Raw genomic sequence first — 57,671 nt, forward strand, 5'->3', positions numbered from 1 at the left:
GAGGTATAAATCACATAGGCCAGGTGATGTGAAGTTAGCCCCAGCGTTTGTGGATCAGGGTTATCTTCTGTCCCCTTGTCGAAAACCAGAGCATCAAGTAACACATGTGGCAGGCGGTTGCCTAGCCTGTCAAGTAGTGACATCTGGGTCAGTAAGACCACCGGTGCGGCATCGTCCAGCACATAGGCCAACCGTTCGGGCGGATAAGTGGGGGAAAGCGGGACATAAGCCCCTCCCGCCTTAAGGACAGCCAACAGGCCAATCACCATTTCCGGGCTGCGTTCGACACAAATGGCGACCCGATCATCAGGACGTACCCCCAGCCCAATCAGGTGATGGGCTAACTGGTTGGCGCGGCGGTTTAACTCACCATAGCTCAGCGTCTGGTCTTGATAGACGACAGCGATCGCGTCGGGACATTGTGCGGCCTGCGCTTCAAATAGCAGGTGGATAAACACCTCTTGTGGTAAATCCATTTGAGTGGCATTGAAGTCCACCAACAGTTGTTGCCGCTCCGCCGCCGGTAAAATGGAAATATCCCGTATTGCTTGTTGCGGGTTGTGAACCAAGGCATCGACCAAACCGTGGATAGCCGTCGCCAGATAGGCGTTGATGCGTTCTGGCGTAATTTCGGTTATGGTCTGGGTAGTGAGTAGGAAGTCGTCTCCTAAGTCATCGACTGATAAGGAGATAGGATAGTTAGTGCCCTCTTCTGCGGACAAAATACGAATGCCTGTCCAAGTGGCATCAACCGCTTCTGCTGCATTTAAAGCGCTATGACGATAATTCAGTAAGGTACTGAACAGTGGCATGGGTTGCTCCACACCACTGCACTGTTGTGCCAGTACTAATGGGGCTTGTTCATGTTCCAGCAAGGCGATCAGATTGTGATAAGTATCCTGCACGATATCTTGTACCGTATGTCCGTCCAGCGAGATGCGCAGGGGCAGGGTGTTAATAAACATGCCTAGTATTTGGTCCGCCCCGGCACCACCTTGCAGACGTCCCGATAGCACGGAGCCAAATACCACGTCATCACGGCCGCTGGTGTGGGCCAATACTTGCGCCCATGCCACATGGAACAGCACACTGGGGCTGACGCCTAACCGACGCGCCTGCGTGCGAATGGCTTTGGCCAGATCGGGAGCGATAGGGAGACGGGCCTCAGCCACGCAGTCGTTGTCAGGATGCACCTTGAGTATTCCAAAGGGTGCCGTGGGTTCATCAATATCCGCCAGTTGGGTGCGGAAATAAGCCTCATGCTCAGCGGTCGGGGTAGCCAGAATTTGGGCGATAAAATTGCGGTAAGGCAGTACCGCTGGCAGCTTCTCCGTCTTGCCCTGCAAGATAAGCGCGATTTCCGCAAAAATCAGCTCCAGGGTCAGATGGTCACTGACCAGATGATGGAAGCGTAGCGCCAGCAGCCATTCATCCTGTGCCGGATTCGGGGCGATATCGGCGGCAAACAGGGGCGCCTGATTTAAATTGATACGGTGCTGGCGTGGATCGGTATGACGCTTGAGTTGGGTGACAACGTCACCCGTTGTAGTGGGGGTGAAGGTGTTAACCTTGAGCGGTGCCTGACGCCAGACCACTTGCACCGGTTGTGCCAGTTCTCGCCAGCAAACGGCAGTACGCAGAATATCATGGCGGTCGATAACCCGTTGCAACGCCGCTAAAAAGGCATTGAGGCGCTCACGGGTATCGAACGCGAGCACGCTTTGCAGCAGATAATTATCCCCCTGGGTCTGTAACAGATGATGGAACAAAATCCCTTCCTGTAACGGCGCGAGGGGATAGATATCCTGCACATTGGCGCCGCCACCCGGAACAGTCGTCACGATGGCATCAATTTCAGTCTGGGACAGGGAAACCAAAGGCAGCATGGCGGGGGTAATGTTTGTGCACTCTTCAGCGATGAGATTGGGGGGTACGACAAAGGTGTTGGCATCACGCCGGACAGTCTGCGCCATATCAATCAGGACAGGGGCGACGAAAACACTGCGAACGTCGAGCTGCCAGCCCAGATTGCGCAGTTCTTCGATCAGGCTGACAATCATCAGTGAATGGCCACCGAGTTCGAAGAAGTGGTCATGGCGCCCAACTCGCTCCAGCCCCAATAATTTTTGCCAAATCTGGGCGAGGGTAATTTCCATCTCACCGACAGGGCTTGCATAATGGCGTACCACAATGGCGGATGAATCGGGAGCAGGCAAAGCCTGACGGTCAAGTTTGCCATTGGGCGTTAAAGGGAAAGAGGCTAACGTGACAAAAGCGCTGGGTAACATATAGTCGGCAAGGTGTTGGGCGAGTTGTTGACGCAGTTCAGCCGGCACCAGCTCCACGCCCTCCCGTGGCCGCAGATAGGCCACCAGCCGTTTCTGATTTGGCTCATCTTCACGGGCCAATACCACGGCTTCGCGCACGCCATGACATTGTTCCAGTTTTGCCTCGATTTCCCCCAATTCAATGCGGAAGCCCCGCAGTTTGACCTGAAAATCATTGCGGCCAAGGTATTCGATATTGCCATCGGGCAGCCAGCGACCGAGGTCACCGGTCTTGTACAGGCGGGCATTTGGCGCGGTTGAAAAAGGATCGGAAATAAAACGTTCTGCCGTCAGTTCCGGTAGGTTGAAGTAACCGCGGGACACACCCGCACCGCCAATGTAAATCTCACCGGCTACCCCAAGAGGCACCGGCTGTCCCAGGGCATCCAGGATATAAATCTGGGTATTGGCGATCGGTTTTCCGATAGGAATGTTGTCAACGATACTTGCCTGATGGCGGGTATCAAACGTGATGCAACCCACCACCGTTTCAGTGGGGCCATATTCGTTGATAATGCGTGATTCTGGTGACAGCTCACGCCAAAGTGCAACGACGGATTGGGGAAGTACCTCCCCGCCGACGATGAAGCAACGGGCAGGACACGTCCGTTTTTCTGTCAGTAATCCCTTACCTATTGCCGCGAAATGGGTTGGGGTGACATTAACCAGAGTGGTGGGTGCCATTGAGGGGGATAACAATGCGGGCACCAATTCAGTCAGCGTCTGACCTTCACGGATAAGGTGTAGTTTGCCGCCACACAGCAGGGGTAAATAAAGGCTGGAGACGGTGGCATCAAACGCAAACGGGGATGACACGATACTGTCGGTCGGTCTGGTCGTAACATAATAACTCAGCCCCCATTGCAGGTAATTTCTGAATCCGGCGTGTTCAACCATGACGCCTTTGGGTTGACCTGTTGAGCCAGAGGTATAAATCACATAGGCCAGGTGATGTGAAGTTAGCCCCAGCGTTTGTGGATCAGGGTTATCTTCTGTCCCCTTGTCGAAAACCAGAGCATCAAGTAACACATGTGGCAGGCGGTTGCCTAGCCTGTCAAGTAGTGACGTCTGGGTCAGTAAGACCACCGGCGCGGCATCGTCCAGCACATAGGCCAACCGTTCGGGCGGATAAGTGGGGGAAAGCGGGACATAAGCCCCTCCCGCCTTAAGGACAGCCAGCAGGCCAATCACCATTTCCGGGCTGCGTTCGACACAAATGGCGACCCGATCATCAGGACGTACCCCCAACCCAATCAGGTGATGGGCTAACTGATTGGCACGGCGGTTTAACTCACCATAGCTGATCGTTTGTTCCTCAAATACAGCGGCGATAGCTTCAGGATGTTGTGCGGCCTGCGCTTCAAATAGTTGGTGGATCAACGCGTCTTGTGGGAAGTTCTGCTGGGTGGCATTGAATTCCACCAACAGTTGCCGCCGTTCCGATTCTGGCAGCAGGGGCAGGGCACCAATAAGTTGTGTCTCATCCGCCACCATAGCGGTCAACACATTTGTCAGGTAACCAACCAAACGCTCAATGGTCGTGGCGTCGAATAAGTCAGTGGCGTAGGCCAGTTCACCGACCAGGCGGCCGTCCTCATTTTCGGCCAATGACAAGGTCAAATCAAAGTGAGCACTATAGTGTTCCTGCTCAATGTGGGTGAGTTGTAGCTCAGGTAACGCTAACGCTTGTCGTGAGATATGTTGTGGCGTGTTGTTTAAGGCCAGCATCACCTGGAAGATGGGGCTGTAACTTAGGTTGCGTTCAGGCTGGAGCGCTTCCACCACCTGTTCAAAGGGCAGATCCTGATGAGCATAGGCTGCGAAAGCGTGTTCCCGCACTTGGGCGAGCAAGTCAGCAACACTACTGGAATTATCCAGCGTGATACGTAAGGCCAGTGTATTGACGAAGAACCCGATTAATCCTTCCAGTTCATGATGTGGGCGGTTAGCAATCGGGGTGCCGATGACAATATCCGCCTGTCCACTCAGCCGAGCCAATACGATACTCCAGGCACTGAGTACGGTCATAAATAAGGTGGTGCGATGGCGCTGTCCAAGACGCTTAAGCGAAGTCAATAAGTCTGCATCAAAATTGACAGGAAGCCGGCGGCCAACATAGGACTGCACCGCTGGGCGGGGTCGGTCGGTTGGCAATGTCAATAAAGCCGGCGCACCTTCAAGCTGCGAACACCAGAAGTCGCGCTGTTTCGCAATGGCACTTTCTTGTAACCATTCTCGCTGCCAGACGGCATAGTCGGCGTACTGAATCGGCAAGGGTGGTAAGGGATCATCTTGGCTGTCGAGGGCGGCGCGGTAAAGGGCGCTGAATTCACGCAGCAATACGCCGATGGACCAGCCATCAGAGATAATATGATGCTGGGTGAGCAGCAAGATATGTTCCTCATCGGCCAGTTGCAGCAAATGCCCCCGCAGTAGCGGGCCTTGAGTCAGGTCAAACGGTGTTTGGGCTTCGAGATCGGTTAATTCCGCGATACGGTTGCTATGGGCGTCTGGCGTTAATGCGCGCAAATCCTGATAAGACAGGGGAAAACCCCTATCAGCCGGATCGATTTGCTGGCAAGGTTGGCCGGAAACCAACACAAAACGGGTACGCAGGCTTTCATGGCGGGCGACCAGAAGATCAAGGGCGCGGATTAAAGCCGGGCGATGAAGCTGGCCGGTCAAGCGCAACGCCATCGGGATATGGTAGGCCAGGCTAGCCGCCGGATCGAGCTGAGCGAGGAACCATAAACGTTGTTGAGCAAAGGACAAGGGCAGTGGTTGGTGACGGTCAGCGACAGGGATGGTGGCCTGTGTGGTGGTTGACGCATCAGCCAGCGAGTGAGCCAGATCGCGCAAAAGCGGTTGGTCAAAGAGTTGTTGTAACGGCAACTCGCGGGCTAATTGTTGACGAATGCGGGCTGCCAATTGGATGGCAAGCAGGGAATGGCCGCCGAGTTCGAAGAAGTGATCGTAACGGCCGACATGTTCCAGTCCGAGCAGATCTTGCCAAATCTCAGCCAAGATAATTTCTGTTTCACCCACGGGAGCTTCATAGCGGCGCGTGACCACCGCGGATAAATCCGGTGCCGGCAGAGCCCGACGATCCAGTTTGCCGTTGGGGGTGAGCGGGAAAGCATCCAGCGTGATAAAGGCACTGGGTAACATATAGTCAGCCAGATGCTGGGCGAGTTGCTGTCGTAACTCAGCCGGAACCAGTTCAATGCCTTCTTGCGGCAGCAGGTAAGCCACCAGTCGCTTTTGTCCGGGTTCATCTTCGCGGGCCAATACCACGGCTTCACGCACGCCGTCACATTGAGTCAGTCTGGCCTCGATTTCGCCCAGTTCGATACGGAAGCCACGCAGTTTGACCTGAAAATCATTGCGGCCGAGGTATTCGATATTGCCATCGGGCAACCAGCGGCCGAGGTCACCGGTTTTGTACATGCGGGCATCGGGCTCTGAAGAGAATGGATCAGTCAGGAAGCGTTCGGCGGTCAGTTCAGGACGATTCAAATAACCGCGGGCGACGCCGTCACCGGCGATATAGATCTCCCCCGCTACACCGACAGGAACCGGTTGTCCTTGCGTATCCAGAATATAAATCTGGGTATTCGCAATCGGGTGGCCTATCGGGAGCTTACTATCAACATCCTGATCTGCCCTGGTTGGAATTTCATAGTTGGTGGCAAACGTGGTGGTTTCCGTTGGTCCATACACATGCAGTAAATGTTTGGGAGGGAACTCAGTTCTGAGGCGAATGGCCGGCCGAATATCCGCCTGTTCCCCGCCAAACAGGACATACCGTAAGCCGGATAAGGCCGGCCCAATCAAGTTTGCATATTGGTTAAACAGGGCGGTAGTCAGAAAGAGGGCACTGACCCCTTCCGTTGACAGACGCTGGCCAAAAAGGGTCGGTTGCAGCAAGGTTTTTTCCGGGATGAGCAGAATACGTGCCCCATGAACCAGGCCCGCCCACACCTCCCAGGTGGCGGCATCAAATGAGACATTGGCGCAATGGGCAATACAGTCGTCAGGTCCTATATCGGCAAAGCCATTATTGATGATAAGGCTAACGACATTGCGGTGCTCAACCATCACGCCTTTGGGTTGTCCGGTTGAACCTGACGTGTAAATCACATAGGCCAGATGACGGGATGTCAGCCCCAATGCCAGTGCGTCAGGATTATTCGTTGGCTGGGTGGCCCATATCGGCTGCTTACGGTCAAATAAAGGATCAAGTAAGACCGTCGGTACGGTATTGGACAGCTTGTTGAGTTGGGTTTTCAGGGTCAATAACACCACCGGTGCGGCATCATTGAGCATATAGGCCAGCCGTTCAGTCGGGTAGTCTGGGTTGAGTGGGACATAGGCGCCACCGGCCTTAAGAATAGCCAGTAAGCCGATCACCATCTCCAGACTGCGTTCGACACAGAGGGCGACCCGATCATCTGGACGTACTCCCAATGTAATCAGGTAATGGGCTAGCTGATTGGCACGGCTGTTTAACTCACCATAGCTGAGCGTTTGCCCCTCAAAGACAACGGCAATCGTGTCGGGATGCTGGGCAGCCTGCATCTCAAACAGATGGTGGATCACTGCATCCCGCGGGAAATCGGCTTGAGTGGCGTTGAAGTTTATCAGCACTTGTTGCCGTTCTGCTTTCGGTAAGATAGGGATAGCCCGAAGCGCTTGTTGCGGGTGATGAACCAAGGCATCGATCAAACCGCTGATGGCTGTGGTCAGGTAGGTATTGATACGTTCGGGCGCAATATCAGTGACGGTCAGGGCGGTCAGTTGGAAATCATCCCCAAAGTCATCGACTGACAGGGTAATAGGATAATTGGTCTGTTCCTCAGCCGAAACCAGGCGCAGGTGCATTGCTGTCCATATGGTATCATTGGTCTCCCCTTTATCAGCCTGGCTATGGCGATAATTGAGCAGGGTGCTGAACAGCGGCAATGGTGGTGCCACGCCACTGCACCGTTGGGCCAGCGCTAACGGAGCCTGCTCATGCTCCAGCAAAGTGGTCAGATTCTGATAGGTCTCCTGCACGCTTTCCTGTACCGTGCGCTCGCCCAGAGAAATACGCAGGGGAAGCGTATTGATAAACATCCCCAGTATGCGATCAGCCCCTGCACCGCCTTGCAGACGACCTAACAGTACGGAGCCAAATACCACGTCATCGCGGCCACTGGTGTGGGCCAATACCTGCGCCCAAGCTACATGGAACAGCACACTGGCACTGACACCCAGCCGACGCGCTTGAGTGCGGATTGCTTTTGCCAATGTGGGGTCAAGCAGCAGGCTATGTTCGTTGATGGCACTGTTATCGTTGGGTACGCCGAGTATCCCAAAGGGGGAGGTGGGTTCATCAATATCCGCCAGTTGGCTATGGAAATAGGCTTCATGTTCTGCCGCTGGTGTGCTTAATGTTTGGACAATAAAGTTGCGGTAGGGCAGCGTGGGCGGCAATGTTTTAGCGTTACCCTGTAATATCTGGACAATCTCGGCGAAAATCAGATCTGAGGTCATATGGTCATTGACCAGATGATGGAAGCGCAGTATCAGCAACCACTCATTTTGTGCGGGATCATGGGCGATATCGGCGGCAAAGAGGGGCGCCTGGTTCAAATTAATACGATGCTGGTGTGGATCAGTGTGAGCCAGTAACTGTGCTGGAATATCATCCGTCGAGATCGGGGTGAGTTCATCGACAGTCATTAATGCCTGACGCCAGACCACCTGCACCGGCTGCTCCAGTCCTTGCCAATAAATTGCGGTGCGCAGGATGTCATGACGATCAATAACTTGCTGCAAAGCTGCCAGAAAAGCATCAAGATGTTCGCGAGTATCACAGGCAAGTACAATCCGTAATAAATAGGCATCACCTTGCGTCTGTAATAGATGATGGAACAGGATCCCTTCCTGTAAGGGAGCCAGTGGATAGATATCTTGTACATTACTCGCCCCGCCGTAAACGGTATCAACGATGGCATTAATCTCAGCTTGGGAAAGCGAAACCAATGGCAACATATCAGGAGTGATAGCCGTACAGCGTTCAGGAATAAGATTGGGTGGCACGATAAAGGTATTGGCATCACGCTGGATAGCTTGAGCCATATCGTTCAGGATTGGGGCGGCGAATACACTGCGAACATGGAGTTGCCAACCCAGATTGCGCAGTTCTTCGATCAGGCTGATAATCATCAGCGAATGGCCGCCGAGTTCAAAGAAATGGTCATGGCGGCTGACTTGTTTCAATCCCAATAGTTTTTGCCAAATTTGCGCCAAGGTAGTTTCTCTTTCACCAATGGGCGCAACATAGCTGCGAGTAACGACTGCCGATAAATCGGGGGCAGGCAAGGCTTGACGGTCTAGTTTTCCGTTTGACGTTAGAGGAAAGGCGTCCAGTGTGACAAAGGCACTGGGTAGCATATGGTCAGCAAGGTGTTGGGCGAGTTGCTGACGCAATTCAGCGGGCACCAATTCAGCTCCTTCCTTTGGCAGCAGATAGGCGATAAGTCGTTTCTGATTTGTTTCATCTTCGCGAGCAATGACCACCGCCTCACGTACCCCGCCACATTGCGTGAGTTTAGTTTCGATTTCCCCTAACTCAATACGGAAGCCTCGCAATTTGACCTGAAAATCATTGCGACCGAGATATTCGATATTGCCATCGGGCAACCAGCGGCCGAGGTCACCAGTCTTGTACATCCGCGCATTGGGGGTGGCAGAGAATGTGTCAGCGAGGAAGCGTTCAGCGGTGAGTTCAGGGCGATTGAGATAACCGCGCGCCACACCGACACCGGCGATATAAATTTCCCCCGCCGCACCGCGCGGAACGGGTTGGCCGTGTGCATCCAGAATATAAATCCGGGTATTAGCGATTGGGCGGCCAATCGGTGGCGGATTATCCTCTGTGGAGGAAACACAGGGATAGAGTGTGGCACAGACCGTGATTTCCGTTGGCCCATAGGCATTAAGCATTTGCCGCCCAGGTGACCAGCGTTTGACCAGGGTTGACGGACACGCCTCTCCCCCCACCAGCAAGGTTTGCAGGGTATCGGGCAGGGAATCCATCGCGGCTAACGCAGTGGGTGACAAGAGAACATGGCTGATAGCCTGCTCGGTTAAGTAGCTGGATAGTAGGGCTCCGGGCAGCAGATCGGCTCGTTTGGCCAGATAGAGACGTCCACCTGCCATTAAAGCCATACAAGATTCCCAAATACAGGCATCGAAACTATTTGAAGCGAACTGTAAGACGCGACTATCTGGGGTCAGTGCCAGCACATGTTGTTGGGTGGCGATCAAGTTGCACAGGCTAAAATGTTCGATCATTACCCCTTTCGGTTGACCGGTCGAACCAGAAGTATAAATGACATAGGCCAGATGATGTGATGCCAAACCCAATGCCTGCGCGTCTGGATTGCCGGTAGGTTGAGTTGACAGGCACGGTTCAGGGTTATCCAGCAAGATGGTGGGTAGGGTATTAAACTGAGCGAGCCACTCTGACTGGGCTAGTACCGATTGGGTCAGTAAAGCCACGGGTGCCGCATCTTCCAGCATATAGAGCAGTCGTTCGGCCGGATAAGCGGGATCAAGCGGCACATAAGCCCCGCCGGCTTTAAGGATAGCCAGTAAGCCGACCACCATCTCCAGACTACGCTCGGTACAGAGGGCAACGCGATCATCAGGGCACACCCCCAACGTAATCAGATAATGGGCTAATTGATTGGCACGGTAGTTTAATTCACCATAGCTCAATGTCTGGTCTTCATAGATCACTGCAAGGGTATCGGGATACTGTGCGGCTTGCGCTTCAAACAATTGGTGAATTAGCGCGTTTTGCGGGAAATCGGTCTGAGTGGCATTAAAATCCACCAGCAGTTGTTGCCGTTCTGATGCGGGTAGCATCGGTAACGTGGCAATGAGTTGGGCGTCATCTGCCACCATGGCGGTTAACACATTGTTGAAATAACCAGCTATCCGCTCAACCGTGGCGGCATCGAATAAATCGCTGGCATATTCCAGCTCACCGACTAAACCGGCTTCGGTTTCGGTCAGTGACAAGGTCAGATCAAAGTGAGCGCTGGGGTGCATTTGTTCAATGGGCGTACATTGGACCTCGGGCAATGCCAACGACTGGGCGGGGGTGTTATTTAAGGCCAGCATCACCTGAAATATTGGGCTGTAGCTAAGATTGCGTTCGGGCTGGAGCGCTTCCACCACCTGCTCAAAGGGCAAATCTTGATGGTCATAGGCGGCCAGTGCCCGCTCCCGAATTTGGGCCAGTAAATCGGCCACACTGAGATCATTATTGAAGGTAATACGTAAAGCCAGTGTGTTAACAAAGAAACCGATTAACCCTTCCAATTCATGATGCGGACGGTTAGCGACAGGGGTGCCGATAACGATATCATCCTGCCCGCTAAGTCGGGCCAGTACCAGACTCCAGGCACTGAGTACCGTCATAAACAAGGTGGTGTGATGGCGCAATCCCAGTTTTTTCAGTGAGTCCAATAAGCCTGCTTCAATGTGCACAGGGACTCGGCTGCCAATAAAGGATTGTATTGCCGGACGCGGCCGGTCGGTTGGGAGGGAGAGTAAGGCCGGTGCGTCTTCAAGCTGGGTGCACCAGAAATCACGTTGTGCCGTGAACGCCGCCTCTTCCTCTTGCAACCAGTGGCGCTGCCAGACGGCATAGTCGGCATACTGGATCGGCAGGGGCGGTAAGGGTGCGTCTTGACCATCAAGGATAGCGCGATAAAGCACATTGAGCTCATGCATCAGCACACCGACGGACCAGCCATCAGTGATAATGTGATGCTGGGTAAATAGCAATATATGCTCTTCATCGGTCAGTTGCAGTAAATGACCCCGTAGCAGCGGGCCTTGGGTAAAGTCAAAAGGCGTTTGAGTATCGAGTGCCGTTAATTCCGCAATACAATTGCTCTGTGCTTCAGCGGGTAATGAACGCAGATCCTGATAAGTAAGGGTAAAACCGATATCCGCCGAATCGATGTGCTGGCAAGTTTGGCCGGCAACCAGCGTAAAGCGGGTACGCAAACTTTCATGGCGGGCGATTAATTGGTTGAATGCACAAGTTAAGGCTGGGCGATTAAGCGGCCCAGTCAGGCGCAATGCTACAGGAATATGGTAAGCCAGGCTGGCTGCCGGATCGAGTTGACCGAGGAACCAGAGCCTTTGTTGAGCAAAGGACAGGGGCAATGGCTGGCTGCGGTCAGCGACCGGGATCACGATCTGTGCCATTGTCGAAGCGCTTGTGAGCGTTTGAGCCAATTGCATTAAAACCGGTTGCTCGAAAAGTTGCTGTAACGGCAACTCGCGCGCTAATAATTGGCGAACCCGTGCCACTAATTGGGTAGCCAGCAGGGAATGACCACCGAGCTCGAAGAAATGATCGTGACGACCGACTTGTTCCAGGCTCAACAACTCTTGCCAAATTTGAACCAGAGCGGTTTCTATTTCACCGATGGGCGCTTCATAGCTGCGAGCGACGATTGCTGATAAATCAGGTGCAGGCAGAGCGTGACGGTCGAGTTTACCATTGGGCGTCAATGGAAAGGTGTCCAAGGAAACAAAGGCACTGGGTAACATATAGTCAGCGAGGTGCTGAGTCAGTTGCTGGCGCAGTTCAGCCGGCACCAGTTCAACTTCCTCCTGTGGCCGCAGATAGGCCACCAGCCGTTTCTGGCCGGGTTCATCTTCGCGCGCCAGCACGACCGCTTCGCGTACGCCGTCACATTGCCTCAGTTTGGCTTCGATTTCCCCCAGTTCGATACGGAAGCCCCGCAACTTGATCTGAAAATCATTACGGCCAAGGTATTCAATATTACCCTCGGGCAGCCAGCGGGCCAGGTCGCCGGTTTTGTACATGCGGGCATCGGGCTCTGAAGAAAACGGATCGGGCAGGAAGCGTTCGGCGGTCAGTTCAGGTCGGTTCAGGTAACCGCGGGCTACGCCGTCACCGGCAATATGGATTTCACCTGCTACCCCGATAGGAACGGGTTGACCCTGCGTATCCAAAATATAAATTTGGGTATTCGCGATGGGGTGGCCAATGGGGAGCTTTCTGCTTTTACCTTCAACGTCCTCGTTTTCCATAACAGGAATTTCATAGGCGGTGGCAAACGTGGTTGTCTCGGTTGGCCCATACACATGCAGTAAGTGTGTGGGGGGATGCTCGGTTCTGAGACGAATAGCCGGACGGTTATCCGCCTGTTCACCGCCGAACAGGACATAGCGTAAGCCAGAGAGGGATGGCCCAATGAGATCCGCGTATTGGTTAAACAGGGCGGTGGTCAGGAACAGGGCACTGACACCTTCCGATGACAGACACTGACCAAACAGCGTGGGCTGGAGCAAGACTTTTTCCGGGATAAGCACAATGCGCGCACCATGCACCAGCCCCGCCCACACTTCCCAGGTGGCGGCGTCAAATGAGACATTGGCGCAATGGGCAATACAGTCGTCAGGGCCAATCTCAGCAAAGCCACTGTTAATGATAAGACGCAGGACATTGCGATGTTCGACCATCACACCTTTAGGTTGCCCCGTTGAGCCGGAGGTGTAAATCACATAAGCCAGATGGCGTGATGTTAGCCCCAATGCATGGGCTTGCGGGTTGTGAGTTGGTTGTGCCTCGAATAACGTTTCCTGCGCATCAAGCACGATGACCGGCACCGTAGCAGGGACGCTGTCGCGCAATCTGTCGCATTGTGCGGTTTGGGTGAGTAACACCACTGGGGTGGCATCGTCCAGCATATAAGCCAGCCGTTCGGTAGGATAGGTCGGATCAAGCGGCACATAGGCACCACCGGCCTTAAGGATGCCCAGTAAACCCACGATAGCGTCCAGACTGCGCTCAGCACAAATTGCTACCCGATCATCCGGCCGCACGCCCAACTCAATCAGATAATGGGCCAGTTGGTTGGCACGGCGGTTAAGCTCGTCATAGCTCAGGGATTGCTCGGCAAACACGACGGCGGTTGCATTGGGTGTTTTAGCAATTTGTGCTTCGATCAATTGATGGATCAATGTCTCTTGGGGGAAATCTGTTTGTGTGGCGTTGAAATCCACCAGTAATTGTTGCTGCTCTGTTAGCGGTAATAGCGGTAAGCATCGGATCGGGGTTTCCAAAGACGTCAGGGCGGCTTCGATTAACACCATAAGACGTGACTGGAGGGCTGTCGCTTCTGCACGGCTCAGATAATTGGGGAAAAAATTAAACTCAAGTGTGACCGGTTTCTGGTCATCCTCGCTGTTAGCGAAAGCATATTGGTGAAGCGTGATAACAAGCGGGAATGGGGCGCCACGTTGTATTTTTGAGCATTTGAATGTGGCATCGGGGATAGCGGCGTTCACGTCTATTTGTTCAAATGACAGCATGATATCGAATAACTGGGTTCGTCCGGTCTGCTGCTGGATTTGTGTGAGCCGGTTGATTTCCGAGAGTGGCAAACGTTGATGTTTGTAGCAACGCCTTAATTCTGTTGCCGTTTTCCCCATCACATCGAGGAAAGTGTCATGGGGCGAAACGGTGATACCGACTGGGATCACCGATGAAAACATCCCTGCCGTATGTTTTTGTTGGCTGTTTTTACGGTTATCTACAGGAATGCCAATAACAATATCTTCATCTTCTGTCAGTGAGTAAGCCGTGCGTGAAAAATAGCAGGCCAGTGCGGCATACATAAAATGCAGAACAGACAATCCATGTGTAGCGACGGTGTCTTCTATTCGCTGGAAAAGCGTTTTATCCAATGGCCAGGTTAGCGGCTCGGCATGTTCATCATCTGCTGTTTTCTCTAAATTTGCGGGCTGAATTAAGGCGGGCGGTAAATTTTTATAGCGCTCTGACCAGAATTGCTGATCTTGCTGATAATGCTTTGAGTTTAAATAGGCGTTATCTTCATGAATAAAGTCGAGATAAGAGGGCGCCGCTTTTGGCGATTTCTTTCCTCTGCTGAGCCGAGTATACGTATTGGCTATTTCTGCGGAAATCAGTCTTAACGTCATCGTATCGCCAATAAGATGATGACAGCAAAACTGACAGTACCAACGGTTATCACTTACCCGTAACAGGGCAAAACGCCATAGTTCACTGTACAAATCAAACGGCCGCTTGAAGGCCGTACGGATATATTGTTCAGCTTGTTCTTCTGCGTTGTTATGATCTGAAAAATCGTGGATTGTCACGGATACAGGCAAAGCATCGGTGAGTGCTTGCTGTGGTAATTCCTCAGTCTTAACGAGTCGTAAACGCAATACATCATGGCGACAAACAACAGTCTCAATAGCGCGTACTAACAGTGCGTCATCCAACTTTCCCTCAACAAGGAGCACTGAACCTAAGTTATAGCAGACACTATGAGGGCGGCAGAGCTGGCTGAGCCAGACAACTTGCTGGGAAGAACTGAGTGGGAATTTTATATTATTACTACTATTGCGTGACATAGGCATTGCTTAACTCCTGCTTGTGATACTAATTAGCTGGATTCATCAATTTAATTTGATTTATGTGACATGGCTGCACGCTAGAATATGATTGGTTAACTAACTCTTTCATAAACGGATGCTTTATTTTTTAACTTTTGTTATAAAAAGAAGGGATTTGTGTATTTTTGATTATTTGTATAAAAAATATTGATATAAGTATGGTGATAGGGAGTTTGCCATTGACAACACGATATGAAACCTGATTTCTCCCCGCTTAGCGGGGAGATATAAGACGCATCTTGAAGTGAGATTGGTATACTCAACAAATTAAGTTGTGTAGCGTTTGCCAAAACGAGCTTTGTTGTGCTAGCTGACGCTGCTCTTCAAGCATATTTTCGAGTATTGCCAACGTGGTCAGAGGATTTGCCAGCACGACCCGCAAAACGGTTGTGGGCTGTCGATCCCATTGCACGGGTTTGAGACTGGTATGTGAGACAAAAGATTTTCCAGCGGACCACTGCACCGCTTGGATATTCTGGTTCAGTGCATTAATTGCTCCATGCAATTGCTGTTTCACCTGGCCTGAACTTTCCCGTAGTGCCTGTAATACCTTTGGCGGCACGTATCGGTAGGTCAACAGGCAAAGCTGTGGTTCACTGATCAACTCGAAATCTTCTTGCTGACGGATGAGATTGGCGAATTGTCGTGCTTTCTCGATACTTGCATCGATCAGGCCAGCCAATCTTTGGCGGCCAAGCAAGTGGAAGTTACTGTGTAACATCAGCGACATTGCACTGCGTGAACCTTCCAAAGTATGGCGCCCCAGATCCTTTGACCCCTTGCGTACAATATAATTAGCATGTTGGGCGATGGCGTTGGTCAGGGTAGGCTGACGGAACAACACCATACCTGCTCCCATAGGCACATACATTTGTTTATGTGCATCGATAGTGACGGTATCAGCACGTTCGATACCCGTAAATAAGTGCCGGTAGCGTTCGGACAACAAGCTCGCTCCGCCCCAGGCGGCATCGACATGAAAATGACACTGTTCCTGTTCAGCGATATCCGCCAGAAGATCCAGCGGGTCAATGGCACCGGTTTCTGTGGTGCCAGCTATTCCGACAATCGCCATAGGCTTGATATTGCGCTGGCGCAGCTTTTGCAATTGTGTGAGCAGAGCATCAATGCTGATCCGCCCCTCTCTGTCGGCATCCACTTTTATCAGGGCATCCTGCCCTAATCCAAGAATATCCACCGCTTTTTTCAGCGAATAGTGTCCGAGTTCCGATACCAAAATAGCTAAGCCACTATAGCCATAGTGCATCAGCCCCCTGGCTAATCCCTCACGTGCCAGACCAGCAAACTCCCCGTCGGCGGGCATAAGCTGGTTTCGGCACGCCCACATGGCGGTTAAATTAGCCACGGTTCCACCAGAACAAAAGGTCGCCAGCGCATGATCACTGCTGTGAAGCCACTGTTTATAGAAAGTTTCATCACCGTGATATACCAGCTTGTGCATCATACCCAGAACCTGCCGTTCCAGCGCAGTTAAAATATGCGATGTTTCCAGTTTGACCAGATTCTGATTCAGGGCTGTTACTATCTTGCCAAGAGCAGGCAAATGTTTAGGGAGAGCCGATGTCATGTGACCGACAAAGGCCGGTGATGATACAGGCACAACCTGATTGAGGATATTTTCGCTCAGATACTGGGTATATGCCCCAGCATCAACCGGAGACTCTGGGATAATCACGGAGGAGAACTGACTTTCAAGTTCCGTTAGTTCGCGTATGGGTTTGTTTAATTCGCGCAGACAATAAGCGACAGGGTCACTAGCAATTTCCGTTTCCAGTCCGGCTAGATCTTCGTCACCGACACCGGAAATAAACTGGTTGAGCAGTGCTTGCCATTCTTGCTCATCCAGACAGTGCGTGTTAAGCGTTTTTTTATCCGTTTCGTCGTGATCCAGGCTGTCAGGAAAATACAGCATAGTTTGCCTCTTTAGAGTCATTAATAATATCGGTCATGTTTTTCTCTCACTTCTGCCATAGGCGGGTTACCCATTGCCCGACATGGGGGGCGGATAGCAGGGTCATATGATTGCCGGGCACAACCATCGTATTGAGTTCTGCCACCAGAAGACGCCATTGGGTTTCGCGACTCCTCCTTTCATCCTTATCGCCTTCCTCAGCGTTAACCAGATGGACAAGTCCCTTATAACGGGCGCGAGGAATATAACGGGTGTTCAGGTTAGCTTGCATAACGCGAATAATCCCTTGCAACAGCGATATTGGTGTTTTGGCCGGGAAAAGGCCGGCCTTAACCAAGGCACTGTGCAGATGCTGGATCTGTTCATCCGCGGCCAGGTTAGCAAAATCTTGCCGGGCGAGCGGAAGCGGCTGATTTAATATCATATTATAGATATCGATTAACTCCATGATTGTCTCAATACGGTTGACTGACTTGAGAGCTTTTCCTTGCTGGTCAGGTTCATCGGTATCAATAAGAATAAGATCGGATACCTGTTCTCCTTCCGCTTGCAATTGCAAGGCGATTTCAAAGGCAATCCAGCCACCAAAAGAGTGGCCTAGCAGGTGATAGGGACCATAAGGTTGGAGTTGTCGGATTTTCTGGATATAAGCACGGGCTGCGCCTTCAACACTGCGGTAAGGGGAATGATGTTCAATCGTGAACCCACGTGCCTGTAAAGCGTATACCGGAAGTTGTGCTGGGAACGATAGGGCCAGTTCGAGCAGACTGGACGGGCTGGCGCCGGCACCCGGCAGGCAAAAGAGCGGTGATACGGATGGAGTGCCCTGCTGGATCATAACCAGTGGGTCGAAGGAAGGCATATCCGGTAAATTTTCAGTGATTGAATCCACGATTTGGTTGAGCAGAGGCGAATGCATTATGGAAAAATGCGTCCCGCCGATAGGGTGGAGCACCGAATCGTGGCCGACAATGCCATGCCAGCCGCGCCAACTGTCGCCGTTAACTAACTCTTCCGCCGTATAGAGGTGGACAGGTAAGGTGGATTTTTGCGCGATGTATCCCTGACCAAGCTGTGTAATCATCTCGGCGGTATAGAAACGCAGAAGAATATCTTCGCGCGTGATGCCCGCCGACAGCCATTGGCGTTCGATACAGTGATCAAGCACTTGCTCCAGATTACTGAGGCTGTGCAGCTCTGCTAACGCTTCCTCATCGCCAATCATTTTTTGAGTACGCAGTGCATTAATGATTAATTCTAGTCGCCTTGCTTCCTCGTCTACAGAGGGGGCATCACTGTCTTTATGGGTGTGATAATAGGAATCGATCATACCAAGAAACGCGACTGTCTCACCGTCACGGGTTAATTGTTGGGCTATTTCATAGGCAATCAACCCGCCAATCGACCAGCCCATCAGACGATAAGGTCCCTGGGGTTGGAGGCGACGAATGGCCTGAATATGGCAGGCGGCAAGAGCTTCAATCGATATTGGAGGGTGTGCCAATGTATGGATGCCAAGCGCCTGTAAGGCATAGACGGGAAGTTCAGGGGGGAGTAAGGCAGCCAGGGGAGAATACACCAGGGGATCGCCGGAAGTTTCGTGCACTAAGAATAAAGGGAGCAAGGAACCTGTCGGGCTGAGTGGGACAGGGTTTGCATCAAATGGAGATACAGGCATGACGAAGTGCTCCTTAGTAGCCAGGGCCAGATCACATAAGGTTGGATGGGCGAACAGGGTAGCCAGTGAAACCTGCATATTTTGTTCACGCATACGATTCAACAACTGTATAGCGAGCAGCGAGTGCCCGCCAAGCTCAAAGAAATGATTGTGACGACTGATTTTTTCCAGTCCTAACAAATCCTGCCAGATTTGGGCCAGAGCGGTTTCTGTCTTGCCGATAGGCGATTCATAGCCACGCACTGCGAAAGCGGACTGATCGGGAATAGGTAACGCCTGTCGGTCGAGTTTGCCGTTAGGGGTTAGCGGAAAAGTCGTTAACGAGACAAAGGCGCTGGGTAGCATATAGTCGGCAAGATATTGGGCAAGTTGCTGGCGCAGTGTGGTTGGCAGCAACTCAATTCCTTCCTGCGGCCGTAAATAGGCGACCAGCCGTTTTTGACCGGGCGTATCTTCACGAACAATCACCACCGCTTCGCGTACCCCGTCACATTGGCTGAGTCTGGCTTCGATTTCTTCCAGTTCAATGCGGAAGCCACGCAGCTTGATCTGAAAATCAGTGCGGCCGAGGTATTCAATATTGCCATCGGGCAGCCAGCGGCCGAGATCGCCGGTTTTGTACATGCGGGCGTCTGGCTCCGCAGAGAATGGATTAGTGAGAAAACGTTCGGCCGTCAGTTCAGGGCGATCCAAATAACCGCGAGCCACACCAGCGCCCGCGATATGGATTTCACCAGTAACACCGATGGGAACGGGTTGACTATGTGCATCCAGAATATAAATCTGGGTATTGGCAATCGGGCGGCCGATAGGAATAGAACGAGTTGCATCAATAAGAGCAGTCATTTCGTAGGTTGCAGCAAACGTCGTGGTTTCCGTTGGGCCATAGCCATTGATGAGATGTGCAGGTTGGGATTTAGCCAATTGCACCTGCTGTATCTTTCTGGGATCGAGCACATCGCCGCCAATAAGCAGGTAGCGCAATTGCCCTAACAGGGGCTTGAGGCTATCGAAATAGGCGTTGAACAAGCCCACTGTTAACCAAAGGGCGGTAACGTGCCCCTTAATTAGGGTAGCGCAGAAATGAGCCGGCTCGAGTAGCACAGATTGTGGAACGATGTACAGACATCCTCCATTGAGCAGGGCAGACCAGATTTCCCAGGTTGAGGCGTCAAAAGCGATATTGGCACAATGAGCGACACAGTCGTGCGCACCGATATCTGCGTAAGCATTATTAATCACCAGCCGATTGATACTGCGGTGCTCGACCATCACCCCTTTCGGCTGGCCGGTTGAGCCAGAAGTGTAGATCACATAGGCCAGATGGCGTGACGTGAGACCCAGTGTATGTGCTTGCGGGTTGTGGGTCGGTTGTGTTGCCAAACATGGATCTGGTGCATCAAGCAATACTTTGGGTATGGTGTTGTCCAGTCGGTTAACCTGAGTTGTTTGCGTTAGCAAGGCCACGGGTCTTGCATCCTCAAGCATATAGATCAGCCGTTCAGTCGGATAGTTTGGATCGATAGGGACGTAAGCCCCGCCAGCCTTAAGGATACCCAGTAAGCCGACGATTGTGTCTAAACTGCGTTCAGCACAAATCGCTACCCGATCATCCGGGCGCACACCCAGCGTGATCAAATAATGGGCCAGGCGATTGGCGCGGCGGTTGAGTTCACCATAGCTCAGTGTCTGGCCTTCATAGACAATAGCAAGAGTATCAGGATGCTGTTCTGCATGAGTTTCAAACAGTTGGTGGATCAGGGCATCTTGCGGAAAATCCGTTTGAGTGGCGTTGAAATTTATCAATAGCTGTTGCTGTTCTGATTCCGGCAGCATCGGCAAGACAGCAATGCGTTGTGTTTCATCTGCCACTATCGCCATCAGTATATTGGTTAAGTAACTGACCATACGCTCAACAGTTGCAGCATCGAACAGCGCGGTAGCATAGGACAAGGCGCCGGTTAAACCTGCTTCAGTTTCTGCCAGTGATAATGTCAAATCAAAATGAGTGGTGTGATACGTCTGTTCAAATGGTGTGAGCTGTAGTTCAGGCAAGATGAGAGTTTGGGCTGGCGTGTTATTTAAGGCCAGCATCACCTGGAAGAGCGGGCTGTGGCCCAGGCTACGTTCAGGTTGGAGGGCTTCTACCACCTGCTCGAAAGGCAGATCCTGATGGGCGTAGGCGGCCAGCGCCCGTTCGCGAACTTGTGCAAGCAGATCAGCCACACTGAGTTCATCATTGAATGTAACGCGCAAGGCTAGCGTATTGACGAAGAACCCTATCAACCCTTCAAGCTCATGATGCGGGCGGTTAGCGACTGGAGTACCAATAACGATATCATCTTGTCCACTGAGTCGGGCCAGCACGATACTCCAGGCACTCAATAGGGTCATAAACAGCGTGGTGTTATGGCGCTGTCCAAGCTCCTTTAGTGACGTCAATAAGGTGGTATCAAGCTGGAAAGAGATTTGGTCACCGATATAGGTTTGTATGGCTGGGCGTGGCCGATCGGTGGGTAACGTCAGTAAGGCCGGTGCGCCTTCAAGCTGAGTACACCAGAAATCACGTTGTGCAGCGAGGGTGGCTGCTTTTAACTGTCCATGTTGCCAGACCGCATAATCAGCATATTGAATGGATAGTGGTGGTAAAGGATCTTCATTGCCATCAAGTGCCGCACAGTAGAAAATCCCCAATTCTCGTACCAGCACGCCAATAGACCAACCGTCGGTAATAATATGGTGTTGTGTGAGTAGCAGCACGTGTTCCTTATCCGCCAGTTGCAGCAGTTGACCGCGGATCAGGGGGCCTTGAGCAAAATCGAAAGGCGTTTGGGCTTCAAGGGTCGCGAGTTCAGTCACCCGCTTGATATGCAAAGCGGGATCGAGCTGACGCAAGTCCTGACAGGACAGGGCAAAACCGATATCCGCCGGGGCGATTTGCTGGCTGGGTTGGCCTGCAATCAGCACAAAGCGGGTGCGCAAACTTTCATGCCGAGCCACCAGACGATCAAACGCCGTCATCAGGGCATGGCGATTGAGTGAACCGGACAAGCGTAGCGCTGCAGGGAGATGGTAGGCTTGACTCGCTGCCGGATCGAGCTGACCGAGGAACCATAACCGCTGTTGTGCAAAGGATAAAGGCAAGGGCTGGCTGCGATCAGCTGGGGAAATCACGGTTTGTGTGAGCGTGGCCGTTTCCGTTAACGTCTGGGCCTGCGCCAGCAGGACGGGTTGAGCAAACAGGGTTTGTAACGGTAATTCCCGCGCCAGTCGCTGACGGATACGGGCGACAAGCTGGACGGCAAGCAGGGAATGCCCGCCCAGCTCAAAGAAATGATCATGGCGGCCAACCCGTTCCAGCCCCAGCAAGTCCTGCCAGATTTTAGCCAGTGCGGTTTCTGTGTCACCGACTGGCGCTTCATAGCGGCGCGTTGCCACGGCTGACGCATCCGGTGCAGGCAGGGCCTGACGGTTAAGTTTGCCATTGGGCGTGAGTGGGAAAGTTTCCAGCATCACAAAAGCACTGGGTAACATATAGTCAGCCAGGTGTCGCGCGAGTTGCTGACGCAGTTCAGCCGGCATGAGTTTAGCGCCCGCCAGCGGCCGCAGATAGGCCACCAGCCGTTTCTCGCCAGGCTCATCTTCGCGGGCAATCACCACGGCTTCGCGCACCCCGTGACACTGCATCAGCTGTGTTTCGATTTCCCCCAGTTCAATGCGGAACCCCCGCAGTTTGACCTGAAAATCATTGCGGCCGAGGTATTCGATATTGCCATCGGGCAGCCAGCGGCCGAGGTCGCCGGTTTTGTACATGCGGTCATTGGGATTTGGGGAAAACGGGTCAACAAGGAAACGTTCAGCGGTCAGTTCCGGCCGGTTTCGATACCCACGGGCCACCCCAGCGCCGGCGATATAGATTTCTCCGGTCACGCCCAAAGGTACGGGCTGGCCGCTGCCATCAAGGATATAAATACGGTTGTTGGCAATCGGGCGACCGATGGGGGGCAGTGTTGGCCATGGTGCCATTGCCTTATCCAATGAATATGCCGTGACAACGTGGCTTTCTGTCGGGCCATAGTGATTATGTAACCGGCAATCAGCCCGTTGCAGGAAACGCGCAATGGCCGGTGTAATACGCAATTGCTCGCCGGCGGTGATGATATGTGCCAGACAGGAAAAATCCTCTTCACTGTCACTGGCGGCTTCAGCCAGATGCTGGAGCGCAATATAGGGCAGAAAAACGCGGCCAATCTGTTGTTGCTGAATCAGCCGGAGAAGCTGTTGCGGCGCCCGCCGTTGGGTTTCATTAACCAGAACCAGACAGCCGCCTTCACTCAGGGTGGTGAAGATTTCCTGAAAAGCGACATCAAATCCCAGTGCGGCAAATTGCAGGGTTTTGCCCGTGCCGGCGGGGTGTGAGTGCCATTGCAGTAAGTTTGACAAGGCGGCCAGCGGCATTTCTACGCCCTTGGGTAATCCGGTGGAGCCAGACGTGTAGATCACATAGGCCAGATGGTGGGGTGTCAGCCCCATATTCTGCGTGTCAGGATTGTCAGTCGGTTGTTCTGCGAGAGACATTGTCGGCGCATCAAGCAGCAGGGTGAGATAACCGGTGTCTGTACTGTTCAGGGTGTTAGCTAACGTGCTCTGGGTCAGCAGAACCACGGGCGCCGCATCGTTGAGCATATAGGTTAGCCGTTCAGTCGGGTAGGCCGGATCGAGCGGGACATAGGCGCCGCCAGCCTTAAGGATAGCCAGTAAACTGACCACCATATCCAGACTGCGCTCGACACAAATCGCCACGCGCTTGTCTGGACGGACGCCCCGCGCGATCAAATAATGGGCCAACTGATTAGCGCGACGGTTCAGTTCGCCATAACTCATCGTTTGTTCTTCAAATACCACGGCGGGCGCATTGGGCTGTTGCGCGGCCAGTGCTTCAAACGGGGGATGGATTAAGGTCTCTGGCGGGAAATCCATCTGTGTGGCATTGAAATCTGCCAGCAATTGTTGTTCCGATTTTGTCATTATCGGCAGAGTGGCAATGCTCTGTGTTTCATCAGTAACCATGGCCGCCAATATATTTTTCAGGTAATCAACCATCCGCTCAACTGTGGTTGAATCGAATAAATCAGCAGCATAGGTTATAGCGCCGGCTAAACCTGATTCGGTTTCAGTGAGTGATAATGTGATGTCAAAATAGGCACCATGGTGAGCCTGCTCAATTGAGGTGAGCTGCAAATCAGGTAATACCAGATTCTGGGCGGGTGTGTTATTCAAGGTCAGCATTACCTGAAAAATGGGACTGTAGCTTAAGTTACGTTCAGGCTGGAGTGCCTCCACCACCTGTTCGAAAGGCAGATCCTGATGAGCATAGGCGGCAAGTGCTCGTTCGCGAACTTGTGCGAGCAGCTCCGTGACATTGAGGCCAGCATTAAATGTGACACGTAAGGCCAGCGTATTGACAAAGAAACCTATCACGCCTTCAAGTTCATGGTGTGGGCGATTGGCGACTGGGGTGCCGATAACGATATCGTTCTGACCACTGAGTCGGGCCAATACGATACTCCAGGCACTCAATAGGGTCATAAACAAGGTGCAGTTATGGCGTTGTCCAAGTTCTTTAAGTGATACCAATAACGCGGCATCAAACTGGAAAGAGATCTGGTCACCCGCATAGGTTTGTATGGCTGGGCGCGGCCGATCGGTGGGTAGCGTCAGTAAGGCTGGCGCGTCTTTAAGCTGGGTACACCAGAAATCACGTTGTGTTTCCAGAGGCGTTTCTTTTAGCTGAGCATGTTGCCAAACCGCATAATCCGCATACTGGATGGGGAGGGGTGGTAACGGATTTTCTTCGCTCTCAAGCGCTGCACGGTAGAAAACACCCAGTTCTCGTACCAGCACACCAAGCGACCAGCCGTCAGTGATAATATGATGCAGGGTCAGCAGCAAGATATGCTCTTCGTCTGCCAGTTGCAGCAGTTGACCACGAATAAGTGGCCCTTGGACGAAATCAAAAGGTGTTTGGGATTCGCGTTCGATAAGCTCGGTAACACGGCGGGTATGCAAGGCCGGATCAAGCTGGCACAGGTTGTGGCAGGACAGCGTAAAACCGAGGTCAGCAGGTTCAATGTGTTGGTAGGGTTGTCCTTCAATCAATATAAAGCGAGTGCGCAGGCTTTCATGGCGGGCAACCAGACGGTCAAGGGCAATCACTAATGCATGACGATCCAGTGAACCGCTCAGGCGTAGTGCCGCAGGTAAATGGTAGGCTTGACTCGCCGCCGGATCGAGCTGAGCGAGGAACCATAAACGTTGTTGAGCAAAGGAGAGAGGCAGTGGCTGGCTGCGATCCGCAATGGGAATAACGGTATGAGTCGTTGTAGCCATGTTAGTTAACGTATGCGCTAATGTCATTAGAATCGATTGGTCAAAGAGCGTCTGTAACGGTAACTCCCGTGCCAGCACCTGACGGATACGCGCAACAAGTTGGACGGCAAGCAGAGAGTGTCCACCCAGCTCAAAGAAATGATCATGACGGCCAACCTGTTCCAGCCCCAGTAAGTCTCGCCAGATTTGTGCCAACGCAGTTTCTATTTCACCGACGGGGGCTTCATAGCTGCGCGTCACGACGGCAGCAGCATCCGGTACAGGGAGCGCCTGCCGGTTGAGTTTGCCGTTAGGCGTTAACGGAAAAGTCGCTAACGTGACGAAAGCACTCGGCAGCATATAGTCGGCAAGGTGTTGAGCGAGTTGCTGACGCAATTCAGCAGGCAGCAGTTCAGCACCATCCTGTGGACGTAGATAGGCAACCAACTGTTTTTGCCCTGCTTCATCTTCGCGGGCGATCACAACCGCTTCGCACACCCCATCACACTGCATCAGTTGTGCCTCGATTTCGCCCAATTCAATGCGAAAGCCCCGCAGCTTGACCTGAAAATCATTGCGGCCGAGGTATTCGATATTACCATCGGGCAGCCAGCGGCCGAGGTCACCGGTTTTATACATACGTGCGTCTGGCTTTGAAGAGAATGGATCGGCAAGAAAACGTTCGGTAGTCAGTTCCGGTTGGTTGAGATAACCGCGGGCCAGGCCGACGCCCGCGATATAGATTTCCCCTGTGACACCAAGGGGGACGAGTTGCCCGTGAGGATCCAGAATATAACTTTGGCTATTGGCGATGGGGCGGCCAATAACGGAAACTTCCGGTACACCTGCCTGAGCAGAATATTCATACCAGGTGGCATCACCATTGATTTCAGATGAACCATAAAAATTCAGGAGACGGAGCCAGGGGTAATCTGTCACTACCTGTCGGGCTAACTCAGGTGCAAGCCGTTCTCCACTGCAAATCAACGTCCTGACTGATTTGAGATGAATTCGATTATCATGATCCTGTATTAAAAGTTTCAATAGTGAAGGTACAACGACCAGATAGTTAACATTAAAACGCTGCAAACCTGCACTGAACTGGATGGGATCTTTCACTTCATGGTTATTGAAAACCACCAGTTTGCCCCCTGCCAACAGTACACCCAACGTTTCAGTGATTGAATCAACAAAGCTGATACTGGTTTTTAACGCCCCGATTAATGGCGGAATCGCGATGTCTCGGACGAACCACAAGAGCCGATTGCATAGGGCCAGATGACTACTCATGACTCCTTTGGGCAGGCCAGTGGAACCAGAAGTATAAACAACATAGGCCAGATGATGGGGAGTCAGGCCAGATATTTCTGGGTTGTGATCTGGCTGCATTTCCATGCTGTCATCTTGGATATCAAGCAAGAGGAGAGGAATAGCATCGGTTGACTTAGCACCTGTAAAAATATCAAGCCAGGCTAGTTGGGTCAGTACTGCTACCGGTGCTGAATCCTCAAGCATATAAGCCAGCCGTTCGGCTGGGTAAGCCGGATCAAGCGGCACATAAGCCCCTCCCGCTTTCAGGATAGCCAGTAAGCCGACCACCATCTCTGGGCTGCGTTCGACACACATGGCGACACGATCGTCTGGGCGTACACCCAACATGATTAAATGATGCGCCAGACGATTGGCACGGCGATTCAGCTCACCATAGCTGAGTGACTGCTCACCGTATACTACGGCGATATCAGCGGGGTGTTGTACTGCTTCGATTTCAAACAGTTGGTGGATCAGGATATCCTGCGGAAAATCGGCTTGTGTGGCATTGAAGTCTGTCAGCAGTTGTCGTTGCTCCAGAGCAGGCAGGATCGGCACGTGCAGAATGGGTTGCTGCGGATTATGGATAAGTGCATCAATAAGACCGCTGATAGCCGTGACCAGATAATGAGTTATACGTGCAGGGTCAATACTCGTCACAGTTTGAGCAGTTAAGTGGAAACCAACGCCCATATCATCTACCGATAGCGTGATTGGATAGTTGGTTCGCTCTTCCGCCGCCAGGATGCGGATACCCGCCCAGACCGAACTGGCTGTTTCCATCTCACCAGATTGACTGTGACGATAATTCAATAACGCACTGAACAGCGGCATCGGTTGGGGCACGCCACTGCATCGTTGTGCCAGCGATAACGGTGCCTGTTCATGTTCTAATAACCGAGTCAGATTGTGGTAGGTAGCCTGTACCACTTCTTGCACGCTAAATCCGGTCAGCGTAATCCGTATCGGCAGCGTGTTGATAAACATGCCTAATATTCGGTTGGCTCCTGTGATCCCTTGTAAACGTCCCAATAATACCGAGCCAAAGACCACATCGTGGTGGCCACTGGTTTGAGCCAACACTTGCGCCCACGCAACATGAAACAGGACGCCAGGACTGATGCCTAAACGGCGAGCCTGAGAACGAATCGCCTTTGCCAGAGTGGGATCAAGCGACAGGCTGTGTTCGTTGAGAGTCCGATTATCGCTTGCTACGCTGAGTACCCCGTAAGGCGCGGTTGGTTCAGTAATATCAGCCAGTTGGTCACGGAAATAGGATTCATGCTCTGCTACTGGCACACTTAATGTCCGGGCAATAAAGTTGCGATAAGGCAGAGCAGTAGGCAGCATGGCGGCATTTCCCTGCAACACGTGGGCAATCTCAGCGAAAATCAGCTCCAGTGTCATATGGTCACTGACCAGATGATGAAAACGCAAAGATAACAACCATTCGTCGTGTACGGGAGCATGGGCGATATCTGCGGCAAACAGCGGCGCACGGCTTAAATCGAGGCGATACTGGCGTGGATCTGTGTAGTTACGTAATTGTGATGGCATTGATTGGGATAAAACGTCGTCTTCTGTGGACGGGGTGAAGACATTGATATGCAGTGATGCCTGACGCCAAACCACCTGAACGGGCTGGGCCAGATCTTGCCAATAGGCGGCAGTTCGCAGAATGTCATGGCGATCGATAATGTGTTGCAGCGCGGCTAAAAAGGCATCAAGCCGTTCGCGGGTATCGAAAGCGAGCAGGCTTTGCAGCAGATAATCATCACCTTGTGTCTGTAATAAGTGCTGGAAAAGAATGCCTTCCTGTAACGGCGCCAGTGGATAGATATCCTGCACATTGGCGGCCCCTCCTGACACAGTCGCGACAATGGCATCAATCTCGTCCTGGGACAACGAAACCAGTGGCAGCATATCTGGCGTAATGGAAGTACAGCCTTCGGGGATAAGCTGGGGTGGCGTTTCAAAAGCGCAGGGATTGTCTTGAGATGTCAGAATGGTTTGCGCCAACTCACTTAAGATTGGGGTCGCAAACACACTGCGCACGTCAAGTCGCCAACCAAGGTTATGCAGTTGTTCAATCAGGTTGACGATCAGCAATGAGTGTCCGCCGAGTTCAAAAAAATGGTCATGACGACCGACTTGTTCCAGTCCCAGCAAATCTTGCCAGATCCGGGCTAAAGCCGTTTCTACCTCTCCGACCGGCGTTGCATAGCCGCGAGCGATCACCGCAGATGTATCGGGGACAGGCAGGGCCTGCCGGTCGAGCTTGCCATTAGCATTCAGCGGGAAGGTGTCCAATGTCACAAAAGCGCTGGGTAACATATATTCGGCCAGGTGTTGGGCGAGTTGCTGGCGTAATTCGGCCGGTATCAGTTCGGCACCCGCCAGCGGTCGCAGATAAGCCACCAGCCGTTTCTGCCCTGGCTCATCTTCACGGGCAATAACCACCGCTTCACGTACACCGTGACATTGCATCAGTTGTGCCTCGATTTCCCCTAATTCAATGCGGAATCCACGCAACTTGACCTGAAAATCATTGCGGCCGAGGTATTCGATATTGCCATCGGGCAGCCAACGGCCGAGGTCACCGGTTTTGTACATACGGGCGTTCGGTTCTGAAGCGAAGGGATCGCTTAAGAAGCGCTCGGCAGTGAGTTCAGGCCGATTCAGGTAACCGCGGGCCACACCGGCACCAGCGATATAAATTTCGCCGGTAACCCCAAGGGGAACAAGCTGTCTGGCCGCGTCAAGGATATAGATGCAGGTATTGGCGATGGGGCGACCAATATGAGAAACAACATTTGTCGTCCGATTCATGCGGATCCAGGTCGAATACGTTGTCGTCTCCGAAGGGCCATAGAGATTACAGATATCCTCTACACCAGAATAGGCAAACAGATGTTCGACAATATGGGGTTTCAGCGCTTCACCCGCCAGATTAATGGCTTTAACGGTGGGGGGAATGGCATTTGTCTCACTCAAATGCGCGATGGCCGACGGCACCGTATTAATCAGGCTGATCGCTTGTTCTGTAGCGGAAGATTTGGCAGCGATTAGCGACAGGGTATCAGCAACAATATGAACCGTACCGCCAGAAATCAGTGGCGCAAAACATTCGTACACGGACAAATCAAAATTAAACGAAGTCGCAAACAGAGTATGAGCCAATACTTCGGGGCGAAAAGTCCGTTGGGCCCAGATCAGGAAATTCACGGTATTGCGATGCGCAATGGCAACCCCTTTGGGTGATCCAGTCGAACCTGATGTGTAGATCACATAAGCCAAATGATTTGATGTTAAACCCAGTGCTTGAGCGTCGGGATTGGCTATCGATTGACTTAAGCGGTCTTGATTGTCATTGCTGAGTAGATTGTCGATAAAGACCGTAGGGGCGGAACTGGCCAATCTGTCGGTGAATTTTTTCTGCGTGATAACTACGACGGGAGTCGCATCCTCAAGCATATAGGCCAATCGGTTGGTTGGGTAAGCGGGATCGAGTGGGACATAAGCGCCCCCCGCTTTAAGAATAGCCAGTAACCCCACCACCATTTCTAAACTGCGTTCGACACAGATAGCGACTCGATCATCTGGATTTACCCCTAATGTAATCAAATGATAAGCCAGATGATTGGCATAGTGGTTCAATTCCCCATAGCTAAGAGACTGATCGCCACATACTACCGCGGTTGCATTGGGCGTTTGTGCAGTTTGCATTTCGACCAGTTGATGGATCAGGGCTTCTTGGGGGAAATCGGCTTGAGTGGCGTTGAATTCCACCAACAATTGGTGCCGCTCCGAGGCTGACAATATTGGCAGGCTGGCAATAGTCAGTTCGGTTTCGCTTGTCATTGCCACCAGTACCCGTTTCAAATAGCCGACCATCCGTTCTATCGTCGAGGAATCAAACAGATCAACGGCATATTCCAGCTCGCCGAACAAACCAGATTCGGTTTCGGTCAGCGATAAGGTCATATCGAAGTGGGTACTGTGGCGTGCTTGTTCAATTTGGCTGAGTTGCAAGCCAGGCAACGTCAGGGTCTTGGCGGGCGTATTGTTTAGAGCCAACATCACCTGAAAGATCGGGCTGTAACTTAGGCTACGTTCAGGCTGAAGTGCTTCCACGACCTGTTCAAATGGAAGATCCTGATGGGCGTAGGCGGCAAGTGCCCGTTCCCGCACTTGGTCAAGCAGAGCCGTTACATTAAGGTCATCATTGAGAGTGACACGCAAGGCCAGCGTATTGACAAAGAAACCAACCAGCCCTTCAAGCTCACGGTGTGGGCGGTTAGCGACTGGCGTGCCGATGACGATATCATCCTGTCCACTGAGTCGGGCGAGTACAATACTCCAGGCTGCCAGTATAGTCATAAACAGAGTCGTGTGATGCCGTTGTCCAAATGACTTAAGTGATGCCAGCAAGGTCGCATCAAACTGAACAGGCACCTGTTTACCTGCATAAGTGGGTACGGAAGGACGTGGCCGATCGGTGGGTAATGTCAGCAAGGCTGGGGCGCCCTTAAGTTGCGTACACCAAAAATCGCGTTGTTTAGCAAGGGCAGTGCTTTGTAACCACTCACGTTGCCAGACGGCGTAGTCAACATACTGAATGGGGAGTAGCGGCAGCGGATCATCCTGGTTGTCAAGAGCCGCACGATAGAGTGCGCCTAGTTCGTGCACCAGTATTCCGATAGACCAGCCGTCAGAGATGATGTGATGCTGGGTCAGCAATAACACATGTTCTTCATCCGTGAGTTGTAGCAATTGGCCGCGGATCAGCGGGCCTTGGGTTAGGTCAAAAGGTGCCTGTGTTGCAAGGGCGGTCAGTTCGGCGAGACGGCTAGCCCGCGTTTTGGTGTCTAATCGACGTAGATCATGGCAGGACAGGGCAAAACCGCTGTCAGCCGGATCGATATGCTGACAAGGTTGTCCTTCGTTCAGAACAAAGCGGGTACGCAGACTTTCATGACGGGCAACCAGATGATTGAGTGCGTTAGTCAGGGAGTCACGGTTAAGTTGACCTGTCAGGCGCAGCGCTATTGGAAGATGATAGGCCAGACTGGCGGCAGGATCGAGTTGGTTAAGGAACCACAGCCGCTGTTGGGCGAAGGACAATGGCAGAGGACGCGCACGGACGGCTTGTTTGATGGGTGGCCGCTTCTGATGATGCTTGTTATGTTGTAATTGTTCTTTAATTTTCTTTTGTAAAACAGCACGTTTCAGATTATCGCGGTTCATGTTATGCCTTATCATTTGTTGTTGTCTCCGCCTAAAATTGCCATGAGTTCTTCGGTTGACATTAAATCCAGCTCGTCCTCAAGTAATTCAATATTGCTGTTCCCTATAGCATCCAATTGGGTAGTAAGGATGATGTCGGCCTGCTCTGCCAATTGAGGAGAAAGAAACAACGAGGAGATAGGGATATCGACCAGAAATTCATCTTGTATCCGTGTTGCTAATTGCGCGATCAGCAATGAGTGGCCGCCAAGTTCAAAAAAGTTATCGTGGCGACCAATTCGTTCTAATCCCAGCAAGTCTTGCCAGATTTGGGCCAGCATGATTTCTTCTTCATTGATCGGTGCTTCATAGTGGCGTACGACCATAGCGGATGCATCAGGGGCAGGAAGTGCCTGACGGTCGAGTTTGCCATTGGGGGTCAGCGGGAAAGTATCCAATATGACAAAGGCGCCAGGCAGCATATAGCCAGCGAGATGCTGGGCCAGTTGCTGATGCAGTTCTGTCGGCACCAGTTCAACACCGGTTTGGGGGATCAGGTAGGCGACCAGACGTCTCTGGCTCCCTGTGTTGTCGAGAAGCGTATCTTCGCGCATAAGAACGATGGCTTCGTGCACGCCATCGCATTGCATTAACTTAGCTTCAATCTCGCCGGGTTCAATGCGAAAACCACGCAACTTGACCTGAAAATCATTGCGACCAAGATATTCGATATTGCCATCAGGCAGCCAACGCCCGATATCACCGGTTTTGTACATACGGGCATCGGGGTTCTGGGAGAACGGATCGGCAAGGAAGCGTTCGGCAGTCAGTTCAGGCCGGTTCAGGTAACCGCGAGCCACGCCGTCACCGGCAATATGGATTTCACCCGCTACACCGATGGGAACGGGTTGACCACGCGTATCCAGAATATAAATCCGTGTATTGGCAATTGGGCGGCCAATAGGGATAGAGCGGGTTACATCCACGGGGGAAGTGATCTCGTAGGTAGAGGCAAATGTTGTCGTTTCCGTCGGGCCATAGCCGTTAATCAGGTGGACGGGTTGAGACACAGCCCGTTGTACCTGTTGTATTTTCCTCGGATCGAGCACATCACCACCGGTAAGCAGGTAACGTAACTGACCAAACAAGGGTTTGAGACTATCGAGATATTCGTTGAACAAACCCACCGTTAACCAGAGGGCGGTGACTTGCCCCTTGAGCAATGAATTGCAGAGACGTTTTGGATCGAGCAGCACGGATTGCGGAACGATATGCAGGCGTGCCCCGTTGAGCAGGGCAGACCAAATTTCCCAGGTCGAGGCATCAAAAGCGATATTGGCACAATGAGCAACGCAGTCGGACGTACTGATATCTGCATAAGCACTATTGATAACCAGCCGATTAACACTGCGGTGTTCGACCATCACCCCTTTGGGTTGCCCCGTAGAGCCAGAGGTATAGATCACATAGGCTAGATTTTGTGATGTCAGGTTCAGTACCCGTGGATTAGGGGAGGGAATCGGGTGTGTCTCTTGGCTATCAAGCACGATGATAGGCACTGTTGCAGATACACTGCGGTGTAACCTGTCGAACTGTGCTGTCTGGGTCAGTAATACCACCGGAGCGGCATCTTCGAGCATATAAGCCAGCCGGTCGGTGGGATAAGCCGGATCGAGCGGAACATAAGCGCCGCCAGCCTTAAGAATGCCGAGTAATCCCACAATAGTATCCAGACTGCGTTCGGCACAAATTGCCACCCGATCATCCGGCCGCACTCCCAGAGCAATCAAGTGATGAGCCAGACGATTAGCCCGTTGGTTCAGTTCACCATAGCTCAGTGTTTGGTTTTCACAGACGACAGCGATGGTATCTGCATGTTGTTCAGCCTGTGTTTCAAACAGTTGGTGGATTAGCGCACCTTGCGGGAAATCAACTTGAGTAGCGTTAAAATCGGCCAGCACTTGTTGCCGCTCTGCCGTTGGTAAGATTGGTACGGCCAAAATCATCTGTTGTGGATGGTGTACCAACGCATCGATCAGGCCACGAATGGCTGTCAGCAGGTAATGGGCTACACGAACTGGATCGATATCTGCCACAGTGTGGATGGTCAGGTGAAAACCAACGCCTAAGTCATCTATTGATAGTGTGATTGGATAGTTGGTTCGTTCCTGTGTGGCAACAACGCGCATATCTGACCAGATATTAACCGCATTTGCGTCATTGGCTTGGGAATGACGGTAATTGAGTAAGGAGCTGAACAGCGGCATGGGTTGCGCGACACCACTACAACTTTGTGCCAATGCCAATGGTGCCTGTTCATGTTCCAGTAGCGACATCAGGTTATCGTAGGTGGCTTGTACCACGGTTTGTACACTGCGATCAGCCAGGGAAACACGTACTGGCAAGGTGTTGATAAACATCCCCAGTATTTGGCCGACACCGGCACCGCCTTGCAGGCGCCCCAATAGTACGGAGCCAAAAACGACGTCGTCACGACCACTGGTATGGGCCAATACCTGCGCCCAGGCCACATGAAACAGGACACTCTGATTGATCCCTAAGCGCCGAGCCTGGCTGCGAATGGCTTCCGCCAGTTCAGCAGGAAGAGAAAGGCGGGCTTCGGTGATGGCGTTACCATCGCTTAATGTTTGGTTATCCGGTATTGACAACACACCGAATGGTGCTGTCGGTGCATCAATATCGGCGAGTTGAGCACGAAAATAGGCTTCGTGCTCTGTGGCGGGTGCGTTCAGGATTTGGGCGATAAAGTTGCGATAGGGCAGTGCCGCAGGCAGTGTTTGTTGTCCCTGCAATATTTGCGCTATTTCGGCAAAAATCAGATCCAGTGTCATATGGTCGCTGACCAGATGATGGAAACGCAGGGCCAGCAGCCATTCGTTCTGTAGTGGATCATGGGCGATATCGGCAGCAAACAGCGGGGCATGGTTCAAATTAATGCGGTGCTGGCGTGGATCCGTGTCAGCCTGTAATTGCGCCGGAATATCGTCTGGCGTGGCAGGGATAAATTCGTGGATAGTCAGCTGTGCCTGACGCCAAACCACCTGAACCGGCTGTTCCAGTCCCTGCCAATAAACGGCCGTGCGCAGGATATCATGGCGGTTAATAACCTGTTGCAAGGCCGCCAGAAAGCTTGCAAGACGATCGCGAGAATTGAACGCGAGCAGGCTCTGCAACAGATAGGTATCCCCCTGTGCCTGCATTCGGTAATGGAACAGAATTCCTTCCTGCAACGGGGCTAGTGGATAAATATCCTGTACATTACTGGTTCCGCCGGAAACGGTAGCAACGATGGCATCAATTTCAGCTTGAGAAAGCGAAACCAATGGCAGCATATCGGGGGTAATGGCCGTACAATCTTCCGGGATCAGGTTGGGGGGGACGACAAAGGTGCTGCCCCCCTGCTGGATAGCCTGAGCCATATCAGCAAGGACAGGTGAGGCGAACACGCTGCGAACCTCGATTTTCCAGCCGATATTACGCAGTTCTTCGATCAGGCTGACAATCATCAGCGAATGGCCGCCGAGTTCAAAGAAATGGTCATGGCGGCTGACTTGTTTCAGATCTAAGAGTTTTTGCCAAATCTGTGCCAGGGCGATTTCTCTCTCACCGACGGGCGTGGCATAGATGCGGGCGACGACGGCTGATAAATCCGGGGCCGGCAGCGCCTGACGGTTAAGTTTGCCATTGGGGGTGAGCGGGAACGTGTCTAACATAACAAACGCACTGGGTAACATGTATTCAGCAAGATGCTGGGTCAGTTGCTGGCGCAGTTCAGCCGGCACCAGTTCAATCCCCTCCAAGGGCCGCAGATAGGCCACCAGCTTTTTCTGGCCTGGCTCATCTTCGCGCGCCAGCACGACCGCTTCGCGTACGCCGTCACATTGCCTCAGTTTGGCTTCGATTTCCCCCAGTTCAATACGGAAGCCCCGTAACTTGACCTGAAAATCATTGCGGCCAAGGTATTCGATATTGCCATCGGGCAGCCAGCGGGCCAGATCGCCGGTTTTGTACATGCGGGCATCGGGCTCTGAAGAAAACGGATCGGGCAGGAAGCGTTCGGCGGTCAGTTCAGGGCGATTGAGGTAACCGCGGGCTACGCCGTCACCGGCAATATGGATTTCACCTGTTACCCCGATAGGAACCGGTTGACCTTGCGTATCCAAAATATAAATTTGGGTATTCGCGATGGGGTGACCTATGGGGATTTTTCTGTTTTTACGTTCAACGTCCTCGTCTTCCATAACAGGAATTTCATAGGCGGTGGCAAACGTGGTTGTCTCGGTTGGCCCATACACATGCAGTAAGTGTCTGGGGGGATGTTCGGTTCTGAGACGAATAGCCGGACGGTTATCCGTCTGTTCACCGCCGAACAGGACATAACGTAAGCCAGAGAGGGATGGCCCAATGAGATCCGCGTATTGGTTAAACAGGGCAGTGGTCAAGAACAGGGCAGTGACACCTTCCGCTGACAGACACTGACCAAACAGCGTGGGCTGGAGCAAGACTTTTTCCGGGATAAGCACAATACGCGCCCCATGCACCAGCCCCGCCCATATTTCCCAGGTGGCGGCGTCAAATGAAACATTGGCGCAATGAGCAATACAGTCGTCAGGGCCAATCTCAGCAAAGCCACTGTTAATGATAAGACGCAGGACATTGCGATGTTCGACCATCACGCCTTTGGGTTGTCCCGTTGAGCCGGAGGTGTAAATCACATAAGCCAGATGGCGTGATGTTAGCCCCAATATCTGGGCTTGCGGATTGTGCGTTGGCTGGGTTTCCAGCAATGCTTCTGTGTCATCAAGCACGATGACCGGCACCGTTACAGTGACGCTGTCACGCAATCTGTCGTATTGTGCGGTCTGGGTGAGTAACACCACCGGGGCGGCATCGTCCAGCATATAAGCCAGCCGGTCGGTGGGATAAGCCGGATCGAGCGGCACATAAGCGCCGCCAGCCTTAAGAATGCCGAGTAAGCCCACAATAGTATCCAGACTGCGTTCAGCACAAATCGCTACTCGATCATCCGGCCGCACGCCGACAGTTATCAGGGAATGGGCCAACTGATTCGCGCGATGATTTAACTCACTGTAGCTCAGGGTCTGGTCTTCATAGACGACCGCAATGCGGTCAGGATGCTGTGCCGCTTGTGCTTCAAACAGCGAGTGGATCAACGTGTTTTGCGGGAAATCGGCCTGAGTGGCATTAAAATCCACCAGCAGTTGTTGCCGTTCTGAGGCGGGCAACAGGGGTAACGTGGCAATAAGTTGGGTGTCATCCACCGTCATGGCGATCAGTGCCTTGTTGAAATAACCGACTATTCGCTCAACCGTGGTGGCATCGAATAAATCGGTGGCATATTCCAGCCCCCCGATTAAACCGGCTTCGGTTTCACTCAGTGATAAGGTTAAGTCAAAATGTGCACTGCGATGTTCCTGAGCAATCGTCGTCAGTTGCAACCCCGGCAGGGTCAACTCTTGGGCTGGGGTGTTGTTTAAGGCCAGCATTACCTGAAACAGCGGGCTGTAACTCAGGCTGCGTTCCGGCTGGATCGCCTCCACCACCTGCTCGAAGGGCAGATCCTGATGGCTATAGGCGGCCAGCGCCCGCACCCGCACCTGGGCCAGCAAATCTGTCACACGGAGGTTATCATGGCAGGAGATACGCAAGGCCAGAGTATTAACAAAGAACCCCATCAGTCCTTCCAGCTCCTGGTGTGGACGGTTAGCGACAGGGGTGCCGGTAACAATATCCGCCTGTCCACTCAGCCGAGCCAGAACGAGACTCCAGGCACTGAGCACCGTCATAAACAAGGTGGTGTTGTGACGTTGTCCAAGCACTTTCAATGAGTCCAATAAATCCGCATCAACGTGCACAGGCACGCGGTTGCCTGCATAGGTTTGTACTGCCGGACGTGGCCGGTCGGTTGGGAGAGTAAGTAAGGCCGGTGCGTCAGCAAGCTGGGTGCACCAGAAATCACGTTGTTTAGTGAAGGCCATGCCTTGTAACTGCTCCTGTTGCCAGACCGCATAATCAGCATACTGGATTGGCAGGGGAGGCAAAGGATCAGGTTGGCCGTCAAGGGCCGCACGGTAAAAGATGCTCAGTTCTTGCACCAGCACACCGACAGACCAGCCGTCAGTGATAATGTGATGCAGGGTCAGCAACAGCACATGCTCGTCGTCGGCCAGTTGCAGCAGTTGGCCACGGAACAGCGAGCCTTGGACAAAATCGAAGGGTGCCTGTGCCTCGCTATTAGCGAGTTCGGCAACATGCTGGGTACGCAAGACGGGATCGATCGGGCGCAGGTCGTGGTAGGTCAGGGCAAAACCGATATCAGCCGGATCGATATGTTGGCAGGGCTGGCCTGCTACCAGAATAAAACGGGTTCGCAGACTTTCATGGCGGGCAATCAGGCGATCCAGTGCTGCTTTCAGCGCCGGATAGTCGAGCTGACCAGTGAGGCGTAATGTCACCGACAGATGATAAGCCTGGCTGGCTGCCGGATCGAGCTGGCTGATAAACCACAGCCGCTGCTGAGCAAAAGAAAGCGGCAGGGGCTGATGTCTGTCCGCGGGTTTGATGAAGGTTGGCTGCTGTTCCCCCTCGCGGGCTTTCAGTTGTTCTGCAAGTCTTTTTTCCAGAACTGCACGTTTCAACTCATTGATATTCATATTAAACCTTGTCATTATTTACTGTCCCCGCCTAAAATTGCCATCAATTCTTCTGCCGACAATGAGTCAAGATCGTTTTGAATTGACTCAAGCTCGTTTTCCGCTACCGCATTCATTTGCGCTGAGAGAATGGCAGTGGCCTGCTCTGTTAATGTGGGCGAAGTGAATAACGCCGTCAGAGGGATACTGACCAGGAATTTATCTTGTATGCGGGTTATCAATCTGACGACCATCAGTGAGTGGCCGCCAAGTTCAAAGAAATGGTCGTGGCGACTGATACGTTCTAGTCCTAATAGATCCTGCCAGATTTTCGCCAACGCGGTTTCTATCCCACCTTGTGGCGGTTCGTAACCTTGGGTGACCACAGCCGCCAGATCCGGTGCAGGCAGGGCCTTGCGATCCAGTTTGCCATTGGGGCTCAGGGGGAAGGCTGTGAGCGTGACAAAGGCACTGGGTAACATATAGTCAGCGAGATATTGAGCAAGCTGCTGACGCAGCTTCGCGGGCGCTAATTCAATCCCTTCCTGCGGTAACAGGTAAGCGACCAGCCGTTTCTGGCCGGGTTCGTCTTCGCGCGCCAACACAATTGCTTCGCGCACACCATCACATTGGCTGAGTCGGGTTTCGATTTCTCCCAGCTCGATACGGAAGCCGCGCAGCTTGACCTGAAAGTCATTGCGGCCGAGGTATTCGATATTGCCATCGGGCAGCCAACGACCGAGGTCGCCAGTTTTGTACATGCGGGCATCGGGTTGCGAAGAGAACGGATCGGGCAGGAAGCGCTCGGCGGTGAGTTCAGGTCGGTTCAGATAACCGCGCGCTACGCCGGCACCGGCAATATAAATTTCCCCCGTTACACCATAAGGAACGGGTTGACCTAGCATATCCAGAATATAAATCTGGGTATTCGCGATCGGGCGACCGATAGGAATGGAACGGGTCACATCAACGGGTGAGGTAATCGCATAGGTTGTGGCAAATGCAGTGGTTTCCGTTGGGCCATAGCCATTAATCAGGTGTGTTGGCTGGAACTCGGCTAATTGCACCTGCTGTATCTTTCTTGGATCGAGCACATCACCGCCGACAAGCAGGTAGCGTAGTTGCTCAAACAGGGGGCTGAGGTTATCGAGATATTCGTTGAACAAGCCGACAGTCAGCCAGAGAGCACTGATTTTCCCCTCAATCAGTGAATCGCAGAAATGCACCGGATTAAGCAGAATCGATTGTGGGATCACATGCAGGCGTGCGCCATTAAGTAAGGCAGACCAGATTTCCCAGGTTGAGGCGTCAAAAGCAATATTGGCACAGTGGGCGATACAGTCGTTGGGACCTATGTCAGTAAAGCCATTATTGATAATCAGGCGAAGAACATTGCGGTGCTCGACCATCACGCCTTTGGGTTGTCCCGTCGAGCCAGAGGTATAAAGCACATAGGCCAGATGGTGTGACATCAACCCCAAGGCGTGTATGTCTGGGTTATGGGGCGGTTGCTCCGTCAAAATTAATTCCTGGGCGTCGAGTATTACTATCGACATGGACATAGGTACAAAACGGGACAGCTTGTCGGCGAGTGTTGTCTGAGTCAGCAACGCCACGGGTTCTGAATCTTCAAGCATATAAGCCAGCCGTTCGCTCGGATAGGTGGGATCGAGCGGGACGTAAGCGCCGCCGGCTTTGAGAATAGCGAGCAGGCCGACGATGAGATCCAGACTACGTTCGATACAGATGGCAACCCGATCATCTGGGTGCACGCCCAATGAAATCAGATGGTGAGCTAACTGATTGGCACGGCAGTTAAGTTCACCATAACTGAGCGTTTGTCCGTCAAATACGACAGCAAGGGTATCGGGATGGCGTGCCGCTTGAGCTTCGAACAATGAATGAACCAGCTGGTCTTGCGGAAAATCGGCCTGCGTAGCGTTGGCATCTACCAGTAGTTGCTGGCGCTCTGTGGCGGGCAGGATTGAGATATCCCGAACCAGCCGTTGTGGATCATGAATCAGAGCATCGATTAAGCCACTGATGGCGGTGACCAGATAGTTGGTTACGCGGGTTGGGTCGATACCGGCTACTGTCTGGGCGATGAGCTGGAAATTGACGCCTAAATCATCCACTGACAGGGTGACAGGATAGTTAGTGCGCTCTTCTGCGGCTAAAGTACGTATACCCGCCCAGAGAGTATCAAGCCCTCCGGTTTCAGCAGATTGACCATGACGATAATTCAATAAGCTACTAAATAACGGCATCGACTGCGGCATACCGCTGCAACGTTGTGCCAATGCCAATGGAGCCTGTTCGTGTTCCAGTAACATCATCAATCCGTGGTGGGTGTTGTGGACGACTTCCTGAACAGTGTAATTCGTCAGGGAAACCCGCATTGGCAACGTATTGATGAACATACCCAATACTCGCTCGGCCCCTGCACCGCCTTGCAGACGGCCTAATAGCACGGAGCCAAATACCACGTCATCACGGCCGCTGGTCTGTGCCAACACTTGCGCCCATGCCACATGGAACAGCACACTGGGGCTGACGCCTAACCGACGCGCCTGAGTGCGAATGGCTTTGGCCAGATCGGGGGCGATAGGGAGACGAGCCTCAGCCACGCAGTCATTGTCAGGATGCACCTTGAGCACCCCAAAGGGTGCCGTGGGTTCATCAATATCCGCCAGTTGGGTGTGGAAATAAGCCTCATGGTCAGCGGTCGGGGTAGCCAGGGTTTGGGCGATAAAGTTGCGGTAAGGCAGTACCGCTGGCAGTCTCTCCGTCTTGCCCTGCAAGATAAGCGCGATTTCCGCAAAAATCAGCTCTAAGGTCAAATGGTCACTGACTAGATGATGGAAGCGTAGCGCCAGCAGCCATTCATCCTGTGCCGGATTCGGGGCGATATCGGCGGCAAACAGGGGCGCCTGATTTAAATTGATACGGTGCTGGCGTGGATCGGTATGACGCTTGAGTTGGGTGACAACGTCACCCGTTGTAGTGGGGGTGAAGGTGTTAACCTTCAGCGGTGCCTGACGCCAGACCACTTGCACCGGTTGTGCCAGTTCTCGCCAGCAAACGGCGGTACGCAGAATATCATGGCGGTCGATAACCCGTTGCAACGCCGCTAAAAAGGCATTGAGGCGCTCACGGGTATCGAACGCGAGCACGCTTTGCAGCAGATAATTATCCCCCTGGGTCTGTAACAGATGATGGAACAAAATCCCTTCCTGTAACGGCGCGAGGGGATAGATATCCTGCACATTGGCACCGCCACCCGGAACAGTCGTCACGATGGCATCAATTTCAGTCTGGGACAGGGAAACCAAAGGCAGCATGGCGGGGGTAATGTCTGTGCACTCTTCAGCGATGAGATTGGGGGGCACGGCAAAGGTGTTGGCATCACGCCGGACAGTCTGCGCCATATCAATCAGGACAGGGGCGACGAAAACACTGCGCACCTCGAGCTGCCAGCCCAGATTGCGCAGTTCTTCGATCAGGCTGACAATCATCAGTGAATGGCCACCGAGTTCGAAGAAGTGGTCATGGCGCCCAACTCGCTCCAGCCCCAATAATTTTTGCCAAATCTGGGCGAGGGTAATTTCCATCTCACCGACAGGGCTTGCATAATGGCGTACCACAATGGCGGATGAATCGGGAGCAGGCAAAGCCTGACGGTCAAGTTTGCCATTGGGCGTTAAAGGGAAAGAGGCTAACGTGACAAAAGCGCTGGGTAACATATAGTCGGCAAGGTGTTGGGCGAGTTGCTGGCGCAGTTCAGCAGGCACCAGCTCCACGCCCTCCCGTGGCCGCAGGTAGGCCACCAGCCGTTTCTGATTTGGCTCATCTTCACGGGCCAATACCACGGCTTCGCGCACGCCATGACATTGTTCCAGTTTTGCCTCGATTTCCCCCAATTCAATGCGGAAGCCCCGCAGTTTGACCTGAAAATCATTGCGGCCGAGGTATTCGATATTGCCATCGGGCAGCCAGCGACCGAGATCGCCAGTCTTGTACATCCGGGCAGCCGAATTCAGGAAGAAGGGATCAGTGAGGAAGCGCTCGGCGGTGAGTTCAGGCCGGTTCAAATAGCCTCTGGTGACACCGTCACCGACGATATAGATTTCGCCTGCCACGCCGAGCGGAACTGGTTGACCGAGGGGGTCAAGAATATAGATCCGCAGATCAGCCAGTGGCTGACCAATCAAGCTGCCCCGTCCTGAATAGATATCGGTTTCGGTCAGTTCGCGATAGGTAGCATGAACCGTAATTTCGGTGATGCCATACATATTGACCAGACGGGTTTGCGCGGTCGGATTGTGGGTCACCCACGGGACAAGTGTATGTAATTCCAGCGCCTCACCGCCAAAAATAATGCACCGCAGAGCGTGCTTAGCCACACCCTGAGCGGCAATCAGTGAACGGAAAGCACTGGGTGTCTGGTTTAAGATCGTGACGTGTTCACGGCACAATAGCGAATAGAATAGCTGCGGTGAACGGGCACATTCGCCTGAAATAACGACCAACCGACCGCCGTAAGCCAAAGCACCCCACAATTCCCAGACGGAGAAATCGAAAGCAAATGAGTGAAACAACGTCCAGACGTCTTTATCATCAAACTGGAAACGGGATTGGGTTGCGGCTAACAGGCGGATGACATTGGCGTGTTCAACCATCACCCCTTTCGGTGTTCCGGTCGATCCCGACGTGTAAATCACGTAGGCCAGATGGCGGGATGTCAGCCCCAGTGCCTGTGCGTCTGGATTATCGGTCGGCTGCATTGTCAGGAATGCTGTCTGGCTATCACAGATATTATCCAGCAAGACCGTAGGTAAGGTGCTGTCTAGCTTGTTGCGTAACGTTGCTTGAGTCAGTAAAGCCACAGGCGCCGCATCTTCCAGCACAGAGGCCAATCGCTCGGTGGGGTAGGCCGGATCGAGCGGCACATAGGCACCACCTGCTTTGAGAATTGCCAGTAAACCGACCACCATCGCCAGACCACGCTCGATACAAATCGCGATCCGATCGTCCGGACGCACGCCAGACGCAATGAGATAATGCGCTAACTGATTGGCACGGCGGTTTAACTCACCATAGCTGATCGTTTGCTCCTCAAATACAGCGGCGATAGCTTCAGGATGTTGTGCGGCCTGCGCTTCAACTAGTTGGTGGATCAACGCTTCCTGTGGGAAGTTCTGCTGGGTGGCATTGAAATCCACCAACAGTTGCCGTCGCTCCGATTCTGGCAGCAGGGGCAGGGCACCAATAAGTTGTGTCTCATCCGCCACCATAGCGGTCAACACATTTGTCAGGTAACCAACCAAACGCTCAATGGTCGTGGCGTCGAATAAGTCAGTGGCGTAGGCCAGTTCACCGACCAGGCGGCCGTCCTCATTTTCGGCCAATGACAAGGTCAAATCGAAGTGAGCACTATAGTGTTCCTGCTCAATGTGGGTGAGTTGTAGCTCAGGTAACGCTAACGCTTGTCGTGAGATATGTTGTGGCGTGTTGTTTAAGGCCAGCATCACCTGGAAGATGGGGCTGTAACTCAGGTTGCGTTCAGGCTGGAGCGCTTCCACCACCTGTTCAAAGGGCAGATCCTGATGAGCATAGGCCGCGAAAGCGTGTTCCCGCACTTGGGCGAGCAAGTCAGCAACACTACTGGAATTATCCAGCGTGATACGCAAGGCCAGTGTATTGACGAAGAACCCGATTAATCCTTCCAGTTCATGATGTGGGCGGTTAGCAATCGGGGTGCCGATGACAATATCCGCCTGTCCACTCAGCCGAGCCAATACGATACTCCAGGCACTGAGTACGGTCATAAATAAGGTGGTGCGATGGCGCTGTCCAAGACGCTTAAGCGAAGTCAATAAATCTGCATCAACATTGACAGGAAGCCGGCTACCAACATAGGACTGCACCGCTGGGCGGGGTCGGTCGGTTGGCAATGTTAATAAAGCTGGCGCTCCTTTAAGCTGGGAACACCAGAAGTCGCGTTGTTGCGCAATGGCACTTTCTTGTAACCATTCTCGCTGCCAGACGGCATAGTCGGCGTACTGAATCGGCAAGGGTGGTAAGGGATCATCTTGGCTGTCGAGAGCGGCGCGGTAAAGGGCGCTGAATTCACGCAGCAATACGCCGATGGACCAGCCATCAGAGATAATATGATGCTGGGTGAGCAGCAAGATATGTTCCTCATCGGCCAGTTGCAGCAAATGACCGCGGATCAGTGAACCTTGGCTAAAATCAAAAGGTGCTTGTGCTTCGAGATCGGTTAATTCCGCGATACGGTTAATATGCGCTTCTGGCGTTAATGTGCGTAAGTCGTGGTAAGACAGGGCAAAACCCCTATCAGCCGGATCGATTTGCTGGCAAGGTTGGCCGGAAACCAGCACAAAGCGGGTACGCAGGCTTTCATGGCGGGCGACCAGAAGGTCAAGGGCGCGGATTAAAGTCGGGCGATGAAGCTGGCCGGTCAAGCGCAACGCCATCGGGATATGGTAGGCCAGGCTAGCCGCCGGATCGAGCTGAGCGAGGAACCATAAACGTTGTTGAGCAAAGGACAAGGGCAGTGGTTGGTGACGGTCAGCGACAGGGATGGTGGCCTGTGTGGTGGTTGACGCATCAGCCAGCGAGTGAGCCAGATCGCGCAAACGCGGTTGCTCAAAGAGTTGTTGTAACGGCAACTCGTGGGCCAATTGTTGACGAATGCGAGCCGCCAGCTGGACAGCCAGCAGGGAATGGCCGCCGAGTTCGAAGAAGTGATCGTAACGGCCGACATGTTCCAGTCCGAGCAGATCTTGCCAAATCTCAGCCAGGATGATTTCTGTTTCACCCACGGGGGCTTCGTAGCGGCGCGTGACCACCGCGGATAAATCCGGTACCGGCAGAGCCTGACGATCCAGCTTGCCGTTGGGGGTGAGCGGGAAGGCATCCAGCGTGATAAAGGCACTGGGTAACATATAGTCAGCCAGATGCTGGGCGAGTTGCTGTCGTAACTCAGCTGGAACCAGTTCAATCCCTTCTTGTGGTAGCAGATAGGCCACCAGTCGCTTTTGTCCGGGTTCATCTTCGCGGGCCAATACCACGGCTTCACGCACGCCGTCACATTGGGTCAGTCTGGCCTCGATTTCGCCCAACTCGATACGGAAGCCACGCAGTTTGACCTGAAAATCATTGCGGCCGAGGTATTCGATATTGCCATCGGGCAACCAGCGGCCGAGGTCACCAGTTTTGTACATGCGGGCATCAGGCTCTGGAGAGAACGGATCGGCCAGGAAGCGTTCAGCGGTCAGTTCAGGACGATTCAGGTAGCCACGGGCAACCCCAGCACCGGAAATATAAATTTCACCGGCAACCCCAGAAGGGACAGGCTGGCCTTGTTGATTCAGGATATAGATCTGGGTATTCGCGATCGGGTGACCAATGGGGATTTTTCTGCCTTTACCTTCAACGTCTTCGTCTTCCAGAACAGGGATTTCATAGGCGGTGGCAAACGTGGTTGTCTCAGTTGGCCCATACACATGCAGTAAATGTTTGGGTGAATGTTCGGTTCTAAGGCGAATGGCAGGACGGGTATCACCCTGTTCGCCACCAAAAAGGACATAACGCAAACCAGACAACGCTGGCGCAATTAAACTCGCATATTGGTTAAACAGTGCCGTGGTCAGGAATAACGCACTGACACCCTCCGCTGACAAGCACTGACCAAAATCAGTGGGTTGTAACAAGGTTTTTTCTGGAATTAACAGAATACGCGCGCCATGAACTAAGCCAGCCCACACTTCCCATGTGGCGGCATCAAATGAGACATTGGCGCAATGGGCAATACAGTCGTCAGGGCTAATATTGGCAAAGCCATTATTGATGATAAGGCTAACGACATTGCGATGTTCGACCATCACCCCTTTGGGCTGGCCGGTCGAACCCGATGTGTAAATGACATAGGCTAAATGACGTGATGTCAGTCCCAGTGCTTGGGCGTTTGGGGTATCCGTCGGTTGTGTCGCCAGCAGGGTTTCATGGTGGTCACATAAAGAGTCAAGCAAGATCGTCGGCACGGTGTCAGGCAGCTTGTTGACTTGTGCTGTCTGGGTCAATAAAACAACGGGAGCTGAATCCCTGAGCATATAGGCTAACCGTTCAATCGGATAGGTTGGATCGAGCGGGACATAGGCACCGCCTGCCTTGAGGATCGCCAGTAAGCCGACCACCATCTCCAGACTGCGTTCGATACAGATAGCGACGCGATCATCTGGACGCACCCCTAGCGCAATCAAATGATGAGCCAGACGGTTGGCATGTTGGTTCAATTCTGCATAGCTCAATGTCCGGCCTGCGCAAATCACGGCGGTGGCATGGGGGCGTTGTAATGCCTGAGCTTCAATGAGTTGATGGATCAGGGCATTTTGCGGAAAATCCACTTGGGTTGGGTTGAAGCCTACCAGCAATTGTTGCCGCTCTGGTTCCGGCAAGATTGGAACATCTAGGATCAATTGTTGTGGGTTGTGGATCAGGGCATCGATCAGGCCGTTAATGGCCGTTTCCAGATAGGCGGTGATGCGTTCTGGCGCAATTTCTGTCACGGTCAGGGCGGTTAATTGGAAATTATCCCCTAAATCATCGACTGACAGGGTAATGGGATAGTTGGTCTGCTCTTCAGCCGCAACCAGTCGCATATCTGTCCAGATTGTGTCAATGGCGTCTCCCTTGTCAGTCTGGCTATGGCGATAATTCAGCAAGGCACTGAACAGTGGCAATGGTTGCGCCACGCCACTGCACCGTTGTGCCAGCGCTAATGGGGCCTGTTCATGCCCCAGCAAGGTGGTCAGGTTATGGTAGGTATCCTGTACGATTTCCTGTACGGTACGTCCGCCCAGAGAAATACGAATTGGCAACGTATTGATAAACATCCCCAATATACGATCAGCCCCTGCATTACCTTGCAGGCGGCCCAATAACACGGAGCCAAACACCACATCATCACGACCGCTAGTCTGGGCTAATACCTGCGCCCAAGCTACATGGGACAGGACGCCTGGGCTGACGCCCAAACGGCGGGATTGAATACGAATGGCTTTCGCCAGTTCAGGAGTGAGTAAAAGCCTGGATTTGGCGACAGAGACAGGTTTAGTATCGTTTGGCGCGTTTTTAGGAATAGCGAGTACACCGAACGGTGCCGTGGGTTCATCAATATCGGCGAGCTGTTCGCGAAAGTAATCCTCATGCACTGAACTCGGTACATTCAGGATCTGGGCGATAAAGTTGCGATAGGGTAGCGTGGTAGGCAGAGCTTCCACATTTCCCCGTAATATTTGGGTAATCTCAGCGAAAACCAGATCCAGTGTCATATGGTCGCTGACCAGATGATGGAAACGCAGTGCCAGCAACCACTCATTTTGTGCCGGATCAAGGGTCATATCAGCCGTAAATAAGGGGGCTTGAGTCAGGTCGATACGATGCTGGCGTGGATCAGTATGAGCCTGTAACTGCGCCGGAATATCGTTGGTCGAGATTGGGATGAATTCACGGACAGTGAGCGGTGCCTGACGCCAAACCACCTGAACCGGTTGCGCCAGATCTTGCCAGTAAACCGCCGTGCGCAGGATGTCATGACGATCAATAACTTGCTGTAATGCACCTAGAAAAGCCTCAAGACGTTTACGGGTATCGAAGGCAAGTATGATTTGCAATAAATAGGTGTCGCCTTGTGCCTGCAACAGATGATGGAACAGGATGCCTTCCTGCAAGGGTGACAATGGATAGATATCCTGTACATTACTTGCCCCATCAGAAACAGTATTAACGATGGCATCAATCTCAGCCTGGGACAGGGAAACCAGCGGCAGCATAGCGGGCGTAATAGCGGTACAGCCCTCGGGTATCAGGTTGGGTGGCACGATAAAGGTATGGGTATCACGCTGGAGATTCTGGGCCATATCGATCAGGATGGGCGCGGCGAATACACTGCGAACGTCAAGTTGCCAACCCAGCTTGCGCAGTTCTTCAATCAGGCTGACTATCATCAACGAGTGACCGCCAAGTTCAAAGAAGTGGTCGTGGCGGCTGACTTGTTCCAATCCCAATAGCTCTTGCCAGATTTGTGCCAGAGTAGTTTCCGCTTCACCCATCGGGGGTTCATGGCGGTGCATCACGATAGCGGATGCATCGGGTTCAGGCAGCGCCTGATGGTCAAGCTTGCCGTTTGGCGTTAACGGGAAGGATGCCAGCGTGACAAAGGCGCTGGGTAGCATATAGTCAGCGAGGTGCCGGGCAAGTTGTTGGCGCAGTTTGGCTGGCACCAATTTAGCGCTTTCCTCTGGCAGCAGATAGGCAACAAGTCGTTTCTGGCCTTGATCTTCGCGAGCAACCACCACCGCTTCACGTACCCCATCACATTGCGTGAGTTTGGTTTCGATTTCCCCCAATTCAATGCGGAAACCACGGAGCTTGATTTGAAAATCATTGCGGCCCAGGTATTCGATATTGCCATTGGCGAGCCAGCGCCCGAGATCCCCCGTTTTGTACATCCGTGCGTTGGGGTTGGAAGAGAACGGATCAGCGAGGAAGCGTTCGGCAGTGAGTTCGGGACGATTAAGATAACCGCGGGCAACTCCCGCACCAGCAATATAGATCTCCCCTATGACACCCAGCGGGACAGGCTGATAATGGGTATCAAGGAGATAGATTTGGGTGTTGGCTATGGGGCGGCCAATCGGCGGTGGATTATCGGTTGAGCTATCTTCTGCGCAGGAACAGGCATAGAGCGTAGCACAGACCGTGATTTCCGTCGGCCCATAGGCATTGAGCATTTGTCGTCCTGATGACCAGCGTTTAACTAAGGTTGATGGACAGGCCTCTCCTCCCACCAGCAAGGTTTGCAGGGTATCGGGCAGGGAATCCATTGCGGCCAACGCAGTGGGCGACAGGAGAACATGGCTGATGGCCTGCTCGGTTAGGTAGCCGGACAGTATGGCTCCAGGCAGCAGATTGGCCCGTTTGGCCAGATAGAGACGCCCGCCGGCCATTAAAGCCATACAACATTCCCAAATACAGGCATCGAAACTGTTTGAAGCAAACTGTAAGACGCGACTAGCTGGGGTTAGCGCCAACGCATGTTGCTGAGTCGTGATCAAATTGCACAGGCTAAAATGTTCGATCATTACCCCTTTCGGTTGACCGGTCGAACCGGAAGTATAAATGACATAGGCCAGATGGTGTGACGCTAAACCCAATGCCTGTGCGTCTGGATTATCAGCAGGTTGGGTTGTCAGGTACGGCTCGGGATTATCCAGTAAGACGGTTGGCAAGGCGTTAAACTGGGCGAGCCACTCTGATCGGGACAGTGCCGATTGCGTGAGTAACGCCACCGGAGCAGCATCTTCAACCATGTAAGCCAGCCGTTCGGCCGGATAAATGGGATCGAGCGGCACATAAGCCCCGCCCGCTTTGAGGATAGCCAGTAAGCCGACTACCATCTCCAGACTACGCTCGGCACAGAGGGCGACGCGATCGTCTGGACGTACCCCTAGCGTAATCAGGTAATGGGCTAATTGATTGGCGCGGTGGTTTAATTCACCATAGCTCAGCATTTGATCTTCGTAGACTACGGCAGTGGCATCGGGACACTGTTCTGCCTGAGATTCGAACAGTTGATGGATCAACGCCGTTTGCGGAAAATCCATCTGCGTCGCGTTGAAGTCCACCAGCAGTTGTTGCCGTTCTGAGGCGGGCAGCATCGGTAACGTGGCAATGGGTTGGGTTTCATCTGCCGCCATAGCCGTCAGCACATGGGTTAAGTAATCGACCATACGCACAATGGTTGCGGCGTCAAACAGATCGGCTGCATAGGCCAAATCACCGACCAGACCGGCCTCGGTTTCGGTCAGTGACAAGGTTAAGTCAAAGTGAGCGCTGGGATGTGCCTGTTCAATGGGGATGCATTGGATATCGGATAATGCCAGCGCCTGAGCGGGGGTATTATTTAAAGCCAGCATCACCTGGAAGATCGGGCTGTAGCTGAGATTGCGTTCAGGCTGGAGCGCTTCCACCACCTGCTCAAAGGGCAGATCCTGATGAGCATAAGCGGCGAGCGCCCGCTCCCGAACCTGAGCCAGCAGGTCAGTGATAGTGATGGGATCATTCAGGCTGACGCGTAAGGCCAGTGTATTAACGAAGAAACCGATTAATCCCTCAAGTTCATGGTGTGGTCGGTTAGCGACAGGTGTACCGATAACGATATCATCCTGACCACTCAGCCGGGACAATACAATACCCCATGCACCCAGCACAGTCATAAACAAGGTAGCGTTATGGCGCTGTCCAAGTTTTTTCAATGACGCCAATAAAGCGGCATCAAACTGTACAGGCACTCGTCCACCGACAAAAGTTTGTGTCGCTGGGCGCGGTCGGTCGGTTGGGAGAGACAGTAAAGCCGGTGCGTCGGCAAGCTGAGTACACCAGAAATCGCGTTGTGCAGTGAGGGTGGCTTCTTGCAACCATCCACGTTGCCAGACCGCATAGTCGGCATACTGGATCGGCAATGGCGGCAAGGGGACATCTTGGCCGTCGAGGATGGCGCGATAAAGCACACTGAGTTCATGCATGAGTATGCCGATGGACCAGCCGTCAGAAATAATATGATGCTGGGTAAGCAGCAAGACGTGCTCTTCGTCTGCCAGTTGCAGCAAGTGACCGCGGATTAGCGGGCCTTGGGTAAAGTCAAAAGGCGTTTGTGCTTCAAGGGCGGTCAAATTAGCAATATGGACGGAGTGCGTTTCTGGTGCCAGCGAGCGTAAGTCTTGGTAAGACAGGGCAAAGTTAATGTCAGTCGGTTCGATGTGCTGATAAGGCTGGCCGGAAACCAGCACAAAGCAAGTACGCAAGTTTTCATGTCGGGCGATCAATTGGTTAAATGCACGGATTAAGGCCGGACGATTAAGTTGACCGATCAGGCGTAATGCCAAAGGAATATGATAGGCCAGACTGGCCGCTTGATCGATCTGACTCAGGAACCACAATCTTTGCTGAGCAAAGGACAGAGGTAACGGCCGGTTGCGATCAGTAACAGGAATTGTTATCTGGGCTATAGCTGAAGTGCCATTAAGTGTTTGAGCCAGATCTGTCAATATGGGTTGATCAAAGAGCTGTTGGAGTGACAAATTTCGTGCCAAATCTTGGCGTACATGTGCAACGAGTTGGACGGCAAGCAGGGAATGGCCACCCAATTCGAAGAAATGATCGTGGCGACCTACTTGTGCCAGTCCGAGTAACTCTTGCCAAATCTGTGCCAGAGCGATTTCTGTCTCACCGACAGGGGTTTCGTAGCCGTGAGCGACTACGGCTGACAGTTCAGGAGCAGGCAGGGCCTGACGGTTGAGTTTGCCATTGGGCGTCAGCGGGAAGGACGTCAACGTGACAAAAGCACTGGGTAACATATAGTCCGCGAGATACTGAGCGAGTTGCTGGCGCAGTGCAGCGGGTTCCAGTTCAAATCCCTGTTGCGGTAACAGATAGGCCACCAGTCGTTTCCCATCTTCGCGGGCGATCACGACCGCTTCACGCACGCCGTCACATTGGCTCAATCTGGCTTCGATTTCGCCCAACTCGATACGGAAGCCACGCAACTTAACCTGAAAATCATTGCGGCCGAGGTATTCGATATTGCCATCGGGCAGCCAGCGGCCGAGATCACCGGTTTTGTACATGCGGCTGTCTGGCTGTGAAGCGAAGGGATCGGTCTGGAAACGTTCGGCAGTCAGTTCAGGTCGATTCAGGTAACCACGGGCTACGCCGGCACCGGCAATATAAATTTCCCCTGTCACACCGCGAGGGACGGGTTGGCCGTGTGAGTCCAGGATATAAATCTGGGTATTGGCAATCGGGCGGCCGATAGGAATGGAACGCGTCACATCAACGGGGGAACTCAGCGCATAGGTAGTAGCAAATGTTGTGGTTTCTGTTGGCCCATAGCCATTTATCAGGTGAACGGGTTGAGATTCAGCCGATTGCACCTGTTGTATCTTCCTTGGATCGAGTACATCACCGCCGATAAGCAGATAGCGCAATTGTCCAAACAGGGGCTTGAGGCTATCGAGATATTCGTTGAATAAACCCACAGTCAACCAGAGGGCGGTGACGCGTTCCTTGATCAGCGCATCACAGAAATGTGCCGGATCGAGCAACACCGACTGTGGAATCACATGCAGGCGGGCGCCATTGAGCAAGGCGGACCAAATTTCCCAGGTCGAGGCATCAAAAGCGATATTGGCACAATGGGCGACACAATCATTCGAATCAATATCAGCAAAGCCACTATTAATGATAAGACGAAGAACATTACGATGTTCTATCATCACTCCTTTAGGTTGGCCGGTAGAGCCAGAGGTATAGATCACATAAGCTAAATTCTGTGATGTCAGACCTAATGCGTGTGTATTGGGGTTGTGAGTGGGTTGTGCCGCCCAAAACGGTTCTTGGGTATCAAGCAATACGGTAGGTATCAGGTTGTTTAATCTGCTAACTTGTGCTGTCTGGGCCAGCAGAACCACAGGCTCTGCATCTTCAAGCATATAAACCAGTCGTTCAGTCGGGTAGCTTGGATCAAGTGGCACGTAAGCCCCGCCAGCCTTGAGAATAGCCAGCAAGCCAACCACCGTTTCCAGACTGCGTTCGGCACAGATGGCAACTCGATCGTCTGGACGTACACCCAGTGCAATCAGGTAATGGGCCAACCGATTGGCACGGCGGTTAAGTTCGTCATAGCTCAGGCATTGTTCTGCAAACACGATGGCTATTGCATCGGGATGATGTTTCACCTGGGTTTCGAATAGCTGGTGGATCAAGGCATTTTGTGGAAAATCTGCTTGCGTGGCATTAAAGTCCACCAACAGTTGTTGCCGCTCTGACACGGGTAAAATTGATAGCTCTTGGATTAATCGTCGTGGTTTGTGAGCCAAAGCGTCAACCAATCCACTGATAGCGGTCGCCAGATAAGTAATTATGCGCGTCGGATCAATACTTGCCACCGTTTGTGCGGTCAGGTGGAAACCGACGCCCATATCATCTACCGATAAAGTTATCGGATAGTTAGTCCGTTCCTCAATGGCAACGATACGCATATCTATTTGAGGTATTTCAATGACATTAGCTTCGTCGCCCTCGATAATTTGGCTGTGACGGTAATTGAGTAGCGTACTGAACAGGGGTATTGACTGTGCCACACCGCTACAACGTTGGGCCAGTGCTAATGGTGCTTGCTCGTGTTCCAGCAGTGTCGTTAAATTGTGATAGGTAAGCTGTACCAGCTCCTGCACGCTATGATCGGCCAGGGAAATTCGTATCGGCAAGGTATTGATAAACATCCCCAATATTCGGGAAGCGCCTGCACCTCCCTGTAATCGGCCTGATAATACGGAACCAAAGACCACATCATCGCGGCCGCTGGTTTGTGCCAGCACTTGCGCCCAGGCGACATGAAACAGGACACCTGAACTGACTCCCAGACGGCGAGCTTGAGAACGTATCGCCTCCGCCAGAGCAGGATCGAGCGAGAGATGGGCTTCGACGATCGGTTCATTATCATCCTGCATTGAGAGTACACCGAAGGGGGCTGTCGGTGCGTCGATATCCGCCAGTTGAGAACGGAAATAAGCTTCATGCTCAGTACCCGGCACACTTAAAGTCTGAGCGATAAAGTTGCGGTAGGGTAACGTTGCCGGCAGGGTATCAGCATAACCCCCTTGTATTTGGGCAATTTCGGCAAAAATCAGCTCAAGTGTCATATGGTCACTGACCAGATGATGGAAACGCAGAGAGAGCAACCATTCATCCTGTGCCGGATCATGGGCGATATCAGCAGCGAATAGCGGAGCACGGCTCAAATCGAGGCGATGCCGACGCGGGCTGGTATGCTCCTGTAGCTGGGACAGGACGTTATCTGCCGTGTCAGGAACGAAGGTATTGATATACAACGGTGCCTGGCGCCAGACTACCTGGACTGGCCTTATCAATCCTTGCCAGCAGGCCGCGGTGCGCAGGATATCGTGGCGGTCAATGACTTGTTGGAATGCGGACAGGAAGGTGTCAAGACGCTCGCGAGTTTCAAAAGCAAGCAGGGTTTGTAACAGATAAGTGTCACCTTGTGTTTGGCGCAAGTGATGGAACAGAACCCCGTCTTGTAACGGTGCCAATGGATAAATATCCTGTATATTGCTGGCCCCGCCAGGCGTTGCGGCAACGATGGCATCAATCTCGGTTTGGGACAATGAAACCAGTGGCAGCATATCAGGCGTAATGGCCGTGCAATCGGTAGGGATACGGTTAGGCGGCACCACGAACGTGTCGATATCACTTGTAATTGCCTGTGCCATCTCAGTCAGGACAGGTGCAGAGAACACACTGCGAACATCAAGCTGCCAGCCCAGGCTGTATAGCTGTTCGATCAGGCTGACAATCATCAATGAATGACCGCCAAGCTCAAAGAAATGGTCATGACGGCCGACTTGTTCCAATCCCAAGAGATCTTGCCAGATCTGCGCCAGAGCGATTTCTACCTCGCCATGTGGCGCTTCATAACCACGTGCGATCACTGAAAACGCATCAGGGGCGGGAAGGGCTTGACGGTCAAGTTTACCATTGGCAGTCAGCGGGAAAGTGTCAAGTATCACAAAGGCACTGGGTAGCATGTATTCAGCGAGGTATTGCGCAAGTTGTTGGCGCAGTTGTGCGGGAAGTAGCTCAACGCCGTTCTGAGGTCGCAAATAGGCGACGAGTCGTTTTTGTCCCCCCGTGTTTATCTCTTCGGCATTTCCATAAACAGTATCAGTATCTTCACGGGCAATCACTACTGCTTCTTGTACACCATAGCACCGCATCAATTGGGCTTCGATTTCGCCCAGTTCAATGCGGAAGCCACGTAGTTTAACCTGAAAATCATTGCGGCCGAGGTATTCGATATTGCCATCGGGCAACCAACGGCCGAGGTCGCCGGTTTTGTACATGCGGGCGTCGGGATCTGAGGAGAACGGATCAGTGAGAAAACGTTCTGCGGTCAGTTCAGGGCGATTCAGGTAACCACGGGCAACCCCAGCGCCGGCAATATGTATTTCCCCAATAACACCAAGTGGTACAGGCTGGGTATGTGCATCCAAAATATAAATCTGGGTATTGGCAATCGGGCGACCGATATGGTTGGCAAAGCCGGTTGCCCGATTCATCCGCGTCCAGGTCGAATACGTCGTGGTTTCAGAAGGACCATACAGGTTGCACACATTCTGTACGGCAGAGTGAGAAAATAAATGTTCAACAATGTGTGACTTTACTTTTTCTCCCGCTAAATTGACCGTCCGAATATCCATGGGTAGCGCATTGGTTTCCACCAGCTGAGCGATAGCCGATGGCACGGTGTTGATAAGGCTGAGTGATGGTTTTGGATTGGCTGAACTTGTATTGACCAGTGACAGTATGTCAGTAACAAGGTGAACCGTACCACCAAGGAGCAGAGGGGCAAAACATTCGTATACCGACAAATCAAAATTCAGGGAAGTAGCAAAAAGGGTGTGTGCCAACTCCTCCTGACTAAACGTCTGTTGTACCCAGGTCAGGAAATTCACAGTATTGCGGTGTTCGATTGCCACGCCTTTAGGCAAACCTGTAGAGCCTGACGTGTAGATCACATAGGCCAGATGGCGTGAGGTGAGTCCCAGTGCTTGTGCGTCGGGATTATAAACTGGCAGAAAAGGTTCTTGGCTGCTGAGGACGTTATCGAGTAAAACGGTGGGGATCGTACCAGGTAGCCTGTCAGTAAGTTTTGTTTGGGTCAGTATTACTCGCGGCGCTGAGTCTGCAAGCATATACATCAGCCGTTCGGTTGGATAGGCCGGATCAAACGGCACATAGGCCCCACCCGCCTTAAGAATACCCAGTAAACCCACCATCATGTTCAGGTCGCGTTCAACACAAATTGCTACCCGATCATCCGGACGTACCCCTAAAGCTATAAGATGATGAGCCAGTCGATTAGCTTGGCGGTTCAATTCATCATAACTGAGTGTCTGAGCTTCACACACTATCGCTGTAGCCGTGGGGCTGTTGATCACCTGCGCTTCAAACAGTTGGTGGATCAGGGCGTCTTGCGGGAAGTCTGCTTGAGTGGTGTTAAAATTTATCAACAGTTGTTGTCGCTCTAAAGCTGACAATATCGGCAAAGTCGCAATGGCTTGGGTTGCGTCGGCTGCCATTGCTGCCAGTGCTCGTTGCAGATAGCCGACCATACGTTCAACAGTTTCGGCATCGAACAGATCAGAGGCATATTCCAGTCCGCCAACTAAACCAGAGTCGGTTTCAGTTAACAACAACATTAAATCGAAATGGGCGCTATGGGTCGCCAGCTCAACTCGGGAGATCTGCAAACTGGACAGTGTTTGGCCTTGAGCCGGCGTATTATCTAAAGCCAGCATGATCTGAAAGATTGGGCTATGGCTCAGGTTACGTTCAGGTTGTAATATTTCCACCACCTGCTCGAAGGGCAGATCCTGATGAGCATAGGCGGTTAGCGCTCGCTCCCGAACCTGTGCAATCAGATCAGCCACACTGAGATCGTCATTGAATGTAACGCGTAAGGCCAGTGTATTGACGAAGAAACCAACCAACTCCTCAAGCTCACGGTGCGGGCGATTGGCGACAGGGGTGCCGATAACAATATCATCCTGACCACTAAGCCTGTTGAGTACAATACTCCAGCCAGCCAGCAGGACCATAAACAAGGTACTGTTATGGCGTTGTCCGAGTTCCTTAAGTGAATTTAATACTGAGGCATCAAGGTGGAAAGGCACTTGTCTGCCGACATAAGTTTGTACTGCTGGGCGTGGCCGATCAGTGGGGAGTGATAATAACGCGGGCGCATTTTCAAGTTGCCGGAGCCAGAAGTTTCGCTGTGCAGTAAAACTTTCTCCTTGCAACCATTCACGCTGCCAGACGGCATAATCGGCGTACTGAATGGGAAGTTGCGGCAAAGGATCATTCTGGTCATTAAGGACAGCATGATAGAAAACACCCAGTTCGCGTATCAGCACCCCAATGGACCAGCCGTCAGCGATAATGTGGTGCAGGGTGAGCAGTAACACATGTTCCTTATCCGCCAGTTGCAGCAGTTGACCACGGATCAGGGGGCCTTGAGCAAAATCGAAAGGCGTTTGGGCTTCAAGGGTCGCGAGTTCAGTTACCCGCTCGATATGCAGAGCGGGATCGAGTTGACGCAAGTCCTGACAGGACAGGGCGAAACCAATATCCGCCGGGGCGATTTGTTGGCTAGGTTGCCCTGCAACCAGCACGAAACGTGTCCGCAGACTTTCATGCCGAGCCATCAGACGATCAAGTGCGGTGGTCAGGGCATGATGATTAAGTTGCCCCGTCAGGCGTAGTGCTACAGGAATATAATAGGCTTGACTTGCCGCCGGATCGAGCTGACCGAGGAACCATAACCGTTGTTGAGCAAAGGATAAGGGCAAGGGCTGGCTGCGATCAGCCAGTGGGATCACGGTTTGTGTGAGCGTGGCCGTTTCCGTTAGCGTCTGGGCCTGCGCCAGCAGGACGGGTTGAGCAAACAGGGTTTGTAACGGTAATTC

At 52.6% G+C, this 57,671-nt stretch carries 4 protein-coding genes and 1 pseudogene (2 of these 5 only partly in view); all 5 read right to left on the reverse strand.

Annotated features, from left to right (window positions below):
* Nucleotides 1-14,813, reverse strand: a pseudogene (locus WDV75_RS08830) (non-ribosomal peptide synthase/polyketide synthase); its annotated part reaches 7,723 nt to the left of the window's first position; the annotation flags it as partial.
* 295 nt (nt 14,814-15,108) lie between these two features.
* The gene (panP, locus tag WDV75_RS08835) at nt 15,109-16,782 is read right to left on the reverse strand and encodes a pyridoxal-dependent aspartate 1-decarboxylase PanP (protein WP_273571742.1); all 1,674 of its coding nucleotides are present in this window, start codon (nt 16,780-16,782) and stop codon (nt 15,109-15,111) included.
* Between the two features lie 46 nt (nt 16,783-16,828).
* Entirely contained in the window at nt 16,829-31,387 is a 14,559-nt protein-coding gene (locus WDV75_RS08840) for an amino acid adenylation domain-containing protein (RefSeq protein ID WP_338861063.1), read from the reverse strand.
* Between the two features lie 11 nt (nt 31,388-31,398).
* Complete coding sequence (locus tag WDV75_RS08845; RefSeq protein ID WP_273571775.1) at nt 31,399-38,076, reverse strand: non-ribosomal peptide synthetase; 6,678 nt, start codon at nt 38,074-38,076, stop codon at nt 31,399-31,401.
* A protein-coding gene (locus WDV75_RS08850; RefSeq protein ID WP_422399068.1) for a non-ribosomal peptide synthase/polyketide synthase crosses the window boundary here: on the reverse strand, nt 38,076-57,671 show its 3' portion. The gene runs 3,165 nt beyond the window's last position; only the last 19,596 of its 22,761 coding nucleotides appear in the window; the start codon falls outside the window, past its right edge; the stop codon is at nt 38,076-38,078. Before WDV75_RS08850 ends, WDV75_RS08845 begins: the two co-directional genes overlap by 1 nt.

Source organism: Xenorhabdus griffiniae (assembly GCF_037265215.1).
GTDB lineage: Bacteria > Pseudomonadota > Gammaproteobacteria > Enterobacterales > Enterobacteriaceae > Xenorhabdus > Xenorhabdus griffiniae.

What these genes read in the sequence shown, in the direction of transcription:
- panP (WP_273571742.1), bottom strand. Translation starts at nt 16,782, where the DNA reads ATGCTGTATTTTCCTGACAGCCTGGATCACGACGAAACGGATAAAAAA.
- WDV75_RS08840 (WP_338861063.1), bottom strand. Translation starts at nt 31,387, where the DNA reads ATGAACCGCGATAATCTGAAACGTGCTGTTTTACAAAAGAAAATTAAA.
- WDV75_RS08845 (WP_273571775.1), bottom strand. Translation starts at nt 38,076, where the DNA reads ATGACAAGGTTTAATATGAATATCAATGAGTTGAAACGTGCAGTTCTG.